Consider the following 57671-nt stretch of genomic DNA (forward strand, 5'->3'; position numbering starts at 1 on the left):
TTGGGAAAAAGTGAAAGTATAATATAGAAGTAATAGTTAATTATTTCAAGCATTCTAGAAATTACTTTCTGATATATTTAAATAACAAATCTTTCAAATGATTAAAAAAGGATTTATTTAAATTAGAAAAAATCAAAAATAATACGAAATTCAAGAATTTTGCACAATCTTACAGAGACTTAGAAAATTTGGTAACTCTGATAGGAAAAATAGTATCTCTTAAAAAAAATACTAAAGTTTCAAAATAGAAGATAATAGAATTTTAAGTTAAAGTCAAATTATTATAAACAAAAATCACTTTTGGATTCAGAAGTCTATCTAGATAATTAATGTATTCATTTTAAATAATAATCACAGTACTGTTGACTGTGCTTAGTTCGGGATAAATAGGCGGATTTATTATCTAAGAAAAACTTATGAAGTAATAAATAATTACTTCATAAGTTTTTTATGATTTTAAGAAAATCATTTAGGCTATGTTTCAAAATAAAAAAAAGGAATTAATATCATTGAAAAGATAAATTTATCAATATATTGGCTAATTATTTATTGTTATAAAATGATAGTAACATAAAACTATGAAGTATAATTATAGTTTTAGAAATTAAAAACTTTTTCTATTTATAAATTTAAAAAGCATGAAAAATCTAGAGTCATAAATCGCTGACATCAAATGAAGACAAGACAGTGCTATTTCAAACTTGATAACGGATACTTGTTCAAAAATGGTAAGTCAGTTCAATGTAGATGCAGAAAGCAGTTTAGCAATGTTACAAAGGAACAAAACGGAGTGAAATAAGGATTATGTCGTTATAGTAGGTGTTAAAATCTTATGAATAGGGTAGAGAAATAAACAACAGGAAATACCCATATTATTCTAATTATATGGTTAAGTGAAATCAAATACATATTAGAATAAAATATTAATGAAAACCTATAATTTAAAAAACCCTTGTAAATTTTTTTATAAGGGTTTTTTAAAATAACCGCTACGAATTATTTAGAAGTAGTCAATTTTTTTATTTAAAGCAAACCGGAATAATTTCTCCTTTTGCCAGGCAATATCTTTCCACTAATTCCGGAGCTAATTTTGCAGTATAATCTTCTTCAACAACGGTAAAGCCAATGCTTCTTAATTTATCAAAATAATCACGGCCATAAATTCTCACGTGATCGTATTGCCCAAAGATTTTGGCTCTTTCTTTTTGATCGGTAATGGAATCGTCAGCAAAAGTGGTCGCTCTGTTCAAATCCTGCGGAATCTGGAAAATTCCAATACCGCCCGGTTTTAAAACACGATATAATTCTTGCATCGCCTTTGTGTCATCCGGAATGTGTTCTAAAACGTGATTACACAAAATAATATCATACATATTATCCTCAAAAGGCAAGTCGCAAATATCTGCTTTCACATCCGCCAACGGCGAAAATAAATCGGTTGTTGTATACTCTAAATTCTTTTGGTTTCTGAATATCTTGTAAAAAGCCTGTTCAGGAGCAAAATGCAGTACCTTTTTCGGAGCCGTAAAAAAATCGGTTTCATTGTTCAGGTAAAGCCAAAGCAAACGGTGTCTTTCCAGAGATAAAGTACTTGGCGAAAGCACATTGTTTCGCTGTGTTCCATAACCATAAGGCAAGAATTTCTTGAAACTTCTTCCATCAATCGGGTCGGTAAAAGTGTTTCCTTTCAGGGCAAGTGCCAAAACAGGACGAATCACATAACTCAGCCGAATCAATAACGGGCGAGGGATGGTATTGAGGATGAATTTAAAAGCTTTCTTCATTATGAAAGTACCAAAGGCTGTCTTCTGAATTCCGCTTCCTCATCACTCACAATTCCCAAGGCTTTATAAATATAAGCATACGTCGAAAGCAATTCTGGTTTTCCGTCAATCAAGGCCACATCGTGCTCAAAATGCGCGCTCGGTTTTCTGTCAGCAGTCACGATTGTCCAGCCGTCTTTCAACTGCTTGATGTTTTTGGTACCCAAGTTGATCATCGGTTCAATAGCCACTACCATGCCTTCTACAAACATCTTTCCCCGACCGCGTTTTCCATAGTTTGGCATTTCAGGATCCTCGTGCATTTTCTTGCCCAACCCGTGTCCAACCAATTCACGAACCACGCCATATCCGTGTGCTTCTGTATATTTTTGAATCGCATTACCCACATCTTCCACGCGGTTTCCGGCTTTAAATTCACGGATCCCAACATACAAAGACTCTTTCGTAACCTGCAATAATTTTTTAGTTTCCGGAGCCACATCGCCAACTTCAAAAGTGTACGCGTGGTCGCCATAATATTCGTTCATCAAAGTTCCGCAATCCACCGAAACAATATCGCCCTCTTGAATTGGCGTATTCGTTGGCAAACCGTGAACCACCTGGTCATTCACGCTCGTTAAGATCGAAGACGGGCAGCCATATAATCCCAAAAATCCAGGAACCGCACCGTGATCTCTGATAAACTCTTCCGCCAATTTGTCTAAATGTAAAGTCGTCACGCCCGGTTTGATTTCAGTTGCAATCATTCCCAATGTTTTTGAAACAAGCAACGCACTTTGGCGCATCAACTCAATTTCTTCTCTGGTTTTCTGGATAATCATATTTCAAAATTTGATTTGCAAAAGTACAAATTTTATTTATAAATTTTTTGAAGCTATTTCCGGCTTTCTGCTACAAGTCCTCGGCCAAAAAACTTTTTTTCTACGCCGTAAAAGGAGCTTCCTTCGGTCGCTCTTTTCCGGCAAGAAAAAATAGTTTTTCAGCCTGCGGGCTTTCCGCGATAATCCGGGCTAGGGCATTGTGCAATTGATGAACTTTCTAATGTAATTATAAAAAAAAATGCCTGTCAAGAAAAAATCCCAACAGGCAAAGTATATTAAAATTTTAAAAACTATAACAACGAATGTCTTGTCATTGCTACTGGTTTTTCAACGCCCATCAAGGCTAAAATAGTTGGAGCAATATCACCCAGAACACCGTCATTCACGTGTTTCAAATCGTTGTCGACCAAAATAATCGGCACCGGATTGGTCGTGTGCGCCGTATTCGGACTTCCATCAGGGTTAATCATCGTTTCGCAATTTCCGTGATCGGCAATTACAATCGTAGTATAACCGTGTTCTAAAGCAGTTGTGATTACTCTTTCAGCACATTTGTCAACGGCTTCGCAAGCTTTGACCGCTGCCTCCATAACGCCAGTGTGCCCCACCATATCTCCGTTTGCAAAATTTAAGCACACGAAATCAACTTCTTGTTTTTCTAATTCCGGTACCAGCGCGTCGGCCAATTCAAAAGCGCTCATTTCGGGCTGTAAATCATACGTAGCTACTTTTGGAGAATTTTTCAAGATTCTGCTTTCGCCCACGAATTCTTTCTCCCTTCCGCCAGAAAAGAAAAAAGTAACGTGCGGATATTTCTCTGTTTCGGCAATCCTGATTTGCTTTTTGCCGTTTTTTTCTAAAACTTCACCAAGTGTTTCTGTAATATTGTCTTTGTCATAAATCACGTGCATTCCCGTATACGTGTCGTCATAATTGGTCATTGTCACATAATACAAATTCAATTTATGCATGTTTTGTTCGTGGCAATCAAACTGCGTCAAAACTTCGGTTAATTGTCTTCCTCTGTCTGTTCTGAAGTTGAAGAAAATAATTACGTCGTCGTTTTCAATTACGGCAGTCGGTTCATTATTTTCATTGACAACCACCAACGGATCGATAAATTCATCAGTGATGTTTTTTTCATAACTTTCGTGAAGGCTTGAAATCACATTTTTTGTTGGGGTTCCAATGCCGTTAACTAGCAAATCATAGGCTTTTTTAACGCGCTCCCAACGTCTGTCGCGATCCATTGCATAATATCTTCCGAGAACGGAAGCTAATTTTGCTTTTTTGTTTTCCAAATGCTTTTGCAAAGCGGAAATGAAGAAAATTCCAGATTTTGGATCCACATCGCGACCGTCTGTGAATGCGTGAATAAAGACGTTATCTAAGCCATAATTTTCTGTTGCATCAACCAAACCTTTTAAATGTTCAATGTGCGAGTGAACGCCTCCGTCAGAAACTAGTCCTAAAAGATGCACTTTTTTATTGTTTTCTTTAGCGTAAGCAAACGCTTCCACCAAGGCTTTTTCGTTTTTTAATGTGTTTTCTTGAACGGCAAGATTTATTCTCACCAAATCTTGATAGATAATTCTTCCGGCACCCAGGTTCATGTGTCCTACTTCTGAATTTCCCATTTGCCCTTCCGGAAGGCCAACGTTCAAGCCGTCAGTTCTTAAAGAAGCGTTTGCGTATTTTGTATATAGGCTGTCAATAAAAGGCGTATGGGCATTGTCAACTGCAGAGACTTTTGGATCTGGAGATTTTCCCCAACCGTCCAAAATCATAAGGATCACTTTCTTGTTCATTTAAAATTTGTTTTTAATCGTATTGTAGTCTATAAAATATCGGATGCTGACTGAAAAGATATTATTTAGGTTATTTTCAAATAAATTCTTGAAATTTTTGCTGATTGTATTGTCAATATCTGTTCTAAAATCGGTAGCATTATTTCTATAAAGTACTGAAATTTGACTTCCTGGCGCAAACCACCAAGAATAAGAAAGGTCAAAATTCCATGTGCTAAAATTTGAATCTTCGAATTCTGTAAAATTACTATTTGTGGTTAAGCTTCCGTCGTTTTGCAATGTTAAATATTGGTTATAATCAGCATAAGACCAATAATATCTCGCAGATAGATTAATTGTCATCTTTGGGTTCAAAGAGTATTTCATTCCTAAAGTGTTGATAATCGTTCTTCGTTCTCTTTGACCAAAAATGATGTCATCAGAAGTATAACCAACCCAACCACGGTCATTATTGAATCTGTTAATAAAAAAATTGTAGTTTATTAGAAACTTGTTGTTAAAACGATATCGTGGAGCGACTGTTAGGCCATAAGCAATTCGGTCTTTTTCTTCCGTAATATTTAATTCTGGAATAACATCAACGGCAAATTTTCTATTGTAGTTGGACGAAAAATAAATATTAGAATAAATATATCTTGGAATAATAGAAAAACGTTCGGCAACTCGCGGTTCATAAAAATCATAAGCCTCAAACGGATGAATGTAAATGGCAGCGCCAATAAAGTCATTTTTTTTAGTAGTCGAGCTGAAATCAATGTCCATAGTCGCTCGTTGTAAACGGCCTGTTGTATTTTGAAATTCGCTGTAATAATGCGTACTTATTTTAAAAGTATTAAAATTCGCATTTGGGTTTAAAATACGATAACTCAAATTGGCATAAACACTATGATAATTATTCATGTTTAAAATCCCCATATCGTTTGAGTCATAATCATCTGAAATGTATTGAACTCCGGTGTTGTATCTCCAAACTCCGCCTCTTTTTCCGACTTGAATCGATGAATTTATACCTTGACGATTGTCATAATCTTGGTATTCATTGATGAAACTATATTTAAAATCTCCTAAAAGATTGAATTTATTGTCTTTTGTGTTTAAGTCATACACAATTGCAGAAACATTGGCATCACGAAATTCTCCGGCTCTCAGTACATTCGTGTTTACAAAAGAAACAGAGGAATTTTGATTGAAACGCTGGTCTAAAACCAAAACATTGTAATTAGTTAAAGGTTCAACAAGTACTTCTCTCTTTTCGCCAGTAATTGTATTATTTATAGTTGCATATGTTTTTTCAGTTACTGCATTTAAAACACCAATACCCAATCCGCCCGAAGTTCTTCCGGAAACTTTGGTAGCATTGATAATATTTATGGCAGAAGGATTCAGGGCAACTTCATCATCGGTTTCTCCATAAGCATACGTGGAAGGAACGCCGCCAATTCTTCGAGAATACAATAAATTACCTTTAGTAAAAAGGTCAATTCCCTCGGTAAAGAAAGGGCGGTTTTCATTGAACTGTTGTTCGAAAGGTCCTAAATTTAAAACTACATTGTCATAAACAGTTTGCCCAAAATCAGGAACTAAAATGGCGTCTAAAGTGAATGAATCATTAATGCCGTACTTAATATCTAAACCTGCTTTAAAAGTGTTTTCGGTTCCGTTTTGATTGCTTTCAGCATAATAGGAAGAATAAGGGATAAAGAAAAGACGGGTAGGAGGTTTAATGTTTTCAATGCCGTCCAGCTGTCCTGTTTGTGGCATTAATGAGCCTACTTTTAAGCTGATTGGGTTCCAAGTGTATTTCTGACGATCTCTTTTGATATCTCTCCAGAAATTGATTCCCCATGTTTGCTTTTCATCATTTGAAAAACGTAAAGCAGCATATGGAATTTTCATTTCAACGACCCATCCAAACTCAGTAATCGCTACTTCGCTGTCCCAAATGGCATCCCAAGAATAATCATCATTACCCTCCGTTGACAAGCAATCTAATTGAACGCCAGCGGCAGTTACATAAAATCTAAAATCTTGTTGACCGTCATTAAAACCATTTATGAAAACAGCAAAATCATCAGTTGTCCCAAAATAATCTCTTTGGGTCATCTCCTTTAAAATTTTGTCTGGTTCGTCATCATACAGAGTAGCAGCTATATAGATGGCATCATTATTGTATAATACTTTAACCTCAGTTCGTTTTTCATAACTAATTGGTTTCCCGTTATCTGGTTCATACATTACAAAATCTGTTGCAACTTGTGCTGTGCTCCAGATTTCTTCGTCAAATTTACCATCTATCGATATGTTTTCTGAAATTTTCTTTGTCACCAAAGTTTTTTTCTGACAAAACCCATCAATACTGAGAAGTAGTATAAAAGCAAATAAAATTTGTGAAAAACGTAGGTGCATTAGCAATATTTTGTAAGACAAAAATAGTCATAAATAGAACATACACAATTAGTTTACAATATATTTTAAACATTCACGTTATAAGATTGTTGTATAAATGTTACACGACAACCATTTTTTGTTAAATTCCCCCATTTTAACATAACAATATTTTGATACTAAATAATTTTTAATACTTTTGGCGACCCTCAAGTCGTATTTAAACCAAACATATTCAATGATTTACAAGTTTTTACCCGTACTATTGGTTTTTTTTAGTTCTTTTTCTGTTAACGAAAAAAAGCCTACCGAGCCTAAAAAATTAATCGCTGCTGCTACTGAAACAACTTTTGAAATGAAAGCAGAAAAAATCTACAGCAACTTACAGTCCAATAACCTTTCTATGCCTAAGATGGAAAGTTTTACAAAAGCTTTGCAAGGATTTTATGCTTTGAAAGCAAAGGGAACCATTAAAAAAGATATCTTAACGATTGTTGATTTTACACTTTCTTCAAATACAAAAAGAATGTGGATCATTGATATGGCGACGAATACTGTTTTGTACAATTCTTTGGTTGCCCACGGAAGAAATACCGGAGAGGAATTTGCAAAAGATTTCTCAAACGCGAATTCTTCTTATAAAAGCAGTCTAGGCTTTTATGCAACTGGAGAAGTTTACCAAGGAAAACACGGTTTTTCGCTTCGTCTTGACGGTCTTGAAAAAGGAATCAATGACAATGCAAGAAGCAGAGCGGTTGTAATTCACGGAGCTGATTATGTAGCTGAAGACTTTATCAAAGCACACGGAAGATTAGGCAGGAGCCAAGGATGTCCAGCGCTTCCAGTTGGAATTACAAAAGAAGTCATCAATATAATTAAAGACAAATCGTGTCTTTTTATTTACCATCCTTCTACAAATTACAAAACAGCAACTAAATTAATCTCTTAATTTAGAATATAATTCGCTGTCTAATTTATAAATATCGGGCCTGAACTGGAGCATGTTTTTATCGCTCCAGGCAGTCCAATAAAGCTGGTAAATGTAAACATCGTTCTTGATGTTTGCATTTTGTGTTTTCTCTGTTTTCAGGGTTTCGGTTATCTTTTCTAAATTCCATTTTTCTTTATCGTCCAGCAAATATTCGGTGAGTTCTAACGGATTTTGCACCCTGATGCAACCCGAACTTAAAGAGCGGTCTGTTTTTTGAAAATGTTCCCGGTAATTCGTATCGTGAAGATAAACGGAGTAATGATTTGGGAAAATAATTTTTACCATTCCTAAAGAGTTGAACGTTCCTGGGCTTTGAACATATTTATAATTTGATGCTTTTGCCGGATTCCAACTCCAAACATTTACTTCATTATTGTTGAAATCATAAATCTTTATGTTTTTCTTTTTCAAGTAATTCCTGTTTTTAATAGTTTCAGGAATAATATCTTCTTTTAAAATAGTGGGAGGCACCGTCCATGTCGGGTTAAAAACCGCGTAGCTCAGCTTTGAATTCAAGATGGGTGTTTTTCTTTGTAATGTTCCTACAATAATATTATGTGTTCGCAAAGTGTCCTTTTTGTGTACAGCATACAGTTTGTATTCGGGAATATTGATTATCAGATATCTTTCGCCCATTTCTTTCGGAAACCATCTCCAGCGTTCTAAGTTGGCGATAATTTGCTTTTGGCGTTCTTCCTTTGAAACATTCAAGGCTTGGATGGTGGCTTTGCCGATGATTCCGTCAGAAGCGAGGCCGTGCCTGATTTGGAATTTTTTAATGGCTTTTTCTGTTTCTTCATCATAAATTTGCGTCAAAGAGTCTTTTGCTTTTAAATCGTTCCAATAAATCAATTTCTTTTTTATGTCAAGTAGAGCAGGATTTTTGTCGTCTTTTTTGAACTTTGCGTCAAGCGAGATATTTTTTAAAGTGTCCTTAGGATAAGTATTTAATAAAGAAAGTGCGTTTTTCAGCCTTTTGTAAACAAGATGTGTTGGCCTCATTTTTTCAAATACAGCTTTTAATGAATCGCCGTTAATAGCGTCAGTAAGGTATTTGTTGCTGTCGATAACGGGCGTTTTCAAATCCCAATCATCATATAAATCTCTCGGGTTTAATTTTCCGGTATTCATGTCAGAAAGGTATTTTTGAACCAAAAGCGTTATTGAAATGTCATAATTAACAAGTTCTTTTTCGCTAAAAGTGCCCACTCTTGACTCAATTTCTAACAATTCTTCTCCTTGGTAATCCTCCGCCTCCAGGCCTTCTTCATTTGCTTTTAATAGAATTGTTGCTACTGATTTTCTGTTTTCAGCACTGTTCCAAACGGTTTGAAAATGATTCATTCTATAAAAAGAAGTCAGTTGGCTGTTCGAAAACGAAAGCAACAAGGTGGAATCAATCGAATGGCTGTTGCTTTCTTTTTCAGTTTTATTGAGAGAAACGGTTTCTGAATAAGCATAAAAGGCTTCCTTTTTTTTGCACGAAACAAAAAAAACAATAAAAAGTACTATTGAAATAAATTTGCGCATATTTAGAAAGGCAGAAATAATTTCAACCAAATTACTTAAAATTAAGGGAATAGTTTTTAGGATTGCGTTAAACTTTGATCTTAAGTTATTTTTTTGTGCATTATAAAATGAGTTCCGATATCGCCAATGATAAATGGCGCACCGATTATTTTGTATCCTAATTTTTCATAAAAACCCACAGCAATTTCCCGTGCATTAAACCAAATCACTTCACCGCCACGGCATTTGGCATTTGCTTCGGCATATTTTACAAGAGATTCTCCGATTCCTCTTTTCTGAAATTCTTTTAAAACCGCCATTCCTCTTAACTGAAATTGATTATTTTCGGTAAGTAAATCAGTCTTTTCTTGGAACAAAGAAGCGATTCCTGCTAAATTTTCATCCATGAACAAACCAAAATGGCGGGTGGACTCTAAATTATCGCCTTCAAAATGGCAAGTTTCAATACTTTTTCCAGGTCTTAAAACAGGCTGGCGGACAGAAAAAGTTTCTAAAGCGGTAATTTCTTTAATGGACAGCATACAAATTTTAAATTTTTTCTGATTTTATTTTTTGGCATAACAATTTAATAATAAAAAGATTATGTCCTAAATTCTCTTATTTTACAAAGGTCGTCAAAAAAAGTTGTATTTTTTTTCAAGAAAAACTTGCAACAAAGAAATCTTTTGACGTATATTTGCACCGTTGAAACGCAGAAGTAGCTCAGTTGGTAGAGCTCCAGCCTTCCAAGCTGGTTGTCGCGAGTTCGAGCCTCGTCTTCTGCTCTTAAAGAAAATCTCAAGTGAAAGCTTGAGATTTTTTGTTTTATAGCATTTTGTCATTTTAAAATAAGTGCCACAGATTAAAACATTTAGTCTGTGGCACTTTTTGTTATTTTAAAGAACTCAAGTCGCTTCCGGTTGGCAATTCTTCCGGATTTTGATTCTGCCTAAAAAGGCGCGCTTGCAAATCTCCTTTTAAAATAATCTTTTCTCCTTTCACATCAAGCCAGCTTCCTTCACGAAGTCCTAAAACGGGCAAGGAATTAAACTGATGGAATTCTTTTATTCTGGTTTCGCGTGTTTCGCCCATGTGTTTTGAATTGGCATCGGGATCCAAATAATGCGGATTCAAATTAAACGGAACCATTCCTAAAGTTTGAAAGCTCGGCGGATAAATAATCGGCATATCGTTGGTGGTTTGCATCGTCAATCCAGTAATGTTGCTTCCGGCACTTGTTCCCAGATACGGCGTTCCTTTTTTTAGGGTTTCTGTCAAAAGCGACATTAAATTATAGCGATACAATTGAGAAACGAGTAGAAAGGTGTTTCCACCTCCGGTAAAAATACCTTCTGCGTTTTGAATTGCTTCCGCAGGATTTTCAAATTCGTGAATTCCTTTGACTTTAATATGTATTTTGGCAAAAGCCTCGCTTACTTTAGAAGTATAGGCTTCATGCGAAATGCCACTTGGCCTTGCATAAGGAATAAAAATCAGGGTTTTTACATCTTTAAAATGAACGGCAAGTTCAGGCAGCAGATAGTCTAAATATTCTCCATCATGAAGTGTGGAAGTGCTTGCAATTATTAAGTTTTTCATTGAAATAAATTTGAATTGTAAAAATACAAAGGTTTAAAAGAATTAAACCCATCATTTTAAATAGTTTATTATTAACATAAATTTAGTACGTCTTTGGCAATGTTTTTGGAGATGCATCAGATATTTTTACAAATCAAATGTACCCCCAGCAGATTATGCCGCAAAATATTATTTATTCACTAGTACTTCTGCTCTCTTTCTCGATGTTTTCTCAAGAAACTGAAAGAAAAAATTGGAAAGGTAAAGTTATGGCATCAGTGCAAGCGCTTGATGGGATTTATGTTCTTAACTTAACTTCAAAAAAAGAAACTATTACAAAAGAAGGTGGATATTTTACTATTCCTGCTCGTGTGGGTGATTCTATTATGTTTTCTTCCATTCAGTTTAAAGGAAAAACGCTGGTTTTAGATTCAAAAAGTTGGGAAGACAGCTTGTTTTTTGTTAAATTAGAGACATTAATTAATGAGCTCGACGAGGTAATGGTGGTTCAATACAAAGGTTTTGATGCCTATTCAATGGGAATTATTTCCAAACCCGCAAAGGTTTATACGCCAGCCGAAAGAAAATTGAGAACCGCAACGGGTCTTGATGCAAAAGCAGGATTAAGTTCTTCCATGACAATTGATCCGCTTTTTAATATGCTTTCTGGAAGAACGGCAATGCTGAAACGCAATCTGGAAGTAGAGAAAAAAGAACGCTGGATGAATCAAATAGAAAATTTGTTTGAAGAACAATATTTTACTGATAAATTAAAAATTCCGTCAGACCATATTAAGGGATTTCAATTTTTTGCTGTAGAAAATCAAAGATTTGTAAAAACCCTAAGTTTAAAAGATAAAGCAATGGCTACTTTTTTGATTGGAGAACTTGCTAAACAATATAAAGAAACCATAAAATGATAAAAAAAAACTACCTAATAGTCCTTGTGCTTTTAATGTCCACTTTTGTTTTTGCTCAAAACGGTGAAAAACTAATCAAGGGAAAAGTTTTAACGGGTCAGATTCCGGTGGAAAATGTAGAAGTCATCAATATTTCAAACCAAAGTTCTACGACAACAAACAGTAAAGGTGAATTTCAAATTAGCGCAAAATCCAACGATCCGCTCATTTATTCCAATTCTAATTATGAAAATGTTCGTAAAAGACTGCTTAAGTCAGAATTTGAATCAGGGCAAATTACAGTTTCATTAATCCCGATAGCAACTAATCTTGACGTGGTTGTGATTGATAAAACAAATGCGATTTCAGGATTTGAAGGCGCCAAAAAGTTTACGCCAGCCGAAAGAAGATTGGAGACCGGAAACAAACAATTCCGTTTGAAGCAAGGTTTAGAAATAAGTAACGACGCAATCATTAACAAAATTTCGGGTAAATCAAAAAGATTGAAAAAGGAAGTTGAAGTAGAACGAAAAGAGGCTTTTTTAGAAGAATTCAGCGACACTTTTGCCGACGAATTTTTTACAGAGGATTTGAGAATTGAAAAAGAATATGTTGATGGTTTTAAGTTTTATCTTGCAGAAGATCCAGAATTCATCAAAGCTTTTCATACGTATTCAGATCAAGAATTTGGCGCAATGATTCTTCGGAAAACAGAAGAATATAAGAAGCTGATTGCCAATGAAAAATAATTTTATTCTTATTTGTTTTTTAGTTTTCCAGATTTCTTTTGCCCAAGAAAAGAAGTTGCATGGGAAAATACTAGCGGACGGAAATTTAGCTGAAGGAATAAATGTGGTCAACTTGGTCAATGAAACATCGACGCTGACAGATTCAAAAGGAGAATTTCAAATTCTTGCAAAGGAAGACGACTTGCTGGTTTTTTCTTCGATGAATTATGAATATAAGAGAAAACTTATTTCTGCTGAAAATATGGAATCAGGAAGTTTTTCAGTTGAAATGATACCGAAGGTGAATGAAATTGAAGTGATTACAATTGAAAATTATCAAAACATAAACGCAGTTAGTTTAGGGATTCTACAAAAGCCAATAAAGCAATTAACCCCAGCGGAAAGGAGACTATACACAGCTGGAGATTTTAAACCGATACATTTACTTAGTATTTTAGGAGGAAGCCTTCCGCTTGATCCCCTTATAAATGCAATTAATGGTCGAACAAAACGATTAAAAAAGGAAATAGGAATCGAAAAAAGAGAGCATTATTTAAATGAGTTACAACTTATGTTTCCTGATGAATATTTTACTGAAACCTTAAAAATCCCTTCGCAATATAGTAAAGGATTTCAGTTGATGGCAATAGAAGATGAAGAATTTATAACAATGCTTAAAAGTGGAAACAGGACACTTTCTTCCATTCGTTTAATTCAACTTTCTGAAATTTATAAAGATTTACAAGTCAATGAAAAATAAATTACTCTTGATTTTTATAATCTTTTTTCAATTCTCTTTTGCTCAAGAAAAAATAATTCACGGAAAAATTTCTGCAGAAGGCAATAATGTCGAAGGAATCAATATTATAAATTTAGTTAATGAAAGGTCAACTGTTTCTGATGTAAACGGAGGGTTTCAAATTTTGGCAAAAGTCGAAGATTTATTGGTTTTAACGGCAGTAAATTTTGAATACAAGCGCAAAATAATTACCACAGAAGATGTAAATGCTAAAACTATTGAAATCAAAATGACGCCAAAAGTAGGGCAGATCGATGAAGTGGTAATCACGCAATATAAAAACATCAATGCGGTTGATTTAGGGATTCTCTCTAAGCCTGCCAAAGTGTACACTCCTGCGGAAAGAAGAGTGAGGACAGCAACGACAGGGCTTTTAGATCCGTTGGTGAATTTGATTTCAGGAAGAACAAAAAAACTGAAAGATAATGTTCAAATTGAAAGAAGAATTTTTCTTTTAGAAAAAATAGATGATTTATATGAAGACGAGTATTTTGTCAATAAGTTAAAAATTCCAGAGGACAAAATTTCGGGATTTAAATATTATGCTGTCGAAGATGCTAAATTGGTTAGCGCGCTTAATTCTAAAAATAGGGTATTGAGCGATTTGATTTTTGTACAACTTTCTCAAAAATATAAAGCACTTCTTTCAGATGAAAAAAAATAAAATTATTATCCTGACTTTTTTTATTTCGTATCTCAATTTTGCCCAAGAAAAGTTAATTAAAGGAAAAATTATCGCCGACGGTAACAACGTTGAAGGAATAAATTTGATGAATCTAGTCAATGAGAAATCCACGATTACAAATTCAAATGGTGAATTTTCAATATTGGTTAAGGAAGACGATTTGTTGATTTTTTCTGCAGAAAGTTTCCATTATAAAAGAAAATTGATAGATGCTGACGATTTGAAAAAAGATTTGATAATCATTGAAATGGAGCCGAAACCCATTGAAATTCCGGAAGTTATAGTGAATCAATTTAGTTATCTTACAGCTTATAATTTAGGGATAATTAATTATATTCCAAGAGTTTATACGGTTGCTGAAAGAAGAATGAACAGCAAAGTGGGAACTGCCGCAGATAGAAAAGCCCAACTAGAAGCAGAGAAAAAAGCGATGATTGTTGAAAAAATAGAGCGCCTTTTTGATGATGAATATATTGTTCAAACTTTAAAAATTGACCCTGATTATGTGAAGGCTTTTAAGTATTATTTTTCTGAAGATAAAGCATTTGCAAAAGTGGTAAACAGCAAAATTGAGGATGATATTACATTGGCAATTATTGAAATCGCTCAAAAATACAATGAGCTTCAAACGGAAGAAATTGTCAAAGAATAATTACTTTTGAAAAATGAAAAAAATTATAAAAGGCATTTTTGTTTTATTCCTTTTTATGGGATTGACGTCAATGACGGTGCATAAATTTTATGTTTCGGTAAACCAAATTGATTTTGTTCCAAAGAAAAAAGCGCTTGAAATCACATCCAGAATTTTCATTGACGACTTAGATTTGGCTTTAGAAAAAAAGTTCAAAAAGAAAGTATATCTCGCTACTTCCCGAGAAACCGCTGACGCAAAAGAATTACTCCAAAAATACTTTTCTGAAAATTTTTCAATAAAAGTAAACGGTCAGGAAAAGCAAATCAATTTTCTCGGAAAAGAAGTAGAAGAGAATGTTTTGATTTGTTATTTCAATGTAAAAGACGTTCAGAAAGTCACTTCTTTAGAAATAAAAAATGCAGTTTTAATGGAGCTTTATGACCAACAGCATATCTTTCACACGAATGTTTCTGGAAAGAAAAAGAGCATCTTGCTTACTAACGAAACTTCGAGCAGTGTGTTAAAATATTAGCAATCTTTTTTGCTTTAGGCTAAATTGAGTATTTTTCCACCTTTTAAGAAAACTTCCCTAATGAAAAAATATATTTTTCTTCTTGCGATGCTTCCCGTTTCGCTTTTGGCTCAAGTAACAAAAACACCAGAAAAGAAGCGCGAACCAGGAAAATACGATACCAATAAATTCAGCCAAATATACGATCTTTTGGCAACTCCCAATATGTTCAGAACGGCTTCCGGTGCGCCAGGACCTGCGTATTATCAGCAAAAAGCCGATTATAAAATGGACATCGAACTCGATGACAAGAACACAAAGGTGTACGGAAAGGGAACGATTACCTACCACAATAATGCTCCTGAAAGCTTAGAATATCTTTGGATCCAATTGGACCAAAACCAAAGCGCCAGGACGTCTAAAACGCCCCTGATTCAAAGTCAAAAGATGGATCAAGCGATGACCCCCTCCGGTTATGCAAAAAAATATATGGAAGAAGGCTTTGATGGCGGTTTTCACATTGATTATGTCAACGATTCTAAAGGAAAGCCAATGAAATATACCATCAATCAAACCATGATGCGCATTGATTTGCCAACGCCCTTGAAGTCTAAAGAAAAGATTGAAATCAACATAAAATGGTGGTATTTAATCAATAATTACAGAATTTATGGCGGTCGTTCTGGTTACGAACATTTTGATTCTGACGGAAATAACTTGTATGTTATTGCACAGTTTTATCCAAGAATGGCGGTTTATAACGATGTGGAAGGCTGGCAAAATATGCAGTTTTGGGGAACAGGTGAATATGCGCTTCCTTTTGGAGACTTTGATGTCAATATCACGGTTCCGGCAGACCACATTTTAGAAGCTACCGGAGATTTACTGAACCGAAAAGAAGTGTTTACCTCAGAGCAGTTAAAAAGATATGAATTAGCCGAAAAGACTTATGACAAGCCGGTTGTTGTTGTGACGCAGGCCGAAGCAGAAGCGGCATCCAAAGGTTTTTCTGATAAAAATAAAACGTGGAAATTTAGTGCGAAAAACGTGCGTGATTTTGGAATTTCGACTTCTCGAAAGTTCATTTATGATGCCATGGCGGTCAAGCTTTCTGAGAAATCGGTGATGGCCATTTCGCTGTATCCGCCCGAAGCCAACCCGCTTTGGGGCGATCTGTCCACAAAAACGGTGGCACATACTTTGTCCAGTTATTCTTCGCACACTTTTGATTATCCCTATCCAAAAGCGATTTCGGTTTCGGCTGAAGATCAAGGAATGGAATATCCGATGATCTGTTGGAATTATGGGCGTCCAGATGAAAACGGATTTGTGAGCGACAGGATAAAATATGGAATGCAAAGCGTAATTATTCACGAAGTGGGGCATAATTTTTTCCCGATGATTGTGAATTCAGACGAACGCCAATGGAGTTGGATGGACGAAGGCTTGAATACGTTTTTGCAATATGTAGCGGAACAAGAATTAGATCCAAAATATCCTTCGCAACGCGGTCCTGCAAAAAGTATCGTTCCTTACATGAGTGGCGACCAAAGTTTCTTAGAGCCGATTATGTCAAATTCTGAAGGAATTCACCAATTTGGGGCAAATGCGTATTCAAAACCGGCAACGGGCTTGAATATCTTGAGAGAGACAATTATGGGCAAGGAATTGTTCGACCACGCTTTTAAAACCTATGCGAACCGCTGGAAATTCAAGCACCCGACGCCAGAAGATTTCTTCAGGACGATAGAAGATGCTTCGGCTGTAGATTTAGATTGGTTTTGGAGAGGCTGGTTTTTTTCTACCGACTATGTAGATTTAGGAATTGCAGAAGTGAAGGAATATTATGTTTCTGAAACAGCTCCGAAAGAAGCAAAAGAAGTGGCTATAAGACGCGGGCGTTTCAGTCAAGAAAAAGGACCCTTTGTGTATTTTATTCCTGTGGATTCAAAAGATTTGGAGAAAAGAAATAAAAAGGAATCAGGTGCTTCAGAAGTGAAAATTTTAAGTGATTTTGTCCAAGAAAAATATGCTTCTCAAGAGAGGTCGAAATTAAAAGACCCTAAATTTTTCTACGAAGTTACCTTTGACAAACCAGGAGAAATGCTGATGCCAATTTTGGTAGAACTTACTTTTGAAGACGGAACGACAGAATTTCACAACTTTCCAGTTCAGATTTGGAGAAAAGGAAATCAGACGGCAACGCGCGTTTTTGCTACCGATAAAAAAGTTTTAAAAATTGTTTTAGATCCAAAATTAGAAACAGCTGATATTGATGTTTCTAATAATTCTTGGCCAAAAGAGGAAGTAAAATCGAAGTTTGACCAATTTGGAAGCTAAGTTAAAATCATATTAAAAACGGAATTAGAAATCAGAAGTAAAAACTGCGATTGATTTTTTACCGTATCTTTGTTTAAAATTACTGTTATGTTTGGAATAGGAGGATCAGAATTATTTTTAATAATCATCATTGCGGTGATGCTTTTTGGGGCAGATAAAATTCCAGAGGTGGCGAAATCTTTAGGAAAAGGAATCCAGCAATTAAAAAGTGCAACAGACGATATTAAATCTGAAATTCAGAAAACGGCAACAGAGAACGGCTTGGACCAAAGTTCTTTGACATGCGGATTGTCTGACGAAGTGACTAAGGTAAAAGAGAATTTTGCCAGAATTATGGAAAATTCAAATGATCCAAGTTTTGGACTTGATAAAATCAAAGAAGATTTGGGTTCTGAAATCAACAAGGTAAAAGAAGATTTAGAAACGTTAGAAGGCCCGATAAGGAGGCAAGACAGATAGTTTATGGAAACATTATTGGAACTCGACAAAAATTTATTTATATTTCTCAATAGCCTAGGATCTGAAAGATTTGATGGCTTTTGGCTTTTTATAACCAAGCAGTTTAATTGGATTCCGATATTTTTGATTATTTTATATTTGGTTTTCAAACATTTGGGTTGGAAACACGCTTTACTGATTATTCTGGTAATGGCCCTTTTGATTGCCTTGACAGATCAAACTACCAATTTGTTTAAAAACTATTTTCAACGGCTTCGCCCCGTCAATAATACCGACTTAGACAATGTGATCCACTTTGTGCACAAGCGTTCTTCTTTCAGTTTTATTTCGGGACATGCGTCAAATTCAATGGCTGCGGCTTTCTTTTTATATAAAGTTCTAAAGCCTTATTTGAAATATATGGGCTTCATTTTCCTTTGGCCACTGGTTTTTGCGTACAGCCGAATTTATTTAGGATTGCATTATCCTGGAGATATTTTAGCAGGGTATACTTGGGGGATTTTGATGGCATTATTGATGTTGAAATTATATACCTTTCTTCGTGATAAATATTTTCCAGAGAAAGAACAAGTCGATCATCCAACTAATGATGCGCCTTTAGAAATGTAATCAAAAAAGGAGAATGGTTTTTTAAAACTATTCTCCTTTTTTATACCGAAAACGTTTTCGTAAAACTGATCAAAACGATTAGAAAAAACCTTTTGCCCAAAAATCATAACTTAGCCACAAATTATTCTGTTTAGTTATTTAAAATAATTATTTTTGCGTTTCAAATTTTAAGAAGACAATAAAACATAATATGAGAACAATCCAATTTAGAGAAGCAATCGCTGAGGCAATGAGCGAAGAAATGCGTCGTGATGAATCAGTATATTTGATGGGTGAGGAAGTTGCCGAATATAACGGAGCTTACAAAGCGTCAAAAGGAATGCTAGACGAATTCGGACCAAAAAGAGTTATTGATACTCCAATTGCTGAGCTTGGTTTTGCTGGTATTGCAGTGGGTTCAGCAATGAACGGCTGCCGTCCGATTGTGGAATATATGACCTTCAACTTTTCATTAGTAGGTATTGACCAAATCATCAACAACGCTGCAAAAATGCGCCAGATGTCAGCAGGTCAATTTCCAATGCCGATGGTTTTTAGAGGTCCGACGGCTTCTGCAGGCCAATTGGGTGCAACGCACTCTCAAGCTTTTGAAAACTGGTTTGCAAACACGCCAGGATTGAAAGTAGTTGTTCCTTCAAATGTCTATGATGCAAAAGGATTGCTGAAAGCGGCAATTCGTGATAACGACCCAGTTATCTTTATGGAATCGGAGCAAATGTATGGTGACAAGGGAGAAGTTCCAGAAGGAGAATACACGATTCCTCTAGGTGTTGCTGATATTAAAAGAGAAGGAACTGACGTTACCATCGTTTCGTTTGGAAAAATTATCAAAGAAGCGTACACGGCTGCAGATGAATTGCAAAAAGAAGGGATTTCTTGTGAAATCATCGATTTGAGAACGGTTCGTCCAATGGATTATGAAGCAATCTTGAAATCGGTGAGAAAAACAAACCGTTTGGTTGTTCTTGAAGAAGCTTGGCCTTTTGCAAGTGTGGCTTCTGAAATCACGTACATTGTTCAAGAAAGAGCATTTGATTACTTAGATGCGCCGATCCAAAGAATTACAACTGCTGATACGCCAGCGCCTTATTCTCCAACGTTGTTGAAAGAATGGTTGCCTAATGCGCAAGACGTAATTAAAGCGGTAAAAAAAGTAGCTTACAAAAAGAATTAGATAATAAATAATAATAAAATTAGCGGATTGAAGAATAATTCAGTTCGCTAATTTCTATTAACAAATTATATAATCATCTAATTGTCTAATTTCCTATATTTGAAACTTCATCAGAATACCTTTGATGAAGTTTTTTTTTTGCACTAAATCTATGAATAAGAAAATATATCTAAGCCTGGGCTTTTTCTTGTTGCTTATGAATTTCGTTGTGGCTCAAACCAAAGTCAGCGGCATTGTTTATGACGAGTTCAAGCAGCCACTTCCATACGCAAATGTTGTTTTTAAGGGAACAACCGACGGAATTATAACCAACGAAGAAGGGAAATTCTATTTAGAATCTAAAACTACGCAAAACACACTTTTGGTGTCTTATGTAGGAATGGAACCCAAGGAAATTTCGCTTGAAAAGGCAGTGACTTATAATTTAGAAGTACAGCTTGGTGGTGGAAAATCATTAGGCGAAGTGGTAATTTATACCGGAAAAACCTCTAAGAAAGACAATCCGGCGTTAGATATTCTTAGGGAAATATGGGAACGAAAAAAGAAAAATGGCCTTCGTCAATTCAAGCAATATGAATATGACAAGTATGAAAAAGTAGAGTTTGACCTGAACACAATTGACAGCGCCCTGATGAAAAGCAAACTGTTCAAAGGGATGGAATTTGTTTTTGAACAGGTCGATACTTCTGACGTTACCGGAAAATCATACCTTCCCATTTTTATAAACGAAGCGCTGAGCAAAGTTTATGGAGACAATACTACAGGCAAAATCAAGGAAATTTTATCGGCAAATAAAAACTCGGGATTTGATAACAATCAGCAGATCATTGCATTCATTAAAGATTTATATGCGGAATATGACATCTACAATAACTACTTAAAATTCTTCGACAAAGACTTTGTAAGTCCGCTTTCCACAACCGGAATCAATGTGTATAATTATGTCCTGCACGATAGTACTTTCATTGATGACAAATGGTGCTATAACATCGTTTTTTATCCAAGAAGAAAAAACGAACTGACTTTTAAAGGCGACTTTTGGGTAAACGATACCACTTTTGCGATCAAAAAAATCAACTTGACTGCCAGCCGAAGCGCCAATATCAACTGGGTAAAAGAAATTTATATCGAGCAAGAATTTGAGGTTTTGAATGATTCTGTTTTTCTATTGACGCGCGACCACATGATGTCTGATTTTGCATTTAATAAAAAAGATAAGTCACGAGGCGTTTACGGAAAACGAACCACTTTGTTCAAAGACCACAAATTTGATATTAAAAAACCAGACGGATTTTACAAACAAGAAGTCAATTTTTTCGACCCCACCATTTATGAAAAACCCGATGAATTTTGGGAACAGAATCGTTTTGAAAATTTAAATAAAGACGAAAAAGGCGTTTATAAAATGCTGGATACTTTGAAAACCGTCAAGAAATTCAAACGGCTTTATAATGCGGTTGCCATTTTAGGAAGCGGTTATGTCGAATTAAATAATTTCGATTTCGGACCCGTTTTTTCCACTTTTGGATACAATGATGTGGAAGGAATTCGCCTTCGCGCAGGAGGAAGAACTTATTTTGGGCAAAATGACCCTTGGAGAATTCAAGGCTATGGTGCTTATGGTTTTAAAGACAACCAATTTAAGTACGGAATTTCTGGAAAAGTATTGCTGAATAAAAAGAGCCGTTTCATTATTTCGGGAGGAAACCGACGCGATATCGAGCAAATTGGTGTGAGTTTGACGACTTCTAATGATTTGTTGGGGCGAAGTTTTGCATCATCTTCTTTTTTTGCCAGTGGCGACAACAGCAAGCTGACTTCTGTGAATTTAACGAATTTTTCTGCAGAAATAGAGCCGTTTAAAAACTTGGTGCTTCAAGGCGGATTCTCATTCCGGACTTTAAAATCGGCTTCTCCTGCAACATTTAGTCTTGATTATTTTGATGAAAACGGAAACATAAAAAGCGACGTAAAGCAATATGAATTTAATGCTTCTATTGATTATATGCCAGGCAGAAGATCAATTGGTTATGGTGTTGAAAGGTCAGATGTGGATACCAATTATGCGCGTTTCTATTTGAGTTTCAGTCAAGGTGTTGAAGGGCTTTTTGGGAGCGACTTTGATTATCAAAAACTGCAATTTTATTACAGACAGCCCGTTTTAGTCGGCGGTTTTGGAAGGCTGGTCACGACTTTTGAAGCGGGAAAAATATTTGGATCTGTTCCGCTTGGCTTGATGGGAGTTGTGCCCGGAAACCAGTCTTATTTTGTGATAGACAATACGTACAACCTGATGAATTACTATGAATTTATGGCCGATGAATATGTTTCGTTGCATTTTGAACACAATTTCAATGGAAGGTTATTTGCCAGGATTCCATTTTTGCGTAAGTTAAATTGGAGGGAAATCATCGGAATCAAAGGAGTTTACGGAACTGTTTCGGATGAAAACAGAGCGATAAATGCCCAGTCAGCCATTCCTTACACCGCTCCAGATAATGTTTATTGGGAATATCATGCCGGAATTGGGAATATTTTTAAAGTTTTACGAATTGATTTCGCCTGGAGAGGAAGTTATCTGGACCTTCCGGATGCCAATAAATTTGCGGTTAAGGCATCTTTTGGTTTCCATTTTTAAGAAATCTTTATTTATCTAACAAATCTTATTCTTTTTATTGTTTGGAAGTATCTTAATCGTTACTTTTGCACCCGCTAAAACAGTATATAGAAACAAATTACAATATGAGTCCAGCTAAACAAAAATCTTTTGACGTATTGATTGAAATACCAAAAGGAAGCAGAAATAAATACGAATACGATTTTGAATTAAAAAAAATCCGTTTCGACAGAATGTTGTTTTCATCAATGATGTATCCAGCAGATTACGGATTTATTCCAGAAACATTAGCATTAGACGGAGATCCTTTGGATGTTTTGGTATTGGCAACAGAACCAACTTTCCCAGGATGCGTTATGGAAATCAAACCAATCGGGGTTTTCCACATGGCTGACGAAAAAGGTCCAGACGAAAAAATTATCTGCGTACCGATGTCAGATCCTATCTGGAACAAATTGAACGACTTGTCAGATATGAATCCGCACCAATTAAAAGAAATTGAGCATTTCTTCCAAGTATACAAAGATTTGGAAAATAAAAAAGTTGATGTTGGTGGATGGGGAGATGTAAATGAAGCGAAAGAAATTATCACGCAATGTGTGGATCGTTTCGAAGCTCTTGAAAATCGTGCTGCTGATTTATTCAGTATTCGATAGTCTAAATCCTAAAAAATTATCAAAAAAGCAATATTCTGTAAAGAATGTTGCTTTTTTATTTATGTTGGTTTCGTTATATTTACATATTATTAACCAAAACCAACAAACTTTTTATGGAGTCAATAATGATTTATGTCCCTATTGCCCTTGCATTAGTCGGGCTTCTTTTTATGGTAATTAAAAGATCTTGGGTTTTAAAACAAGATCCCGGAGATGGAAAAATGAAAGAAATTTCAGATTACATCTACGAAGGTGCTTTAGCATTCCTTAAAGCAGAATACAAATTATTAACTTTATTCGTGATTGGCGCCAGCATTGCTCTTGCTGCAATCACATTTCTTCCAGGAGCAACCACGCATTTATCCATTGTCATTGCCTTCATTTTTGGGGCGTTTTTTTCTGCCCTTGCGGGAAATATGGGAATGAAGATTGCAACAAAAACTAATGTTAGAACCACACAAGCCGCAAGAACAAGTTTGCCTCAAGCCTTAAAAGTTTCCTTTGGAGGCGGAACGGTTATGGGACTTGGAGTTGCAGGTTTGGCAGTTTTAGGGCTGACTACATTTTTTATCGTTTTCTTCCACTTTTTTATGGGAGGCCAATGGACGGAAGGTCTTTACAACGGAGAAACAAAATCAGCCGGAGAATTAATGACCATTCTTTTAGAGACTTTAGCAGGTTTTTCGCTAGGTGCAGAATCGATTGCCTTGTTTGCAAGAGTGGGTGGCGGAATTTACACCAAAGCCGCTGACGTTGGAGCTGATCTAGTGGGAAAGGTCGAAGCCGGGATTCCAGAAGATGACCCGAGAAATCCTGCTACAATTGCCGATAACGTTGGTGATAACGTTGGTGACGTTGCCGGAATGGGTGCCGATTTATTTGGTTCGTATGTAGCAACTGTTTTGGCAGCGATGGTTTTAGGAAACTACGTAATTAAAGATATGGGTGGAAGCATTTCAGATGCTTTTGGCGGAATCGGACCTATTTTATTGCCAATGTCAATCGCCGGTGTGGGAATTATCATTTCGATTATCGGAACTTTATTGGTGAAAATCAGCAGTAATGATGCCAAAGAAGCGCAAGTTCAAGGCGCATTAAATATCGGAAACTGGGTTTCAATTGCATTAACAGCAGTAGCTTGTTATGTTTTAGTAACTTGGATGCTTCCTGAAACAATGAAAATGAAATTTTACGGAGAAGGCTACCAAGATATTTCTTCCATGCGCGTTTTCTATGCCACATTAGTTGGATTATTTGTGGGAGCCGTCATTTCTTCGGTAACGGAATATTACACCGGTTTGGGTAAAAAACCAATCTTGGCAATTGTTCAAAAATCAAGCACGGGTGCTGGAACCAATATCATTGCAGGTTTGGCAACGGGAATGATTTCCACTTTTCCGACCGTTTTATTATTTGCGGCCGCAATTTGGGCTTCGTATGCTTTTGCTGGATTTTATGGCGTAGCTTTGGCGGCTTCAGCAATGATGGCAACCACGGCTATGCAGTTGGCAATCGATGCTTTCGGGCCCATTTCTGATAACGCTGGAGGAATTGCTGAAATGAGCGAACTGCCCAAAGAAGTGCGCCAAAGGACTGATATTTTAGATTCTGTTGGAAATACCACTGCAGCAACCGGAAAAGGGTTTGCAATCGCATCTGCAGCTTTAACTTCGTTAGCATTATTTGCGGCGTATGTTACGTTCACAGGAATTGACGGAATCAATATTTTCAAAGCTCCGGTTTTGGCAATGTTGTTTGTTGGCGGCATGATTCCGGTGGTTTTCTCCGCTTTGGCGATGAATTCCGTAGGAAAAGCAGCAATGGATATGGTGTACGAAGTAAGAAGACAATTTCGTGAAATTCCAGGAATTATGGAAGGAACCGGAAAACCAGAATATGCAAAATGTGTTGATATTTCTACAAAGGCCGCTTTGCGCGAAATGATGCTTCCAGGAATTTTGACCATCGGTTTTCCAATTGCCATTGTGCTTTTAGGAAAATTAGTTTATCCAGAAAATAACCAATTGATTGCAGAAATGCTTGGCGGTTATATGGCGGGGGTTACGGTTTCAGGCGTACTTTGGGCTGTTTTTCAAAACAACGCTGGCGGTGCTTGGGATAATGCCAAAAAATCTTTTGAAGCTGGTGTCATGATTAACGGCGAGATGACTTACAAAGGTTCTGATGCGCACAAAGCGGCCGTGACCGGAGATACTGTCGGTGATCCTTTTAAAGATACTTCTGGTCCTTCGATGAATATTTTGATTAAGCTGACATGTCTAATCGGATTGGTAATTGCACCAATTTTAGGGGGTCACGATGCAACAGTGGTTGTAGAAGAAGTCACCGCAACAGAAATGGTCCAAGCAATTCAAGCGGAAGCTGGAACTCCAGCTATTCACACGTCAAAAGAAGTCAGAATCGAATCAATGAAAGATGCTGAAGGAAAAGTAAAAACAACCGTGACGACAACTACAAATGACAAAGTGGATACGCAAGTTTTTGAAGGAACCGAAGCAGAAGTCAATGCAAAATTAGACGCTTTTAGAAAACATTAATATAAAATTTAGAGAAAAAAAATGCCTTTCAATTTGAAAGGCATTTTTTTCTCTATATTCAATTCTATCTAAAACAATCCGTTGATTTCAGCATTAATTCTATTGATAATATCTCCTAAATCTTCTGGATTATCTACAAAATTTAAATTATCAACATCAATAATCAGCAGTTTTCCGGCCGTATAACTTTCAATCCAAGCTTCGTATCTTTCGTTCAAACGGCTTAAATAATCAATCGAAATTGAATTTTCATATTCGCGTCCTCGTTTGTGGATTTGATTGACCAAATTAGGAATCGAACTTCTTAAATAAATCAACAAATCTGGACCTTCAACAAGTGTTTGCATCAAGTCAAAAAGCGATTTGTAATTGGTGAAATCACGATTTGTCATCAATCCCATAGCGTGAAGATTGGGTGCAAAAATGTGTGCGTCTTCATAAATCGTTCTATCTTGGATGATGTTTTTTCCGCTTTCACGAATTTGCAAAACCTGTCTGAAACGGCTGTTCAAGAAATAAATTTGAAGATTGAAAGACCAACGCGCCATTTCGTGATAAAAATCATCTAAATAAGGGTTGTCAACAACATCTTCAAAGTGTGGTTCCCACTTAAAATGTTTGGCTAATAAACGCGTCAGCGTTGTTTTTCCGGCTCCGATATTTCCTGCTACTGCTATGTGCATTATGGTAAAATAAGTTTATAGTGATATATTTCTTGCGATGTAAAAATAGCTAAAATTTGCTCTTTATAAGAAAAACGGTCAAAGCTTTTTTCGTTAAGGACAATTGGCGTTGTCGAAGCATTTTCTAAATTATAGAAAAACAATTCGTTACCTTTTTTGTAAATAATTTTTGTGGGAGAAACTACTTGCAATTGCTCAAATTCAGGAATGTTTCCAAGAAAATTTACTTTTCCAAAAAGGTTGGAAACATACAAATTTTGTTTGGTGTCAACCCAATAAAAATAATTATAATCGGATTGATAAAATTTCAAGCTTTGGTCAAAAGACTGCGTAATTGGCTGGAAAGTATTTTTCAAAACATCAAATAAACCGAGTTTTTGAGAAAGCATATCATACAGCCAAAGTCGGTTTTGTGATGCCAAACTCATCGCTTCGGGATTCAACGGAACATTCAATTCTGAGAAATTAATTTTCGTAGTTTCATTCAATTGGTTGTCTAATAAAACGGCAGTTGTAAACTGTTTGTAAAACAAAACAATTTGCAACGGATTCTGTAAATCGACCTGGTGAATTTTTCCTAAAGGAATATTTTTATAGAAAGAAACCTTGCCATTATTGTTTTTCCGGAATTCATTTTCATAGACAGAATAGGTGCTTCCATAATTATCTTGACCCACAAACTGGCCTGTTTCCCATTTTTCAACTTTTGAAAAAAGAGGCGACATTGCTGGATTTTGAGCAAAACCTACGAAGAAAACAAAAAAGAAAACAGGCAAAAATAGTTTTTTCATAAGGTGCCAATTTACGAATTACTTTACCATTCAAAGTATTTCAAGTGAAAATATTTAACAAAAGCTTGTAACAAATAATGCGCAAAATAGTCATATTTGTATCTTAAAATAGAATTTATGAAAAAGTTATTTTCAGTTGCAATTGTTTTGTTTTCAGTGTTTTCAGTTGAAGCACAAGAATTTCAAGGCTTGGCGGTTTATGAATCAAAAACAAGCACTTCTGATTTCAAGGCAAATTTTGGTGGAAACCGAGAAATTACGCCAGAAATGCAAAAAAATATTGAAGAAAGAATGAAGAAAATGATGGAAAAAACCTTTGTTTTGAACTTTGATAAAACCGCTTCGATATATAAGGAACAAGAAAAATTAGACGCGCCAGGGCAAAATGGTACGGGTATGCGAATGATGTCGTCCATGATGGGCGGTGGTGGCACTACGTATAAAAACGTAAAAGAAAAAACCTATTCTGTGGACAAAGAATTTATGGGAAAAGAGTTTTTGGTGAAAGATTCACTTCCGAAATTAGAATGGAAGATGGAATCAGAAACCAAGCAAATTGGCGGTTACACATGTTACAAGGCAACAGCGGTAAAACCTGCAAGCCAATCTGACTTTAGAAACTTCAGGCCTAAAAAAGACGAAGCCAAAAAAGACGAAAAAGAGAAAACAACCAACTTGATGGACAGTTTTGAGATGCCAAAAGAAGTGACCATCACGGCTTGGTATGCACCAGAGATACCGATTAACCAAGGGCCTGAAAATTATTGGGGATTGCCTGGATTAATCTTGGAAGTCAGCGATGGGAAAACCGTAATTCTTTGTTCAAAAGTAGTTTTGAATGCCAAAGAAAAAGTAGCCATAAAAGCGCCAACAAAAGGAAAAGTCATCAGCCAAAAAGAATATGACGAAACCGTAACCAAAAAAATGGAGGAAATGCGCGAGCAGTTTAAAAACGGTGGCGGAAGACCAAATTTTAGAATGGGGAATTAGTTTTCTATATCTAATTAAAAAAAGGCATAGATTGCAGTCGCAGTTTATGCCTTTTTTATGAGATATAATTTCCTTTTTTTGTTCTTCATAGTTCTATTTTGCAATAATTTACATTCGCAGATTTTAAGCGGAACTGTTTTAGATGCAGATTCAAACAGCACAATTGACTTGGCATCAATTTATTTTAAAGAATCAAAATACACTATTTTTTCTGATAGTAACGGCAAATTTTCTGTTGAAATTGACACAAAAAATCAGAAGGAAGCACTTGTTATTTCTTCTGTTGGATATCAGGATTTGAAAATTAACTTGAAAAAATATACTGAAAACAAAGAATATCAAGCTACTTTTAAACTGTTTTCAAAAGTGCAAACACTTGACGAAGTTGTAATTTCGAACAAAAAAATAAATTACAGCTCGGCGAAAACAATTACTTCAAAACGAAATGGAATTGCTGGTTTATCATTTCAATTTGGGACAGAAAATGTGACATTGGTTCAAAATCCTTATGTCAAGAATGGAAAAATTAAAAAAGTAATTTTAAGTTTGAAAAAGGCTACAGAAGATCCAAAACAACCCAAGTGGAAAATTGATTATACAACGGCTTACAATATTAAATTTTATAAATACGACGCGAGAAATCAAAAACCAAGCGAAGAACTTTACAACAAAAATATTATTGTGGAACCAGGTAATAAAACACAAGATTTTGTCATTGACGTGGATTCGTTACATATTCCTTTTCCAAAAGAAGGCGTTTGTGTTGGGGTTGAATATGTAAACACAAGATATAAAAATCCAAAGACAAATTTTGCATTAATAGCTCCAACTATGAATTTTTATCAAGAAGAAAAATTAAAACCCATTATTTCTTGGTCGAGGTATCGTGGTGAAGATTGGGAGTTCAGGCATTCTTTTTCAAACTTTAAAAACAGACGCTATCAAAATGTGATGGTTGTGGATTTAGTAGTAAACACGGAAAAATAAAAAAAAATGAAGTTATGTGCTGTTGCAGAGTATTCACAAAAAATTTCAAGGTACGGCAACCTATGAGTGGAAGGCAAGTTCTGATGAATTTAGGGAAAATGTAATTCAACCCGACATGGATCCCAAAATGAAAGCTTTTTTGGAAGCCAAAATGGAAAAAATATTTCACAAAACGTTCCTGCTTAACTTTGATAAAAACACGTCAGTTTATGCTCAAGAGCAAGTTTTAGAGGTACACGGAGACGGTTTTGTACCTGAGTTGTCACAAGACGGAATTGAGTTGTCCAAGTTTAAAAATATCCAGAAGAAAAAAATAATGGTTCAAAAAGAATTTTATGGAAAAAATATAGTATTAAATATAATAGTGTTCAGAATTGAAATTTTTTATAAATATATAGGAATATAGCTGTATTTAAACGTAATATTTTAAATATCATTAAATTAAAAGTTAAATATTTGATTTAATTTATTATTTTTAACCCGTTGATATTATTTTTTACATATAACAGACTGATAAGAAGCCCCCAATATTCCAGCCTAAATTTTTATTTTATTTCCCTTAGCTTCCTACTTTTTTTTGGATATATAAAATCGCTACAACCCGGTTTTATACTTAAACTTAATAAAATTTTTAAGCTATGAAAAAAAAATACTTTATTGTTATTGCTCTTGTAATGACATTTTCTTCCTATTCTCAAGACCAAAAGATCCTTCGAACCGAACCGAACGGTGTCGTCGTTTATAAACCTATTGATGTTGAAACTGCGCAGGGCATTGTTAAGGAAGACTTCAAAACAAATCCTTCCCGATCAATTAACGATTTGACTCTAGAGGAATTAAATGACATGCTTTATTATCTCAATTTAAAGATAAAAAGTATTGAAGAAACAACTGAAAATGCGTCATCTTTAGATTCTTATATTGAAGAAAGGCAACAAGTGAGAAAAAGAATTCAAACCCTTAAAACCTAATAAGAGAGATGAAGCACTATATACTACTTTTTTGTTTTCTTCTGCTTTTTATAGGAAAAACAAATGCTCAAATTGTGGCTAATGGCAATTCTGGAGAAACCATAACAGCTTACACCAATGGAACTCCAAATGATCCTATTTATATTTGGTGTGCAACAGGTTTGTCAAATAATACGGCAAGTCTGACAGCAAGCTCCCCAAGTGGCCCCGGAACTTATACTTACAACTGGTTTTATCATAATGAGGTGAATTTTTCGTGGACAGCGTATACCACCCAAACGGGCACGTCGTCAACCATCTCAAATTTGCCAAGTGATGGATATCGTGTTCAGATCTATGATAGCTCTAATGTGTTGGTTGCCTGTTATGTGGCTTGGGTTTGGAATATGAACGGGCAACTTAACCCAACAGCTACCCCAACGGCTTGTAATGCAACAAACCTGGCTGGGAATGTAGGTGTAAATGGTTCTTTTAGTTATTATAACCCGCCACTGCCACCATCAATTATTACTCCGAGTACTCAAATTTCAGTTTGCTTTTCTGCAACACACACTTGGGTTTCTGATTTGGCATTTTATTTAGTAGGACCGCCCTCTTGCGGAAGTCCCACAATTTTGCTTTCCCCAAATCCAGGAGCTCTTGGCCAAAATAGTATTTGCAATAGCGGTAATAATGTGGCAAATTTATGTTTTTCAAATACGGCAAATGCTAATTTAAATGTATGTTCTGCAAATGCTCCTTTGACAGGAAATTTTAATACCTACGGTCCTGGTTCTATCCCAATAAATTGGAGCCCATTATATGGATGTAATGCGGCGCAAGGAGGCTGGTCGGTACGAATTTTTGATTGTATTGGTGGAGATGTGGGGGCATTGACAAATGCAACGATTTCATTCACAAATTTACAAAGTGTATGTAATTCATTAACTAGCGTTACTTATACTTCGGGACCAATTAATTCGATAATTAATGATAATTCTTGCTCGGCAGCAACAGCTTCTATTTTTCAAGTACCGGTTTCTCCAGCGTTAACGAATCCGATAACGCTTAATGCTTCGACGGTTCTTCAATGGATAGCTTCTCCGGCGACTGCACTTACAAATCCTAATTCTTCAAATACATCCGTAATTGATTTGCCTGATGGGAATTATAATTTCACATTGGTTGCAACGGTAACTTATGGTTCAACGAGTTGCACTTATTCTGGAGGCACATCATTTCTGAGTGCAAGTCTCGATATCCCAGAACCAGAGGATTTGAATGTTTGCGGGACACCGCCATTAGTTTTTGATCTTACCCAAAATACTCCAATTGTAGATCCGGCAGGAATATATCAAGTTTCGTATCATAATACGCTTGCAACAGCACAAAGCAATACTGCTCCGATAGCGGTTCCCACGGCATATCTGAGTAGTGGAAACGGAGAAATAATTTACGTGAGGGTTCAAAGTTCGGCAATCTGTTTTGCTGTGAAAGACTTTACCTTAAACTTATCTAATTCCGTGGTTCCATTATTTGATCCGGTTGAAGCGGTATGCATTGGAGACGTGATTCCTCCATTGCCACTTATCTCAAATGATGACATTACTGGGGTTTGGTCGCCGGCATTAGATAATACACAAACAACCACCTATACCTTTACACCTGATTTAGGCCAATGTGCCGATCCGGCGACCCTGGAAATTGTTGTCAATACGCCACCAATTATTTCCTCCCCAACGCCACTTGAAATTTGTGATGATAACAATGATGGGTTTTCTACATTTAATTTGACAGTAAAGGATGATGAAATCACAAATGGAAATACTGCCCTTGTGGTAACGTATCATGAAACTCTGTCTAATTCACAGAATGGAGTTGGGATCATAGATCCTGCAACGGCATATCAAAACGTGAACCAAAATACCCAGACAGTTTATATTAGAGTTGTGGAATTAAATAGCAATTGTGCAAGTTTTGAGACTTTGCAGCTCGTTGTTTTACCAAATCCTACCGTTGTTTCGGTTTCAGATTATGAATTGTGTGATTATACAAATCCGGGAGACGGAATTGAAGAATTTGATTTAGGAACAAAAATTAACGAAATAATAAATGCACAAACTAATGTTTCAGTAGATTTTTATTTAGATCAGGCGCAAGCAACAGCAGGAGTTTTAGGAACGGAATTGCCATTGTTGTATCAAAATATTGTTTCAAACCCACAGACGATTTGGTATAGGATTGAAAATAATGCGACCGGATGTTTTAGCGTAGGGTCGTTTGATTTGATTGTAAATCTGCTGCCTCAAATTACAACGCCAACAACATTAACCGCATGTGGTTCAAATGTTACAGGGCAAGGGCAATTTGATTTGACGGTAAAAACAACACAAATTACAAATGGGCAAAATGGTTTTATCGTAACCTATCATACTACGCTAACAGGTGCAGGCACTGAAACAGATGAGATAAATCCGGCCAATGATTACACTGGATTAGACGGTCAAATTATCTATGTTAGAGTTGAAAATATTGATACGGGGTGTTTTATAACCACACAATTCGATCTTGAGGTTGTTGATGCTCCAGCGCCGATATTGCCTGATCCCTTATACTATTGCGATCCAAACAATGACGGATTTGGCATATTTGATTTAAGCACAGCAGCAGCCCAAATTTTGGCAGGGAATCCAAATATGACGGTAACTTTTCATGAAACGGCCATAGATGCTTCTTTTGGTGTAAGCGCAGTAGGCTTGACTTACAACAATATTAATCAATGGACACAAACGCTTTATGTTCGATTGGAATCAAATGCGGGGGGATGTAGCTATTTTGGAGAATTGCAATTAATTGTAAATCCAACACCGGTGGCCGTAACGCCAGATCCAATTCAGGTTTGTGATGAGACTGCTGACGGATTTGCGACATTCAATATTACCATCAGAAATAATCAAATATTAAACGGAGCTGATGCACAGCTTCATCAAATAACCTATCATTTGACCGAAGCGAATGCAATTGCAGCTTCAAATGCGATTACAAATGTTCTTGCTTTTACAAATACAGTTCCAAATAGCCAGACAATTTGGGTTAGAGTAGAAATTATAGCAACAGGGTGTTATGATGTGGTTCCTTTAGAATTGATTGTAAATCCGCTTCCAGTAGTTCCTTTTCCTGCAACACCTTATGAAGTATGTGATGTGAATAATTCAGGAGATGAGTTTGAAGAATTTGATTTGGGCAGCTATATTCCAACAATCACGTCTGATCCTGTAATGATGGTAACCTATCATTTTGATCAGGCGGCGGCACTTGCAGGAACTCCTTCATTACCGCTTTTATATACAAATCAGGTGGCAGGAGTCCAGACTATTTTTGTCAGGGTGACTAATTCTGATACACAATGTTTTGCCATTACTTTATTAGATTTAAGAGTAGAACCGCTTCCGGCGCCTGTAATTCCAGATCCAGTTGTGGAATGCGATTTAGACGGAAATGGTTTTGCAACATTTGATCTTCAGGCACTAATTATAGATATTCTTGATGGAGCTCCAGATACTGTAATTACGTTTCATGAAACCTATAGTAATGCTGATTTGAATTTTTTTCCTTTAGGAAACACCTATGAAAATGTCAATGCATTTGCCCAAACAATTTATATCAGGGCAGAAAATATCTTAACCGGATGTTATTCTGTGGTTTCCATGGAACTTCGCGTAAATGCCTCTCCCGAGATGCCAAATCTTCAGAATTTGCAAATTTGCGATAATAATCAAGACGCGATCCGCACAATTGATTTGACACAACAAACGCAAATAATTTTAGATGCGCAAACAGGTGGAAGCACTTATTCTATTAGGTATTTTACCTCATTAGCAAATGCCCAGTCAGGATCAAGTGCCATTGTGGCGCCAACCAATTTTTTAGGTACAAACGGACAAACAATTTGGGTTTCTGTTACTGATACAGTTTCAGAATGTTTCACCATCGGAAGCTTCCAGCTCGAAATTGATACGCCACTTGCTTTAAGCCCTGCCTATTCCTTATCTGTTTGTGATAATCTTTCTCCAGCAAATGACAGTGTAGGAATGTTTGATCTGACTTCAATGAATAGTGTAATTACAGGAAATGCTTCTGAATACACAGTTCAATATTATTTAAATCAAGCAAATGCGCAAAGCGATACCGATGCAATTACAAATCCCGAGGCATTTTCAAACGGAAGCATCCTAGGAGTAAATAATCCATATACGCTTTTTGTGGCAGTGACCAATACGGCCACAACCTGCAGAAGTTACACGACGCTTACTATCAGGGTTTTGCCAATTCCAACGCCAAATACAGATCCTCAAGATTTGATTGCCTGCGATGATGTAAATTCTCCAAACGGCACAGAGATTTTTGATCTTGCCGTAAACGAAGTTTATATCCAGAATAACGATCCGACGCTTACTTTTGCGTATTATCCAACCGAAGCGGATGCAATTGCCCAAACAAATCAAATTATGGTGCCGACTGCTTATGAAGGTGTGGGCATAGTGTACATCAGGGTGATGAATTCACAAGCAGATTCAAACGGAAACAATTGTTATGTGGTTGTGGAGCAGTTATTAATTGTAAATCCGCTACCCGTTGTGGCTGTAACTCCTGTAATTAATGCCGTTTGCCAACAAAACAATACGGGAACGGCAACATTTACGCTTTCAAATTCAAATGAAGAAGTATTAGACGGTTCGCAAAATACAGCTGATTTTACATTTACATACCATTTGAACCAGGCTGACGCTCAAATAGGAAACAACCCGTTGACAGATCAATATGTAAATTTGACAAACCCACAAGATATTTATGTTAGGGTAGTAAATAACGTAACCGGTTGCGTAAATCCAACAGCTGTTGTCACTTTAATTGCTGATGACGGAGCGATTGCCAATCCGGTAGATGAAACAGATCCAGCTATTGCGTTAATAATTGCAACATGTGATGATGAGGGTACAAATGATGGTTTCCATTTATTTAATCTTTCTGATCTTGACAGTACAATTTTAGGAAGCCAAAGCACAGATCCAAATTACACGATTCATTATTACACAAGTCAGGCTTTGATTGACCAAGATGTATTAAATGTAGGGCCAGCAACCACAAATCCTTCGGCAATTCAAACTCCAGGAGCATTTGTGAATACAGAAGCTTTTGTACAAACAATTTATGCAGTTGTGATTAATACGGCTTCGGTAACAGGATGTCCAAGTGTTGTTAGTTTTCCAATTACTGTAAATCCGCTTCCTGAACCGATTATTGACAATCAAGGAGGCGTTATTTGTGTGGAATTTGGAACAGGAAATGTAATTACGCCAATCGTGCTTTCAACGCAATATACAAGTGCAACACACGCATTTGAATGGAGTTTAGGAAATACCGTTGTGGGAACTGATGAAACACATACCATCAATACTATGGCAACAGCAACATCGGTTTACAGCGTTATTGCAACCGATATCCAGACAGGTTGTGTGTCAAATGCAGTTCAAACCACAATTACAAGATCTGGACCTCCAGTAATTACAAATGTCCAAGTGACAAATGCATTTACTGAAAACCAAATAATTACGGTTACAGCAAGTGGTTTTGGAACCTATGAATACCAAATTGACAATGGTCCTTGGCAAAACAGCAATGTTTTCAGCGGTGTTTCAATTGGGGAACATAGTGTAACCGTGAGAGATGTTTTAAGAGAAGCAGGCTGTGGGTCTGGTACCGAAGAGGCAATGGCGATTGGTTATCCTAACTATTTTACGCCAAACGGTGACGGAATACACGATACTTGGAATATTGTGGGATTAGATGAAACAGCACAGATTTTTATCTTTGACCGCTATGGAAAACTTGTGAAACAAATTAGCGCAGTGGGAGCAGGCTGGGACGGAACAATGAACGGACAGCCTTTACCATCGACTGATTATTGGTTCAAAGTAAATTTTATAGAGCAAAATTTAGTTAAAGAATTCAAAGCACATTTCTCGATAAAAAGATAATTGATTTTTATGTTTTGAAAAAGGCTTCCGTTTGGAAGCCTTTTTTTTGCTTTTAATTCTTTTATAAGAACATAAAAACCCAATTTTTGACTTTAATTAAACTCCACGGTTTGGTATACCCCTGAAATTGCACTTTCGCAAGGGCCAGAAAAATATTGGGGATTGCCGGGTTTGATTTTAGAAGCAACTGATGGAAAAACATCTTATTTGTGTCGAAAATTATTTTAAATCCAAAATGGTAAAAGACTTAAAAAAGGTAAAAAGTCAATAGTAAAGAATTTGAAGAAATTACCGAAAAACAATTAGAAAGCAGGAAAGATGCTAATGGAATAATTCGTTTAAACTTCAGCGGGCGTTAATCTAATTCAAAATTTACATATCTTCACGACATATAATTCCACTATGCAAAAAATAATTACTCTTGCTTTTTTTCTGCTTTTTTCAGTTTTTTCGAATGCCCAAAATATCAGAATGGAAGGTTTTATTACCGATTCAAAAACGTTCGGTTTGGAAATGGCGAATGTCATGGCGGTCAATCAAACCAATAACGCAATGGATTCTTATGCGATTACAAATGATAAAGGAAAATTCCAGTTGTCATTAAAAGCAAATACTTCCTATAAAATAAAAGTCAGCTACATTGGCTTCCAAGGAAAAGAAATTGAAGTAAAAACAGGAACAGAAAACATCACGCAAGCCATCATTTTGGAAGAAGGAATTGGTCTTGATGAAGTGGAAATTGTGAGCGAAATGCCAGTTTCCATCAAAGGCGACACCATTGTTTACAACTCTGATTCCTTTACCAATGGAACTGAAAGAAAACTGGGCGATATCTTAAAAAAGTTGCCTGGCGTTGAGGTGAATAAAGACGGGCAGATTCAAGTGGAAGGAAAAACCGTTCAGAAATTAATGATTGACGGAAAAGATTTTTTTGACGGCGATACCAAATTAGGAGTGCAGAATATTCCGGCTGATGCCGTCGATAAAGTGCAGGTTTTGAGAAATTATAACGAAGTTTCGCAATTAAAAGGTCTTGAGAACAACGAAGAAAATATTGCCATGAACATCAAGCTGAAAGAAGGAAAAAAGAACTTTTGGTTTGGAGATATTACAGCAGGAATAGGTGTTGGGCACGAAGAAGAACGTTACATTGCCAACCCAAAACTGTTTTATTACAGCCCAAAATACAGCATCAATCTTTTAGCGAATTTCAATAATATCGGCGAATTGCCATTTACGGCGCAAGATTATTTCAAATTCACGGGCGGTTTCAGAGGAATCATGCGAAAAGGCGGTACTAATTTTAACGTTGCTTCCAATGACTTGGGAATTTCGATGGCTCGGAACAATCGCGCCAAAGAAATTGAAACGCAATTCGGAGCGGGGAATTTTAGTTATAATCCGGCAAAAGCGTGGACCATCAGCGGTTTTGGAATAATTACTTCGAGCGATACTGAAATGGAAACTTTTACAAAAAACAGTTACCTGAATACTGAAACGGGTGAAGTGGAAACAGAGCAGACTTCTGACGAAATAGCACTGCAAAAAACCAACCTCGGGCTTTTTAAGCTGAGCTCGAGCTATGTGCCAAATGAAAAAGTACACTTTGATTATGACTTGCTTTTAAAAACGTCAAAACAAGATGAAAATTTGGGATTGCTGACCACGCAAACCGCGCAGGGAAGCAGCGTTCCCCAAGATATTTACACGAATAAGAAACAAAATCCGTTTTCTATAAACCAAAACCTGAATTACTATTACACGGTGGATGATAAAAATGTGCTGGCTTTTGAAATGCAGCATTTATATCAAGACGAAGACCCATTTTACAATGCAAATTTATTGTTGCAGCCATTTAATTTGGCCGGATACAATGCGACTCAAGAAAGAAATATAATCAGCCAGGAACGTTTTGTCAGGACTAACAAAGTGGATGCGAAATTGGATTATTATTATATGGTGACGCCAAAAAGCAACATCAATTTTACATTAGGAAACACCTATTCCTACCAAAATTTCAACTCGCATATTTTTCAGATTTTGGACAATCAAGCCCAGAATGATTTGAACAGCGCCGAAAATAATAACGATGTGAATTACATGTTTAACGACGTGTTTTTAGGACTTCATTACAAATTTATTACTGGAAGATTCACGTTCAATCCGGGTGTGAGCGTTCACAATTATTTTATGAAAAATGAGCAGCTGGATTCTGATTTTGACCGAAGTTTCTTCCGAGTGTTGCCCGACGTGTATGCTTTGTATCAAATAAAAAAGTCAGAAACAGTGACGTACAATTTTACAATGCAAAATGATTTTACGGATATTTCGCAATTGGCCGAAGGTAATGTTTTTTCAAGTTACAACAGCCTTTTTCGCGGTCAAAGAAATCTTGAAAACGCCTTGAGCCAAACACATTCCCTGCGTTATTTTAAATTTAACATGTTCAACCAAACCAACATTTCGGGTTTTGTAAACTACAATAAAAGGGTGGATGCCGTAAAAAGAATTGCATCATTTGACGGAATCAATCAAACGTCAACGCCGTTTAATTCGAACTTTGCTGATGAAACCTTGTCCGGATTTTTTAGGTACGGCCGTTCTTTTGCACGGTTTTACAAAGCTTCCGTCAGTGCCAATTTGAGTTGGTCAAAACAAAACAATATTCAAGTCGATAGAAGTACGCAAGCCCAGATTTTTACTGCAACAGAAACTTTTACGCAAGGCTATAATTTTAGTTTTTCTACAAATTTCAAAAACCTTCCCAGCCTGGAAATGGGTTATGGCGTGACAATAAATGAATATCAGAACGATGTTTTTTACAACAATTCGCCTTTCGCCAACCTAGAATATTTTTTCTTAGACGCTTTTTCTTTCAAGGCTGAATATGAATTTAACAAGTACAGCAATAAGTCGAAAACGGTTGACAATCAGTATGATTTTTTATCCGCAAGTTTGTCTTACCAAAAGAAAGGAAGCAAGCTGGAATATAAAGTCGGAGCCACAAATTTGCTGAATACCACCAGTTTAAATGACGACAGTTTTAACCAATTTTTCACCAGAACGTCGCAATATCGTGTACAGCCCAGATACATGATTTTTTCGTTGCGATACAATTTGTAGTCCCGAAACTTCGGGAGCCAATCCAGCTTTTCGCTGCAATCTGGGCTAGGGAAAAGTACATTCTATAAATTTTTCAATATCAAAAATAGATCTAAAACAGTGCGAGGTTTTAGGGTAAAATATAACGCTAAAATTCTGGTTTTTAGATCCAGTCGTCTTTAAAAATGATTTACATTTGTTAGAGACAAAATGCAAAAAAGCCAAAATTATGAATAAGATTTACATCACTTCCTTATTGTTATTATCGGCAGTTTCCTATTCGCAAAATAAAATCGAACCAGGAACTTATGTTACCCAAACTGAAGGGCAAGAAATAAAATTAAAGCTGAGCGACGATAATAAATTTGAGTTGGTTTTTTTTCAAGGCACTTATGAAACCAAAAATGATACTCTTTCTTTCAATGATCTGGGCGGAAAGAACTCCGGTTTTTCTGTTTTTCTTTCTTCAGAAGCCAATCCAAACCTAGGGAAAGTAAAAGTGCAATTGACAGGGAAACATGCTTCAGCTTACGCATCATCCCTTTATATTGGAACGCAATCGGGCAAATCAAATCCGGTTTTTAAAAATATCAGTGATTATTCTTCTGAAATAAATTACAATGAAGATGAGCTGAATTTTGAAATCGACCGGGCTGATTTTTTCTATTTGGTAAATCAAGATTATAATGATCAAGCCACACTCGAAAAATATACTTTGCCAAGAAATGTGAATCAAATTAAATTTGAATACAAAACCAATTATTTTGGAAAAGTGAAACTTGAGGGCTATCACAATGAAAAAAAAGAATTGGTAGTTGTTGAAAAAGGAAAAAAAAATCCATTAATTTTTGTTCTTGAAAGCGCCAAAAAAGCAACCGTAAAATCTGATATTTTGCCTCTTGAAACAAAAGTAGAAAACAATTGGACTTTTCCGGGCAAAAGGAAACTTTATGACGATTATGGCGCAGTAGGTTCAACTTATAACAATGCTTCCGATTATAAATTAGTCATTCAGGATAATTTGCAAAAAGCAATGGAAGCTTCAAAAAAGACGCCTTCGAAATATCTTGTAATTTCGTATGATCCCGATAATAAAGAGACAAAATCTGAATTTGACAACTTTATCAATAACCAGCAATACTCTTTAGGTACGTATGCGTCCTATGAAAACACTACCGAATATGATAAATACAATTATTATTTGGCAACTTCAAAAGACAAATCTTGGTTTCTGAAAAATAAAATTACGGACAATCCCTCAACAATTGTATTGGATTCTGAAGGGAATATTTTGGCTAAGATAAAGGGCAGTCTGGCCACAAACAATTATCTTTTTGATGTGTATTACAGCGCTATTCAAGAAAACTTGAAACAAGTAAAAGCCATTTCTGATTTGAATAAAGCCATCAGCTCCAAAGCAAAAGAGAAAGAAGTATTGAAGAAGATGCTACCGCTTTCAACCCAAGGTTCTGGATCGTCCCTTTATCCGCCAGTTGTAGCTGAGACCGCTTTTTTGCCACAAGTTGTTGAAGAAATTGTACCTGCAGAAGATATCAGTGAAATGGCTGTGGATACGGCAAGGGCTTACACCGATTATTACGATCAAAATGAGCCGGTTTATACGAAAATTAATATTGACAAAAATAAATTGCTTGCTGTTTGGGACAAGATTGTAAAAATCCATGTAAAAGATTCCAAACCAGATATGGATTTTGTGAAAGTTTCTTTATCAGAAATAGAAAACAGTGGTTTTTATAGTAAGATTTTTAACGAAGAAAGGCTGTTTGACGAAAGCAATTTTAAAGCTATTGATTATTTACTGCAAAATTATGATGAAATCTTGACGGAGCAGAAGAAATTAAAAGTACAGGATAGTATGGCTCTAGAGTATGATTATTACGATACTATAGAATATGTCTTGCCTAATGCAGTTACTTTAAATAGTTATTTAGTCACGCCTGAAACATCTTCTGATTATCAAAAATGTCTTCTTGGAGTTTATAAAAAAATGATGGAAAAGCAAGTAGGGAATCATAACATGACAATTTCTTACTTTACTGCTCTAGAGGGTTTTTCTAGAAACCTGAATAAAGAAGATGCCTATGTTTCTGAATATGATTTTTTCTTTAACAAGACTTTTAAAGTAACAAATGAAATAGAAATATTAGATGAAATGTTTAGTGAGAGAGAAGCAATAGGCTCAGATTATTCAAATTGGAGCGTTTTTAAAAATTCGTATGCAAATACTTCCAATCAAGCGGCGTGGTTTGTGGTTGAGAAATCTAAAAATCCAGAATCGATAAAAAAAGCGATAAAATGGTCAGAATCAAGTTTGAGGATTGAAAAAAACAATCCTTATTATTTAGATACTTTAGCGAAATTGTATTATAAAAACGGGGAAAAACAAAAAGCAATTGCTACGCAAGAACAGGCTTTGAAATATATAGGAGATAGTGATGAAGTCCCAAAGCAAGAGATGCAAACGGCTTATGAAAAGATGAAAACCGGAACTTACTAAAATCTATAAAAACAAAAAACCTTCAGCGAAAACTGAAGGTTTTTTTTATGTTTGCAGTTTTTTGGAATTAAATCCCAAAAGCACTTTTCACTTGATCCACAAAGTCTAATTTCTCCCAAGTAAACAATTCTACTTCAACGGTTTTTGTAAGCCCGCCCGGAGCAGAAAAAGTTTTTGTAACCTTTTCTGGAGTTCTTCCCATGTGTCCATAAGCGGCAGTCTCGCTGTAGATAGGATTTCTCAATTTCAATCTCTGTTCAATGAAATAAGGACGCATATCAAAAATAGCTTCTACTTTTTTGCTGATTTCGCCATCCGTTAAATTCACTTTCGAAGTTCCGTAAGTTACCACGTTGATAGAAGTTGGTTTTGCAACCCCAATGGCGTAGGAAACTTGAACCAAAACTTCGTCGCATACTCCAGCAGCAACCAAGTTTTTAGCGATGTGGCGTGTAGCATAAGCCGCACTTCTGTCCACTTTACTTGGGTCTTTTCCAGAGAAAGCGCCACCGCCGTGGGCTCCTTTGCCACCATACGTGTCAACGATAATTTTTCTTCCGGTCAAGCCAGTATCGCCGTGCGGTCCTCCAATTACGAATTTCCCGGTTGGATTGATGTGGTAGGTAATTTGGTCATTGAATAAATGGGCATATTGAGGATATTTTGCCTTCACTCTTGGAATCAGGATAGAAACCAAATCTGATTTGATTTTCGCCAGCATTGCTGCTTCTTCAGCAAAATCATCGTGCTGTGTAGAAATTACAATAGCATCAATTCGTTGGGGTTTGTTATCGTCAGAATATTCTAAAGTTACTTGCGATTTTGCATCCGGACGCAAATACGTAATTTCAGCATTTTCTCTTCTCAAATTAGCTAATTCTTTCAACAAGGCATGCGATAAATCCAACGCCAAAGGCATATAGTTTTCCGTTTCGTTAGTTGCATAACCAAACATCATTCCTTGGTCTCCGGCGCCTTGCTCTTCTTTGCTAGCCCTGTCAACACCTTGGTTGATGTCTGCAGATTGCTCGTGAATAGCCGAAAGAATGCCGCAAGAATTTGCCTCAAACATATATTCGCTCTTCGTGTAGCCAATTTTTCTAATTACTTCCCTCGCAATATGTTGAACGTCAAGATAGGTGTTTGATTTCACTTCACCAGCCAAAATTACTTGTCCGGTTGTTACCAAAGTTTCACAAGCTACTTTTGATTCCGCATCAAAAGCCAAGAAATTATCAATTAGTGCATCAGAAATTTGGTCAGCAATTTTATCTGGATGTCCTTCGCTCACAGACTCTGACGTAAATAAATAAGCCATAAATTTTTTATTTTTTTGGAATCAGAAAATTTGTCGGAAAGGCTAAAGGAGAGTTTTTCTGCTTTAGCATTTTTGTGATACAAAGTATCAGAGGTTGCAATCAGTTCAAATTTTTCCTCTTCTAGATTTCGACTGCAAATGTATGAAATGGAATTGACTTGCAAATTATTCTTAACTTTTTTTTCTGTCAAATGTTAAAATCTAAAAAACTAAATACGTAGTATTTAAATATATATAGCAACACCTCTAAATGTTAAAGTTTGTTTTTTTTGATTGCAAATTCAAAATTTGTTCTGAAGTTTGCAGTATCAAAATGAAAGAAAAAATGAAAATTATTATTTGTCATATGTATTGCAAAATGTGGAACATTCCCGCAGAGCGAACTAGTGCCAAATTTTAATTTTTTTAAAATATATAGCAAAAAGCCTCTGCCGAAAACAGAGGCTTTTTTTTTGGAATAAATTAAAAATATCAGAATTGAAATTCTCTATTAGCTAACTCAACCATTTCAATTCTCCTCCTCAGAAAATTATTTTTTTTGGGGAGGTAAAAATAAAATTATGAAGACAACGATTATTATTATCTCTAAAAAACAAATGTGGATGTATTGCCGCCCAATGCTCCATTACCAAAAGACAACGACTTAATCTCTGTTTATATTCAAGTGTAAAGTCCTTTTGGTAAGCCAGCCAAAAGGACTTTTTTATTTTATCTAAATACTCAATTAAAAATCTCAATACCCAAAATTATGAAAGCGATAAATGTTTTAGGATACTCAAGAAACAACGAACAATTCGTTGTAAAAACTCAAAATGCTGACGTTAGAATCAGCAATAACAATAGATTTCCAGAATTAGATGGGCCAAGTCCGTTTGAATATATCCTTGCCGGATTTGCGGGATGCATCAATGCTGTAGGTCAAAATGTAGCCGCAGAATTAGGAATAAATCTAAAATCATTACAAATAGAAATCACCGGAACCGTGAGCCAGGAAGAGAGAATCGGTTTCAGTAAAATTGAAATTGTACTAAAACCAACAACAGACGCCTCTTTAAAATTATTGCAGGCGTGGTTGAAATTAGTACAGCAAAAAAGCCCGGTTTATGACAATTTAATCAATCCCACTCCCGTCGAATTGATTTTGTTCAAAGAATATAATTACGCCGCATAGCGCAAATTACCGCATTGTTTAAGTTTGTTTTATTGTTTGTTTGTTGAAAAGACTGCTTTTGATTGCCAGTCAAAAGCAGTTCTTTTTTTATTTAGAAAATAGAAATTAGGCAATAGCCAAGCGTAAAAAGAATTAGTGAAAATTCAGGCAATCGTGGCAAAACGGCAATCAAAAAAATCATTGGAATCTTTTAATTCGTAGAAAAAAAACCAAAAATATGTCAATAAAAAAAATAAACATCATCCTTTTCGGAATCGAATCCGTCGGGAGTGCTCTCATAAACCAAGTTCTGAAATCACAAGAAAATCTTTTGCAAGAAAATAATCTTGATCTAAGACTTCCAATAATCACCAATTCAACAGTCGCTTTTTTCGAAAAGCCAACTGTCAAAAATTCGTGGGAAGCCAATTTCATGCAATTCGCCATTCCGTTCAAAGTAGAAGACATCATCCACTTTGTTCAAGAAAATAAACTCGAAAACCTAATTGCAGTCGACACCACAGAAACCCAAGAAATCATCCAAGAATATTTCGAATTATTGCAAAACGATTTTGATATCATTTCTGTAAATCCAGCAATGGAAACACTTTCGGCTGACTTCAATGTCGCCATCAACGCAGTTCAAAAGAAAGAATCAAAAGAGTTTAAGTACATCAAAGCCAGTCAAAAGCATCAACCGCAAGAAATTTTAAGCGCAATTATACAGCTTGCCGAAAATCCAATCTTGAAAATCGCCGTTTAAAATTTTCAAAATCCAGTTGCAAAACCCAGGTAAATTCCCTTACTTTGCAACGTTCATACACTTATTGACAGTTATCACGAAAGGCCGAGGGATTAGACCCATTGAAGCCTTAGCAACCCTTTATCACTAAAGAAGGTGCTACATTCTACCATTTTTTTGGATAGATAACACAACGAAATACACTCTATTTCCTCACTTTTCCTGACAACATATCGATATTATAATTTTTTTTTTAGAAGCGAATGGCCGTTGCTTTTTCAGCAATCCATTTTCCCGCTTTCCGCTACAATAAAAAAATTTCTAAAGAAGAAATTTTTTTGATTGCCGCTGCAATCGGGGCTATCTGAAAAAAGGTATTGAACTTTTGGTTTCAACAGAACCATTGTGTAACAATTAGTACCGAAAAAAAATGTCAGACATTCACAAAGCAATACAAGAAAGAATCCTCGTCCTTGACGGAGCAATGGGAACAATGTTGCAACGCTATAATTTCTCAGAAGAAGATTTTCGAGGCGAAAGATTCAAAGATTTTCCACATCCGTTAAAAGGAAACAATGATTTGTTGTCATTGACCCAACCCGAAGCGATCAAAGACGTGCACCGCCAATATTTGGAAGCCGGAGCCGATATCGTGGAAACCAACACTTTTTCAGGAACCACCATCGGAATGGCCGATTACCATCTCGAAGATTTGGTTTATGAACTAAACTACGAATCAGCAAAATTAGCCAGAGAAGTCGCTGACGAATTCACTGCAAAAAATCCAGACAAGCGCCGTTTCGTCGCAGGTTCCATCGGTCCAACAAACAGAACAGCAAGCATGTCGCCAGACGTGAACGATCCGGGTTACCGCGCTGTGAGTTTTGACGATTTAAGAATGGCGTACAAACAGCAAGTCGAAGCGTTGCTTGATGGCGGTTCCGATATTTTATTGGTCGAAACTATTTTTGATACTTTAAATGCGAAAGCAGCATTATTCGCCATCGAAGAAGTGAAAGAAGAACGAAATCTTGAGGTTCCAATAATGGTTTCTGGTACGATTACCGATGCTTCCGGCAGAACACTTTCCGGGCAAACGGTCGAAGCTTTTTTGATTTCAATTTCCCACATTCCGTTATTAAGCGTTGGATTTAATTGCGCTTTAGGAGCTGACCAATTAAAACCTTATCTGCAACGGCTTTCGCATAATACGGCCTTCAATATTTCGGCGCATCCCAATGCGGGTTTGCCCAATGCTTTTGGGCAATACGACCAAACTCCCGAAGAAATGCAGGCCCTAATCAGAGAATATCTGGAAGATAATTTGATCAATATAATAGGAGGATGTTGCGGTACCAATCCAGAACACATTCGCCTGATTGCCGAAGTGGCAAAAGAATACCAACCAAGAATAGTAGAACCAGTCTAGAAACTGCAGAAAAAAACACAAAATGGCAGATGTCGATTTTAAAAAATATTTAAAATTATCAGGTCTTGAACCTTTAATTATAACGCCTGAAAGTATTTTCGTGAATGTAGGCGAGCGTACAAACGTAACCGGTTCCCGAAAATTCTTGCGTTTAATTAAAGAAGAAAAGTATGAAGAAGCGCTTGATATTGCCCGAGCTCAAGTAGAAGGCGGTGCGCAGATCATCGACATTAATATGGATGAAGGAATGCTTGATGGTGTTCATGCAATGACCACTTTCCTTAATTTAATTGCATCAGAACCCGATATTTCTCGAGTTCCGGTGATGATTGATAGCTCTAAATGGGAGATTATCGAAGCCGGTTTGAAAATCGCCCAAGGAAAAAGTGTCGTTAATTCTATCAGTTTAAAAGAAGGCGAAGAAAATTTTATACGTCAGGCAAAATTGATTAAAAAATATGGCGCTGCGGTAATCGTAATGGCTTTTGACGAAGTCGGCCAAGCCGATAATTTCCAAAGAAGAATTGAAATTTGCAAAAGATCGTATGATGTTTTGGTTGACAAAGTCGGATTTCCTGCGGAAGATATTATTTTCGATCCCAATATTTTTCCAGTTGCAACCGGAATGGAAGAACACCGTCAAAATGCGGTTGATTTTTTCAGGGCGACAAGATGGATCAAGGAAAATCTTGCGTATGCGAGTGTCAGCGGTGGCGTGAGCAATGTCTCGTTTTCCTTTCGTGGAAACGATAGGGTTCGTGAAGCGATGCACTCGGTTTTTTTATACCACGCTGTCAATAACGGAATGACAATGGGAATCGTAAATCCAGAAATGCTAGAGATTTATGACCAAATCCCGAAAGATTTATTAGAACACGTCGAAGATGTTTTGCTCGATAAAAGAGACGATGCCACCGAAAGATTGTTGGCTTTCGCCGAAAATATTAAAGGAGATACCAAAGAAGTCACTGAAAAACAAGCTCAAGAATGGCGCTCGTTTCCAATTCAAGAAAGATTGACACACGCTTTGGTCAGGGGAATCGATGAATTTATCGAATTGGATATCGAAGAAGCACGACAATTAGCAAAAAAACCAATCGAAGTTATTGAAATAAATCTGATGACCGGAATGAATGTCGTTGGAGATTTATTCGGAAGCGGAAAAATGTTTTTGCCACAAGTAGTGAAATCGGCACGTGTTATGAAAAAAGCTGTTGCCTATTTGCTACCTTTTATTGAAGCTGAAAAACGCCCCCCGGCCCCCAAAGGCGGAGTAAAGGCTACTGAATATTGGCAGACTGCAAATCCATTAAATTATGGCTTATTAAAAAACTATGCCTTTGAAATGAGAAACAAACCTACAGAAGCTGAAAAAATACTGTGGTTTGCTTTGAGTAATAAAAAATTAGCAGGATTTAAATTTAGAAGACAGCATATTATTGGAAATTACATTACTGATTTTATATGTCTGAAAGAAAATTTAATCATTGAAGTGGATGGAGGAATTCATCAATTGCCAGAAAATCAAGCCTCTGATGAAGAGAGAACAAAATGGCTAAATAGTGAAGGTTATCGTGTAGTTCGATTTACTAACGAAGAGATTCTATTTAATACAGAAAAATCTTTAGATAAGATTTTGGCAATCTTGGAAGCTCCCCCTTCGGGGGCGGGGGGGGCTGGAAAAGTTCTAATGGCAACTGTAAAAGGCGATGTACACGATATCGGAAAAAATATTGTAGCCGTAGTTTTAGGTTGTAATAATTATGAAATTATAGATTTGGGCGTAATGGTACCGCCAGAAAAAATCATCCAAACGGCCATTGAAGAAAAAGTCGATATCATCGGATTGAGCGGTTTGATTACGCCTTCTTTGGACGAAATGGTGTATTTGGCAAAACAAATGGACAAGCAAAATGTCAGTATTCCGATAATGATTGGCGGTGCTACAACTTCGCGAGCACACACGGCCGTGAAGATTGCGCCAGAATACCGCCAGACGGTCGTTCACGTAAATGATGCCTCTCGAGCGGTTGCTGTTGCTGGAAATTTGATTAATAAAAACACCAATCAAGATTATTTTAAAAGTCTCCGATCTGAATATGAAGAACTTCGTGAAGGCTATTTAAACCGAAGCCGTGACAAAAATTTCTTGAATATTGAAGAAGCTCGAAAAAACAAATTGCAATTGGATTGGAAAAATTTCAATCCTGTAAAACCGAACTTCATCGGGGCAAAAACCATTGATGTAAAACTGGAAGAATTGGTTGATTTCATTGACTGGACACCATTTTTCAGAACTTGGGATTTACACGGAAAATATCCAAATATCTTGACCGATGAAGTTGTTGGCGAACAAGCCGTAATTTTATTCAACGATGCTCAAAAAATGCTGAAACAATTATTGGAAGAAAATTGGCTGGAAGCAAAAGGAATTTATGGCATTTTCCCAGCGAATCAAATCAACGATGATGATATCGAATTGACTGATAAAAACGGAAATTACCTGCAGACTTTTCTGACTCTGAGACAGCAATCAGCCAAAACAAAAGGCGCTCCAAATATCGCCTTGTCTGATTTTATTGCTCCAAAAGATTCTGGAATTACTGATTACATGGGTGCTTTTTGTGTCACAACCGGTTTTGGAGTGGACGAAAAAGCTTCTGAATTTGAGAGAAATTTAGACGATTATAATTCGATTATGGTCAAAGCTCTTGGTGATCGTTTTGCCGAAGCTTTTGCCGAATACCTGCATAAAAAAATCAGGAAAGAAATCTGGGGATATGCTTCTGATGAGGTTTTGAATAACGAAGCTTTAATCAAAGAAGAATATAAAGGAATTCGTCCCGCACCAGGATATCCTGCCTGTCCCGACCATTTGGAAAAGCCAACCATCTGGAAATTATTGAATGTAGAACAAGAAATAGGAGTAACCTTGACTGAAAGTATGGCCATGTGGCCGGCTTCTTCAGTTTCAGGATATTATTTCGGAAATCCAGAAAGTAAATATTTCGGATTAGGAAAAATCAAAAAAGACCAAGTAGAAAGTTACGCCAAACGAAGAAGCGTTTCGTATGATTATGCCGAAAAATGGCTCAACCCAAATATTGCAGATTAAAAAAATAGTTTAAAGTTTAAGGTTTAAAGTTGGAAAGGCCTGAACTTTTTCCCTAAACCCAACACCGAAAAATAAATGAAAGTAACCGAACATATCCAAAACGCCAACGGAAAACCATTGTTTTCCTTCGAAATATTGCCTCCGTTAAAAGGGCAAAATATCCAATCTATTTTTGATGCGATTGATCCGTTGATGGAATTCAAACCGCCGTTTATTGATGTGACGTACCATCGAGAAGAATACGAATACAAAGAATTGCCAAGCGGTTTGTTAGAGAAAAAAGTCGTAAAAAAGCGTCCGGGAACGGTTGGGATTTGTTCTGCCATTCAAAATAAATACCAAGTTGATGCGATTCCGCACATTCTTTGTGGCGGATTTACAAAAGAAGATACCGAGAATTTTTTGATTGATTTGGATTTTCTCGGAATCCAAAATGTAGTCGCGTTGCGTGGCGATGCCGTTAAAAATGAAACCTATTTTAAACCTGAAAAAGAAGGAAATCATTACGCGACAGAATTGGTAACGCAGATTTCAAATTTGAATACCGGAATTTATTTAGACGATGAATTGCAAAATTCTTCTGCCACAAATTTCTGCATCGGCGTGGCCGGATATCCTGAAAAACATATGGAAGCACCAAGTTTAGACAGCGATATTTATTTCTTGAAGCAAAAAATTAAAAGCGGGGCTTCCTACATTATTACCCAAATGTTTTTTGACAACAAAAAGTTTTTCGACTTCGTGGCCAAATGCAGAAAAGAAGGAATCACGGTTCCAATTATTCCAGGATTAAAACCAATTGGGACTAAAAAACAGTTGAATTTGGTACCTCACCGTTTTAAAGTGGATATTCCTGACGAGCTGATTATGTCAGTGGTCCGCGCAGAAACTCCCGAAGCGGTAAAACAAATCGGAATCGAGTGGTGCATTAACCAAAGCAAGGAATTAATCAAAGAAGGAATTTCGGTTTTGCATTATTATTCTATGGGAAAAGCCGAAAATATAAAGGCAATAGCAAAAGAAGTATTTTAACGAAATCTTGCAAGCTTATTTTATTTGGTTATTTTTGGCAACGCTAACCCGAAACAATAGTGTTACCAAAGAAAATCCATTTTTTAGTTCTTCTTTTTTCTATCGTTGCTTTTTCCCAAGAGCAATCAGGTAAATTTACCGTGGATGCCAATTATTTCTACGGAAATATTTTGTCCCACAACAACACCATTCGGCATTTGATTACAGAACATCCCGAAGGAATCTTGATCAGTTTCAATAAAAAAACTTTTGGCGAAAAAGAATGGCAATCGGCGTATAACTTCCCAGATTATGGCGCTTCGTTTCATTATGAAAACACAAAAAATGAAACTTTAGGCGATTTATATGGCTTGTATGGTCATTATAATTTCTACTTTTTAAACCGAAATTTGATGTTTCGCGTTGGCCAGGGAATTTCGTACAACACTAATCCTTACGATAAAAATACCAATTTCCGCAATTTGGCTTACGGTTCCAGCTGGATGCCTTCCACTTATTTGATGCTGAATTATAAGAAAGAAAACCTCTTTAAAAACATCGGTGTCCAAGCCGGAATCAGTTTTTTTCATCATTCCAATGCTAATTTCCAATCGCCAAATACCAGCACAAATACGGTGGCTTTAAATCTTGGAATGAATTATTCTTTTGAGAAAAGTGAAAGCAATAAGCGTTTTACAAGACTTTACGACACAATTATAAATTACAAGAAAGAACCAATTAAATTTAATATTTCTTTCAGAACCGGAATTAACGAAAGTGACATCATCAACAGTGGACAGTTTCCGTTTTATGTACTTTCTGCAAATATTGACAAACGTCTTTCACGAAAAAGTGCCCTTCAATTCGGAACCGATTTTTTCTTAATGAAATACCTCGATGAATACATCAAATTCAAATCGGTAGCTTATCCAAACGAACATATTTCAAGAGATACAGATTACAAAAGAATCGGTATTTTCGTAGGGCATGAGCTTTTTGTAAACCGTTTTTCAATTGAAGCCCAGGCCGGATATTACGTCTATTCGCCATTTAAATTCCTCGGTCCTTTTTACCAAAGAGTCGGCTTGAAATATTATGCATCAGACCAGATATTTGCCTCAATGTCATTAAAAACGCACGGAGCAAAAGCCGAAGCATTAGAGTTTGGTGTTGGAGTACGATTGTAATAAACGCCGAAATATGAAAAAAATAATTTTTTTAATTCTTTTCCCGCTACTTGCATTTTCGCAAGATAAAAACAGCGGTTTTAATGTAGATATAAATAATTTTTACGGAAAAATTTTAAACCACAGCGATCACATTTCGCACCTAACAAATCAAAGTCCTGAAGGTGTTTTTATCAGTTTCAACAAAAAAACATTTGGGAAAAAATCTTGGGAATCGCTTTTCAATTACCCAGATTATGGACTTTCTTTTCAATACCAAAACAATAAAAATGAAATTCTGGGAGATTTATACGGTTTTTACGCACATTACAACTTTTACTTTCTGAAGCAAAATTTAATGGTGCGAGTTGCCCAAGGTGTTGCTTACAACACAAATCCGTATGATGCGCAAACCAATCCGCTGAATATGGCTTACGGCACGAATTTTATGCCCGCGACTTATTTTATGCTGAATTATAAAAAAGAAAATATTTGGAATAATCTCGGACTTCAAGCCGGTTTGTCCTTTTTTCATCATTCAAATGCCAATTTAAGAACACCAAATACCAGCACAAATACGTTGGCAATTAACCTAGGAGCCGTGTACAGTTTTGAAAAAAGCATAGAAAACAACTATCAAAAAAATACCGATTCCATAAAATTTACCGAGCCGTTACGATACAATTTAGCCTTCAGAACTGGTTTTACAGAAAGTGACGCGATCGGAACGGGACAATTTCCATTTTACGTTTTCTCAGGTTATGTCGATAAAAGACTGTCACGGAAAAGTGCCGTTCAATTTGGAGTAGACTTTTTTATGATGAAATATTTAGAGCAAAGTGTTCGATTTATTGCCGCCGTAAAACCAGAAGTCAGTCCAGATACCGATTACCGAAAAGGCGGTATTTTCATCGGCCACGAATTATTCATCAACAAATTTACTGTCGAAACACAATTCGGCTATTACGCTTACCGACCGCTCGATTATCTCGACCCCGTTTACCAGCGACTCGGCTTAAAATATTATATTGCAAAGCAAATTTCATTGGGCGTCAGCTTAAAAACCCACATGGCAAAAGCCGAAGCAATGGAATTTTCGCTCGCAGTCAGACTCTAAATTGGAAGCAAAACGGCAGTGAGAAATTAAACCATTTTCCTGCTTTCTGTAGTAGTTTTTTTTGAAGAAAAATCAAAAAAAAAGCTACTGCCGCCAATCGGGGCTAAGATTCAAACGTTAGGCATTTTTTTAAACTTTTCGACAAATACGCAATGCAAAAAACTACATTCAAAATACTAAGTTTCCTGTTTTTAATAGCACTTTTTTCTTGCGATTCAGAAAACGCACCCAATTGTTTTCGGACTTCGGGGACCAAAATTACCCAAGAAATCACCGTCGGGAGTTTCGATAGAATAAACATTTCACAAGGAATCGAATTAATAATTAAAGAAGGACCAGAAACAAAAGTAATGATCGAATCAGGTCAAAATTTAATAAGCGGAATCACCGCTGAAGTTTCTGAAGGGCAATTGTATTTACGAAATTCTAATGGATGTAATTGGGTTCGAGATTACAATGATACAAAGGTTTATGTCACAACGCCAACACTTGTCAATGTGTATTCTTCCTCACAATTCGGCGTGAAATCAGACGGGGTCTTAAGTTTTCCGGTTCTTACATTGCAATCAGGAATGTTTTCCAACACCGCTTCTGGAACATTTGAATTGGAGGTAAATTGCGGCGGTTTGACAGTCGAAGACAACGAAGCCACTTTTTTTAAAGTCACCGGAAATGTTGCAACTTTAAATGTGAATTTTTATGATGGTAACGCTCGTTTTGACGGTTCAAATTTAATTGCAGATCAAGTCCACTGTTTTCAAAGAAGTTCCAACGATATCATTGTAAATCCAATATCAAAAATATCAGGAACCATTTACAGCACCGGAAACATCGTCTTAAAAAACACGCCATCAATCATCGAAGTCACACAATTATACCAAGGGCATTTGATTTATCCTTAAAAATTATTTCGTGATTTCTTCGATGAAAGCGTGTGTTGAATTATTCTTGTTGTGGAAAATAACTTCAATTTTATCAAATTGCTTATAATTAGAGATTTCAGAACGGGTGTGAGCTAAAACCTTTTCGAGTTGTGGAGCTAGCACATTTTTAGATAGTTCTTTATCTGTAGATATGTGAACGTTAATACTTAAGATATTCGCACTAGATTTAGAGATTAATGTACGTGTAGACTTGTAAGTATAGTTTGCTGTTATGCTGTCGTAATCTGAAAGTTTTGTTTTAAAAACTTCCTTGTTTGACGTATATTCTGGGTAAGTTAATTGTGGTTTTGATTCAGATGTTGTACAACTTGAAAGCAGAAATAAGTTAAGTATTGAAAAATAAAATATTTTTTTCATGATTTTTGAAGTTTTAGTTTCTAGTAGCGTCTCTAAAAATAGCTTCTAAATTTTTGTTTTTTAAATTCAATTGTAAGGTTTTTAGGCCGTTATCGTGTGCGAAATCAAAAATCGCCGGACGCATATCCTTTGAAGTTGAAAAAGTCAGTTCCCAAATCATATCGTGCGTGTTGACGATCGAACTTAAATTAGGCAGTGTTTTTAACAATTGCTCTTCCACTTTGTAATCAAATTCTACTTCAATAACTTGTTCATTTTCATTCTTCAAGTTGCTGATTTTTTTATCAGTCACCAATTTTCCTTGGTTAATGATAATCACGCGGTCGCAAATCGCTTCCACTTCTTGCATAATATGTGTAGAAAGAAAAACCGTTTTGTCTTTTCCGATATTTTTAATCAATTCACGAATTTCAACCAATTGATTTGGATCCAAACCTGTGGTCGGTTCATCTAAAATCAACACATCAGGATTGTGCAATAAAGCCGTTGCCAAACCAACACGCTGGCGGTAACCTTTAGATAATTGCCCAATTTTTTTGTGGCTTTCAGGAGTCAAACCCGTCATTTGAATCACTTCGTCAATACGTGATTTTGCCACTTTATAAACGTCAGCATTAAAAGCCAAATACTCACGAACATACAAATCCAAATACAGCGGATTGTGTTCTGGCAAATAACCCACCGACTTTTGAACCTCTTTTTGAGAAGTCGAAACATCAAAACCATTTACCGAAGCTTTACCAGAATCTGACGTAATAAAAGTCGTTAAAATCTTCATCAAGGTCGATTTTCCGGCACCATTCGGACCTAAAAAACCAACGATTTCACCTTTTTGGATAGAAAAAGAAATGTTATCCAAGGCTTTTTGATTTCCGTAATTTTTTGAAATTGATGTAACTTCGATTGACATAATTTGTGATTTTGAACAAAAGTAATAAAAAGGAGTTATGAATTAGGAATTATGAGTTATGAATTGCGCTTTAGGAAAGGTAAAATCTAATTTCTAAATCGATGTAGTTTAAATATTTCCTAAAATTTCAAAAGCTTTTCTAAAACGTAAAATAAAATTTTCTACTTTAGCCAAATAACAAAACAAAAAATGCAAAGCAACCGTTTTTATTTTAGCAATTCTTTTTATTTCTGGAAACAGAAACGGGATTGTTGTGTTGTTATCTAAATAGAAAATATTTAATAAAATAATATAGAAATCCCGATGAAAGTCGGGATTTTTTTTTGCCCAAATTTATGGAAACAAAAATTGCAATTCAAGGAATCAGAGGTTCGTTTCACCATCAAGTTGCGAATGAATATTTCAGCGAAAGCTTGGAATTAGACGAATGTATGTCGTTTGATGCCTTGGTGAAAAGCCTTGTCGGAAACAAAACGCAGAAAGCGGTGATGGCTTTAGAGAATTCTATTGCAGGTTCAATTATTCCAAATTATGCGCTGATCGACCGAAACAATTTGCACATAATCGGCGAATATTATTTGGACATCCACATGAATTTGATGGTGTTGCCTGGACAGAAAATAGAAGATATTATTGAAGTGCATTCGCATCCAATTGCCCTTTTGCAATGTGGCGAATTCTTTAAGAATTACCCAAATATCAAGTTGGTTGAAAGCGTTGATACGGCAGAAACAGCGCAAAGAATTCAAGAAAACCAATTGAAAAATATTGCGGCAGTTGCCAGTCCGATTGCGGCACAATTATTTGGTTTGGATATTTTGGCTTCTGGAATTCATACGATAAAAAGCAACAAAACGCGCTTCGTGATTTTAAAAACAGAGAACAAAGTGTTGCCAAAAGAAGAAATCAACAAAGCATCGATAAAGTTTGAATTAGACGATACTCCGGGAAGTTTGGCTACGATTCTAAATGTGATGAACAATTGCAAATTGAACTTGACCAAAATCCAGTCGATGCCGATAATTGAGACGCCTTTTCAGTATTCTTTTTTTGTGGATGTGGTTTTTGAAAAATACAAGCATTATGAAAAAGCGAAGAATATTTTGCAATTGATGACCACCCATTTTAAGGTTTTGGGAGAATACAAAAACGGAAGAAAAGATTAGATTATGAGTACTGCAATTATAGATAACGACCTGGTTTTGGAAAAAGGATTCGCCAACCGCTTGAACACCGTGGAGGAATATTACTTTTCGAAGAAACTTCGTGAAGTGCGACAAATGCTTTTTGAAGGAAAGCCAGTCATCAATATGGGAATTGGAAGTCCTGATTTATTGCCTCCGAAAAGCGCCGTTGAAGCGATGAAGAATGCAATGGACGATGAAAAAGCACACGAATACCAAAGCTATCAAGGATTACCGGAATTACGAAAAGGATTTGCCGATTTCTATGAAAAGCAGTTTGATGTTTCGTTGGATTTAAATTCCGAAATTTTGCCTTTGATGGGTTCCAAAGAAGGAATTATGCACATTTCATTGGCTTTTTTAAACGAAGGTGATGAGGTTTTGATTCCAAATCCGGGATATCCGACCTATGCTTCCGTGACAAATTTGGTTGGAGCAAAATCGGTTTTATATGATTTATCGGAAGAAAATAACTGGCAACCGAATTTAGATTTGTTGGAGAAAAAAGATTTATCGAAAGTGAAACTGATGTGGATCAATTATCCCAATATGCCAACGGGAGCAAATGGGAATTTAGATTTATTAGAGAAATTAATTGCTTTTGCCAAGAAACATCAGATTGTTTTGGTCAACGACAATCCGTATAGTTTTGTTTTAAATAACAATCCAATGTCGATTTTTCAAATGGAAGGAGCAAAAGATATTGCATTAGAATTAAATTCTTTGAGTAAAACCTTCAATATGTCTGGCTGGCGAATCGGAATGGTTTCGGGAAAAAAAGAATTCATCGATGCGATTTTAAAGGTGAAAAGTAATATGGACAGCGGGATGTTTTACGGAATCCAGAAAGGAGCGATCGAAGCCTTGAAATTAGGAAAAGAGTGGTTCGATTCGCAAAACTTGATTTATGAAAAAAGAAGAAAATTAATTTTTCAGTTGGCCGAAAAACTGAATTGCACGTATGATAAAAAAGCTGTCGGGATGTTTGTTTGGGCAAAATTACCTTTAGAAATAAATTCGTCAGAAGAATTCATTGATGCGATTTTAATCGAAAAAAACATTTTCATCACACCTGGAACTATTTTCGGAAGCAATGGAGAAGGTTACATCAGATTTTCGTTGTGCATTAAAGAAGAAAAAATTCAAGAAGCGATAAAAAGGCTTTAAATAAAAACCTTTGCAGACTTTGGTTAAAACAAAAACTAAATAATAACTAACTTTGGGAACTCCAAAGAAATCAAAAATAAAAATGGAAAATTCAAAACAATTAAGAACGTGGTTAGATGATTTCAATTTGTCTCATCCATTAGTAATAGCGGGACCTTGCAGTGCAGAAACCGAAGAGCAAGTGTTGAAAATTGCTCACGAATTAAAAAATTCTGACGTCAGCATTTACCGTGCAGGAATCTGGAAGCCAAGAACGCGTCCGGGTGGTTTTGAAGGCGTTGGTGCCATCGGGTTAAAATGGCTCCAGAAAGCAAAAGCCGAAACAGGATTGCTGATGGCGACAGAAGTGGCGAACGCCAATCACGTGAAATTGGCTTTGGAACACGATATTGACGTTTTGTGGATTGGAGCGAGAACGACTGTAAATCCGTTTGCGGTTCAAGAAATTGCAGACGCG

At 36.2% G+C, this 57671-nt stretch carries 45 protein-coding genes, 1 tRNA gene and 1 riboswitch (1 of these 47 running past the window's edge); of the genes, 34 read left to right on the forward strand and 12 right to left on the reverse strand.

Going from position 1 to position 57671, the window contains the following annotated elements; translation table 11 throughout:
• Nucleotides 1-1019 precede the first annotated feature (1019 nt).
• From EG849_RS09095 to EG849_RS09110, 4 genes are all read right to left on the reverse strand, one after another.
• Nucleotides 1020-1784, reverse strand: coding sequence for a class I SAM-dependent methyltransferase (locus tag EG849_RS09095; RefSeq protein WP_125012769.1), 765 nt, complete (start codon nucleotides 1782-1784; stop codon nucleotides 1020-1022).
• Nucleotides 1784-2605: a type I methionyl aminopeptidase gene (map, locus tag EG849_RS09100; protein ID WP_125012770.1), complete on the reverse strand. Its 822-nt coding sequence runs from the start codon at nucleotides 2603-2605 to the stop codon at nucleotides 1784-1786. The genes EG849_RS09095 and map overlap by 1 nt, the downstream gene beginning before the upstream one ends.
• 290 nt (nucleotides 2606-2895) lie before the next feature.
• Nucleotides 2896-4413 carry a 2,3-bisphosphoglycerate-independent phosphoglycerate mutase gene (gpmI, locus tag EG849_RS09105; RefSeq protein ID WP_125012771.1) on the reverse strand — a complete coding sequence of 506 codons (1518 nt, stop codon included), beginning with the start codon at nucleotides 4411-4413 and terminating at the stop codon, nucleotides 2896-2898.
• A complete protein-coding gene (locus EG849_RS09110) occupies nucleotides 4414-6738 on the reverse strand; it encodes a DUF5916 domain-containing protein (protein ID WP_317125195.1) in 2325 nt (774 codons plus the stop codon). It lies immediately after the preceding gene.
• 298 nt (nucleotides 6739-7036) lie between these two features.
• On the opposite strand from EG849_RS09110, the gene EG849_RS09115 reads away from it, so the two are divergent.
• Nucleotides 7037-7747 (forward strand): murein L,D-transpeptidase catalytic domain family protein, encoded by a 711-nt coding sequence (locus EG849_RS09115; protein WP_125012773.1) that lies wholly within the window; start codon nucleotides 7037-7039, stop codon nucleotides 7745-7747.
• Here the strand turns inward: EG849_RS09115 and EG849_RS09120 are convergent.
• Nucleotides 7736-9319: a L,D-transpeptidase family protein gene (locus tag EG849_RS09120; protein WP_125012774.1), complete on the reverse strand. Its 1584-nt coding sequence runs from the start codon at nucleotides 9317-9319 to the stop codon at nucleotides 7736-7738. The genes EG849_RS09115 and EG849_RS09120 overlap by 12 nt on opposite strands.
• Before the next feature lie 80 nt (nucleotides 9320-9399).
• Nucleotides 9400-9840 (reverse strand): GNAT family N-acetyltransferase, encoded by a 441-nt coding sequence (locus tag EG849_RS09125; protein WP_125012775.1) that lies wholly within the window; start codon nucleotides 9838-9840, stop codon nucleotides 9400-9402.
• A gap of 170 nt (nucleotides 9841-10010) precedes the next feature.
• Here EG849_RS09125 and EG849_RS09130 point away from each other — a divergent pair.
• A tRNA-Gly gene (locus tag EG849_RS09130) sits at nucleotides 10011-10083 on the forward strand.
• A gap of 106 nt (nucleotides 10084-10189) precedes the next feature.
• On the opposite strand, the gene pepE is transcribed toward EG849_RS09130, so the two are convergent.
• Nucleotides 10190-10897: a dipeptidase PepE gene (gene pepE, locus EG849_RS09135; RefSeq protein WP_125012776.1), complete on the reverse strand. Its 708-nt coding sequence runs from the start codon at nucleotides 10895-10897 to the stop codon at nucleotides 10190-10192.
• Nucleotides 10898-11145: 248 nt separating this feature from the next.
• Here pepE and EG849_RS09140 point away from each other — a divergent pair, with 248 nt between their 5' ends.
• From EG849_RS09140 to EG849_RS09200, 13 genes are all read left to right on the forward strand, one after another.
• On the forward strand, nucleotides 11146-11796 hold the full coding sequence (locus EG849_RS09140) for a hypothetical protein (protein ID WP_125012777.1): 651 nt from the start codon (nucleotides 11146-11148) through the stop codon (nucleotides 11794-11796).
• Nucleotides 11793-12524, forward strand: a complete 732-nt coding sequence (locus EG849_RS09145; protein ID WP_125012778.1) for a peptidase associated/transthyretin-like domain-containing protein — start codon at nucleotides 11793-11795, stop codon at nucleotides 12522-12524. The genes EG849_RS09140 and EG849_RS09145 overlap by 4 nt, the downstream gene beginning before the upstream one ends.
• Nucleotides 12514-13263: a peptidase associated/transthyretin-like domain-containing protein gene (locus tag EG849_RS09150; protein WP_125012779.1), complete on the forward strand. Its 750-nt coding sequence runs from the start codon at nucleotides 12514-12516 to the stop codon at nucleotides 13261-13263. Before EG849_RS09145 ends, EG849_RS09150 begins: the two co-directional genes overlap by 11 nt.
• On the forward strand, nucleotides 13253-13966 hold the full coding sequence (locus EG849_RS09155) for a peptidase associated/transthyretin-like domain-containing protein (protein ID WP_125012780.1): 714 nt from the start codon (nucleotides 13253-13255) through the stop codon (nucleotides 13964-13966). Before EG849_RS09150 ends, EG849_RS09155 begins: the two co-directional genes overlap by 11 nt.
• A complete protein-coding gene (locus EG849_RS09160) occupies nucleotides 13953-14639 on the forward strand; it encodes a peptidase associated/transthyretin-like domain-containing protein (protein WP_125012781.1) in 687 nt (228 codons plus the stop codon). Before EG849_RS09155 ends, EG849_RS09160 begins: the two co-directional genes overlap by 14 nt.
• A gap of 13 nt (nucleotides 14640-14652) precedes the next feature.
• The gene (locus tag EG849_RS09165; protein WP_125012782.1) at nucleotides 14653-15153 is read left to right on the forward strand and encodes a DUF6702 family protein; all 501 of its coding nucleotides are present in this window, start codon (nucleotides 14653-14655) and stop codon (nucleotides 15151-15153) included.
• 60 nt (nucleotides 15154-15213) lie between these two features.
• Nucleotides 15214-17472, forward strand: a complete 2259-nt coding sequence (locus EG849_RS09170) for a M1 family metallopeptidase (RefSeq protein WP_125012783.1) — start codon at nucleotides 15214-15216, stop codon at nucleotides 17470-17472.
• Nucleotides 17473-17559: 87 nt separating this feature from the next.
• Complete coding sequence (locus EG849_RS09175; RefSeq protein ID WP_125012784.1) at nucleotides 17560-17931, forward strand: Sec-independent protein translocase subunit TatA/TatB; 372 nt, start codon at nucleotides 17560-17562, stop codon at nucleotides 17929-17931.
• A 3-nt stretch (nucleotides 17932-17934) separates the two neighbouring features.
• Nucleotides 17935-18540, forward strand: coding sequence for a phosphatase PAP2 family protein (locus tag EG849_RS09180; RefSeq protein WP_125012785.1), 606 nt, complete (start codon nucleotides 17935-17937; stop codon nucleotides 18538-18540).
• Between the two features lie 190 nt (nucleotides 18541-18730).
• Nucleotides 18731-19714, forward strand: coding sequence for a pyruvate dehydrogenase complex E1 component subunit beta (locus EG849_RS09185; protein WP_125012786.1), 984 nt, complete (start codon nucleotides 18731-18733; stop codon nucleotides 19712-19714).
• A gap of 151 nt (nucleotides 19715-19865) precedes the next feature.
• The gene (locus EG849_RS09190) at nucleotides 19866-22352 is read left to right on the forward strand and encodes a DUF5686 and carboxypeptidase-like regulatory domain-containing protein (RefSeq protein ID WP_125012787.1); all 2487 of its coding nucleotides are present in this window, start codon (nucleotides 19866-19868) and stop codon (nucleotides 22350-22352) included.
• A gap of 104 nt (nucleotides 22353-22456) precedes the next feature.
• Nucleotides 22457-22987, forward strand: coding sequence for an inorganic diphosphatase (locus EG849_RS09195; RefSeq protein WP_125012788.1), 531 nt, complete (start codon nucleotides 22457-22459; stop codon nucleotides 22985-22987).
• Between the two features lie 113 nt (nucleotides 22988-23100).
• Nucleotides 23101-25545 (forward strand): sodium-translocating pyrophosphatase, encoded by a 2445-nt coding sequence (locus EG849_RS09200; protein WP_125012789.1) that lies wholly within the window; start codon nucleotides 23101-23103, stop codon nucleotides 25543-25545.
• A gap of 68 nt (nucleotides 25546-25613) precedes the next feature.
• On the opposite strand, the gene EG849_RS09205 is transcribed toward EG849_RS09200, so the two are convergent.
• Together EG849_RS09205 and EG849_RS09210 are read right to left on the reverse strand one after the other, a co-directional pair.
• Nucleotides 25614-26228, reverse strand: a complete 615-nt coding sequence (locus EG849_RS09205) for a deoxynucleoside kinase (protein WP_125012790.1) — start codon at nucleotides 26226-26228, stop codon at nucleotides 25614-25616.
• A complete protein-coding gene (locus EG849_RS09210) occupies nucleotides 26228-27019 on the reverse strand; it encodes a hypothetical protein (protein WP_125012791.1) in 792 nt (263 codons plus the stop codon). The genes EG849_RS09205 and EG849_RS09210 overlap by 1 nt, the downstream gene beginning before the upstream one ends.
• 117 nt (nucleotides 27020-27136) lie before the next feature.
• Here EG849_RS09210 and EG849_RS09215 point away from each other — a divergent pair, with 117 nt between their 5' ends.
• The 8 genes from EG849_RS09215 (at nucleotide 27137) to EG849_RS09250 (ending at nucleotide 41604) form a co-directional block, all read left to right on the forward strand.
• A complete protein-coding gene (locus EG849_RS09215) occupies nucleotides 27137-28009 on the forward strand; it encodes a GLPGLI family protein (RefSeq protein WP_125012792.1) in 873 nt (290 codons plus the stop codon).
• 78 nt (nucleotides 28010-28087) lie between these two features.
• A complete protein-coding gene (locus EG849_RS09220) occupies nucleotides 28088-28996 on the forward strand; it encodes a carboxypeptidase-like regulatory domain-containing protein (protein WP_158611933.1) in 909 nt (302 codons plus the stop codon).
• Nucleotides 28997-29012: 16 nt separating this feature from the next.
• Entirely contained in the window at nucleotides 29013-29402 is a 390-nt protein-coding gene (locus EG849_RS09225) for a hypothetical protein (protein ID WP_233581771.1), read from the forward strand.
• Nucleotides 29403-29634: 232 nt separating this feature from the next.
• Nucleotides 29635-29967, forward strand: a complete 333-nt coding sequence (locus EG849_RS09230; RefSeq protein WP_125012795.1) for a hypothetical protein — start codon at nucleotides 29635-29637, stop codon at nucleotides 29965-29967.
• A gap of 8 nt (nucleotides 29968-29975) precedes the next feature.
• The gene (locus tag EG849_RS09235) at nucleotides 29976-35984 is read left to right on the forward strand and encodes a T9SS type B sorting domain-containing protein (RefSeq protein ID WP_125012796.1); all 6009 of its coding nucleotides are present in this window, start codon (nucleotides 29976-29978) and stop codon (nucleotides 35982-35984) included.
• Nucleotides 35985-36110: 126 nt separating this feature from the next.
• Complete coding sequence (locus EG849_RS09240; protein ID WP_125012842.1) at nucleotides 36111-36212, forward strand: hypothetical protein; 102 nt, start codon at nucleotides 36111-36113, stop codon at nucleotides 36210-36212.
• Nucleotides 36213-36386: 174 nt separating this feature from the next.
• Nucleotides 36387-39107, forward strand: a complete 2721-nt coding sequence (locus EG849_RS09245) for a carboxypeptidase-like regulatory domain-containing protein (protein ID WP_125012797.1) — start codon at nucleotides 36387-36389, stop codon at nucleotides 39105-39107.
• 208 nt (nucleotides 39108-39315) lie between these two features.
• Nucleotides 39316-41604, forward strand: a complete 2289-nt coding sequence (locus EG849_RS09250; RefSeq protein WP_125012798.1) for a hypothetical protein — start codon at nucleotides 39316-39318, stop codon at nucleotides 41602-41604.
• Between the two features lie 67 nt (nucleotides 41605-41671).
• Here the strand turns inward: EG849_RS09250 and metK are convergent, their stop codons facing one another.
• Nucleotides 41672-42922, reverse strand: coding sequence for a methionine adenosyltransferase (gene metK / locus EG849_RS09255; protein ID WP_125012799.1), 1251 nt, complete (start codon nucleotides 42920-42922; stop codon nucleotides 41672-41674).
• A 748-nt stretch (nucleotides 42923-43670) separates the two neighbouring features.
• Between metK and EG849_RS09260 the strand changes: the two genes are divergently transcribed.
• The 8 genes from EG849_RS09260 to EG849_RS09295 all read left to right on the forward strand — a co-directional run bounded on the left by EG849_RS09260 (nucleotide 43671) and on the right by EG849_RS09295 (nucleotide 53554).
• Nucleotides 43671-44093 (forward strand): OsmC family protein, encoded by a 423-nt coding sequence (locus tag EG849_RS09260; protein WP_125012800.1) that lies wholly within the window; start codon nucleotides 43671-43673, stop codon nucleotides 44091-44093.
• Nucleotides 44094-44310: 217 nt separating this feature from the next.
• Nucleotides 44311-44835, forward strand: a complete 525-nt coding sequence (locus EG849_RS09265) for a hypothetical protein (RefSeq protein WP_125012801.1) — start codon at nucleotides 44311-44313, stop codon at nucleotides 44833-44835.
• Nucleotides 44836-44903: 68 nt separating this feature from the next.
• Nucleotides 44904-45006: riboswitch (SAM riboswitch) on the forward strand.
• Between the two features lie 238 nt (nucleotides 45007-45244).
• Entirely contained in the window at nucleotides 45245-46243 is a 999-nt protein-coding gene (locus EG849_RS09270) for a homocysteine S-methyltransferase family protein (RefSeq protein WP_125012802.1), read from the forward strand.
• A gap of 22 nt (nucleotides 46244-46265) precedes the next feature.
• On the forward strand, nucleotides 46266-49358 hold the full coding sequence (locus EG849_RS09275; protein ID WP_125012803.1) for a vitamin B12 dependent-methionine synthase activation domain-containing protein: 3093 nt from the start codon (nucleotides 46266-46268) through the stop codon (nucleotides 49356-49358).
• A gap of 75 nt (nucleotides 49359-49433) precedes the next feature.
• Nucleotides 49434-50390, forward strand: coding sequence for a methylenetetrahydrofolate reductase [NAD(P)H] (gene metF / locus EG849_RS09280; protein WP_125012804.1), 957 nt, complete (start codon nucleotides 49434-49436; stop codon nucleotides 50388-50390).
• Nucleotides 50391-50449: 59 nt separating this feature from the next.
• Nucleotides 50450-51556, forward strand: coding sequence for an acyloxyacyl hydrolase (locus tag EG849_RS09285; RefSeq protein WP_125012805.1), 1107 nt, complete (start codon nucleotides 50450-50452; stop codon nucleotides 51554-51556).
• 13 nt (nucleotides 51557-51569) lie between these two features.
• Complete coding sequence (locus EG849_RS09290; protein ID WP_125012806.1) at nucleotides 51570-52652, forward strand: acyloxyacyl hydrolase; 1083 nt, start codon at nucleotides 51570-51572, stop codon at nucleotides 52650-52652.
• 152 nt (nucleotides 52653-52804) lie between these two features.
• Nucleotides 52805-53554 (forward strand): head GIN domain-containing protein, encoded by a 750-nt coding sequence (locus tag EG849_RS09295; RefSeq protein ID WP_125012807.1) that lies wholly within the window; start codon nucleotides 52805-52807, stop codon nucleotides 53552-53554.
• A 3-nt stretch (nucleotides 53555-53557) separates the two neighbouring features.
• Here the strand turns inward: EG849_RS09295 and EG849_RS09300 are convergent, their stop codons facing one another.
• Nucleotides 53558-53953, reverse strand: a complete 396-nt coding sequence (locus tag EG849_RS09300) for a hypothetical protein (protein ID WP_125012808.1) — start codon at nucleotides 53951-53953, stop codon at nucleotides 53558-53560.
• A gap of 13 nt (nucleotides 53954-53966) precedes the next feature.
• Nucleotides 53967-54863, reverse strand: coding sequence for a gliding motility-associated ABC transporter ATP-binding subunit GldA (gldA, locus tag EG849_RS09305; RefSeq protein WP_125012809.1), 897 nt, complete (start codon nucleotides 54861-54863; stop codon nucleotides 53967-53969).
• A gap of 335 nt (nucleotides 54864-55198) precedes the next feature.
• On the opposite strand from gldA, the gene EG849_RS09310 reads away from it, so the two are divergent.
• The 3 genes from EG849_RS09310 to EG849_RS09320 all read left to right on the forward strand — a co-directional run.
• Nucleotides 55199-56029, forward strand: coding sequence for a prephenate dehydratase (locus EG849_RS09310; protein ID WP_125012810.1), 831 nt, complete (start codon nucleotides 55199-55201; stop codon nucleotides 56027-56029).
• A gap of 3 nt (nucleotides 56030-56032) precedes the next feature.
• The gene (locus EG849_RS09315) at nucleotides 56033-57214 is read left to right on the forward strand and encodes a pyridoxal phosphate-dependent aminotransferase (RefSeq protein ID WP_125012811.1); all 1182 of its coding nucleotides are present in this window, start codon (nucleotides 56033-56035) and stop codon (nucleotides 57212-57214) included.
• An 82-nt stretch (nucleotides 57215-57296) separates the two neighbouring features.
• A protein-coding gene (locus tag EG849_RS09320) for a bifunctional 3-deoxy-7-phosphoheptulonate synthase/chorismate mutase type II (protein ID WP_125012812.1) crosses the window boundary here: on the forward strand, nucleotides 57297-57671 show its beginning. It continues 708 nt past the right edge of the window; 375 of the gene's 1083 nt are visible here — the first part of the coding sequence; the start codon lies at nucleotides 57297-57299; its stop codon lies off the right edge, out of view.

The organism is Flavobacterium macacae, assembly GCF_003865365.1.
In the GTDB taxonomy this organism is placed as follows: domain Bacteria; phylum Bacteroidota; class Bacteroidia; order Flavobacteriales; family Flavobacteriaceae; genus Flavobacterium; species Flavobacterium macacae.

What these genes read in the sequence shown, in the direction of transcription:
- metK (WP_125012799.1), bottom strand. Translation starts at nt 42,922, where the DNA reads ATGGCTTATTTATTTACGTCAGAGTCTGTGAGCGAAGGACATCCAGAT.
- EG849_RS09170 (WP_125012783.1), top strand. Translation starts at nt 15,214, where the DNA reads ATGAAAAAATATATTTTTCTTCTTGCGATGCTTCCCGTTTCGCTTTTG.
- EG849_RS09185 (WP_125012786.1), top strand. Translation starts at nt 18,731, where the DNA reads ATGAGAACAATCCAATTTAGAGAAGCAATCGCTGAGGCAATGAGCGAA.
- EG849_RS09295 (WP_125012807.1), top strand. Translation starts at nt 52,805, where the DNA reads ATGCAAAAAACTACATTCAAAATACTAAGTTTCCTGTTTTTAATAGCA.
- EG849_RS09195 (WP_125012788.1), top strand. Translation starts at nt 22,457, where the DNA reads ATGAGTCCAGCTAAACAAAAATCTTTTGACGTATTGATTGAAATACCA.
- EG849_RS09165 (WP_125012782.1), top strand. Translation starts at nt 14,653, where the DNA reads ATGAAAAAAATTATAAAAGGCATTTTTGTTTTATTCCTTTTTATGGGA.
- EG849_RS09265 (WP_125012801.1), top strand. Translation starts at nt 44,311, where the DNA reads ATGTCAATAAAAAAAATAAACATCATCCTTTTCGGAATCGAATCCGTC.
- EG849_RS09310 (WP_125012810.1), top strand. Translation starts at nt 55,199, where the DNA reads ATGGAAACAAAAATTGCAATTCAAGGAATCAGAGGTTCGTTTCACCAT.
- EG849_RS09155 (WP_125012780.1), top strand. Translation starts at nt 13,253, where the DNA reads ATGAAAAATAAATTACTCTTGATTTTTATAATCTTTTTTCAATTCTCT.
- EG849_RS09190 (WP_125012787.1), top strand. Translation starts at nt 19,866, where the DNA reads ATGAATAAGAAAATATATCTAAGCCTGGGCTTTTTCTTGTTGCTTATG.
- EG849_RS09140 (WP_125012777.1), top strand. Translation starts at nt 11,146, where the DNA reads ATGGCATCAGTGCAAGCGCTTGATGGGATTTATGTTCTTAACTTAACT.
- metF (WP_125012804.1), top strand. Translation starts at nt 49,434, where the DNA reads ATGAAAGTAACCGAACATATCCAAAACGCCAACGGAAAACCATTGTTT.
- EG849_RS09235 (WP_125012796.1), top strand. Translation starts at nt 29,976, where the DNA reads ATGAAGCACTATATACTACTTTTTTGTTTTCTTCTGCTTTTTATAGGA.
- EG849_RS09115 (WP_125012773.1), top strand. Translation starts at nt 7,037, where the DNA reads ATGATTTACAAGTTTTTACCCGTACTATTGGTTTTTTTTAGTTCTTTT.
- EG849_RS09160 (WP_125012781.1), top strand. Translation starts at nt 13,953, where the DNA reads ATGAAAAAAAATAAAATTATTATCCTGACTTTTTTTATTTCGTATCTC.
- EG849_RS09290 (WP_125012806.1), top strand. Translation starts at nt 51,570, where the DNA reads ATGAAAAAAATAATTTTTTTAATTCTTTTCCCGCTACTTGCATTTTCG.
- EG849_RS09300 (WP_125012808.1), bottom strand. Translation starts at nt 53,953, where the DNA reads ATGAAAAAAATATTTTATTTTTCAATACTTAACTTATTTCTGCTTTCA.
- EG849_RS09210 (WP_125012791.1), bottom strand. Translation starts at nt 27,019, where the DNA reads ATGAAAAAACTATTTTTGCCTGTTTTCTTTTTTGTTTTCTTCGTAGGT.
- EG849_RS09150 (WP_125012779.1), top strand. Translation starts at nt 12,514, where the DNA reads ATGAAAAATAATTTTATTCTTATTTGTTTTTTAGTTTTCCAGATTTCT.
- map (WP_125012770.1), bottom strand. Translation starts at nt 2,605, where the DNA reads ATGATTATCCAGAAAACCAGAGAAGAAATTGAGTTGATGCGCCAAAGT.
- EG849_RS09275 (WP_125012803.1), top strand. Translation starts at nt 46,266, where the DNA reads ATGGCAGATGTCGATTTTAAAAAATATTTAAAATTATCAGGTCTTGAA.
- EG849_RS09250 (WP_125012798.1), top strand. Translation starts at nt 39,316, where the DNA reads ATGAATAAGATTTACATCACTTCCTTATTGTTATTATCGGCAGTTTCC.
- EG849_RS09205 (WP_125012790.1), bottom strand. Translation starts at nt 26,228, where the DNA reads ATGCACATAGCAGTAGCAGGAAATATCGGAGCCGGAAAAACAACGCTG.
- pepE (WP_125012776.1), bottom strand. Translation starts at nt 10,897, where the DNA reads ATGAAAAACTTAATAATTGCAAGCACTTCCACACTTCATGATGGAGAA.
- EG849_RS09315 (WP_125012811.1), top strand. Translation starts at nt 56,033, where the DNA reads ATGAGTACTGCAATTATAGATAACGACCTGGTTTTGGAAAAAGGATTC.
- EG849_RS09260 (WP_125012800.1), top strand. Translation starts at nt 43,671, where the DNA reads ATGAAAGCGATAAATGTTTTAGGATACTCAAGAAACAACGAACAATTC.
- EG849_RS09125 (WP_125012775.1), bottom strand. Translation starts at nt 9,840, where the DNA reads ATGCTGTCCATTAAAGAAATTACCGCTTTAGAAACTTTTTCTGTCCGC.
- EG849_RS09180 (WP_125012785.1), top strand. Translation starts at nt 17,935, where the DNA reads ATGGAAACATTATTGGAACTCGACAAAAATTTATTTATATTTCTCAAT.
- EG849_RS09095 (WP_125012769.1), bottom strand. Translation starts at nt 1,784, where the DNA reads ATGAAGAAAGCTTTTAAATTCATCCTCAATACCATCCCTCGCCCGTTA.
- EG849_RS09230 (WP_125012795.1), top strand. Translation starts at nt 29,635, where the DNA reads ATGAAAAAAAAATACTTTATTGTTATTGCTCTTGTAATGACATTTTCT.
- EG849_RS09270 (WP_125012802.1), top strand. Translation starts at nt 45,245, where the DNA reads ATGTCAGACATTCACAAAGCAATACAAGAAAGAATCCTCGTCCTTGAC.
- EG849_RS09215 (WP_125012792.1), top strand. Translation starts at nt 27,137, where the DNA reads ATGAAAAAGTTATTTTCAGTTGCAATTGTTTTGTTTTCAGTGTTTTCA.
- gldA (WP_125012809.1), bottom strand. Translation starts at nt 54,863, where the DNA reads ATGTCAATCGAAGTTACATCAATTTCAAAAAATTACGGAAATCAAAAA.
- gpmI (WP_125012771.1), bottom strand. Translation starts at nt 4,413, where the DNA reads ATGAACAAGAAAGTGATCCTTATGATTTTGGACGGTTGGGGAAAATCT.
- EG849_RS09200 (WP_125012789.1), top strand. Translation starts at nt 23,101, where the DNA reads ATGGAGTCAATAATGATTTATGTCCCTATTGCCCTTGCATTAGTCGGG.
- EG849_RS09120 (WP_125012774.1), bottom strand. Translation starts at nt 9,319, where the DNA reads ATGCGCAAATTTATTTCAATAGTACTTTTTATTGTTTTTTTTGTTTCG.
- EG849_RS09175 (WP_125012784.1), top strand. Translation starts at nt 17,560, where the DNA reads ATGTTTGGAATAGGAGGATCAGAATTATTTTTAATAATCATCATTGCG.
- EG849_RS09145 (WP_125012778.1), top strand. Translation starts at nt 11,793, where the DNA reads ATGATAAAAAAAAACTACCTAATAGTCCTTGTGCTTTTAATGTCCACT.
- EG849_RS09245 (WP_125012797.1), top strand. Translation starts at nt 36,387, where the DNA reads ATGCAAAAAATAATTACTCTTGCTTTTTTTCTGCTTTTTTCAGTTTTT.